Here is a 57211-nt window from a genome sequence, read left to right on the forward strand (position 1 = left end):
TTTGCTTCAATGGCTACTTCCGGATTTTCCTACGGAAAATCCGCTACTGAATGGAATGTTTTGTTATATTTGTATTGGCTTGGTGTTGGTTCAACGCCACTGAAAGCAAGCCTCATAACGTTGTGTGCAACATATTTTCCGAACTTACGCCGAAAGCTTCTCTCCTATTTTTTCCGAAAGAAATTTATTGAAATTGTTACCGAAAAAATTTTGCGTGATAGTCGAAAACCGAACCGAACTTTGTCGATAAACTTTGTGCTGAAATTACGTTTTCGGGAAAATCCGTTGTGAAATTAAAACCTGAAACCAAACTTTGCGTGAAAATATACTTTGTGTGACAATCCGAACTTTGCCGATAAACTTTGCGTTGAGTTTTTTAAGTTCAGAAAATATTATGCAGCACACAACAGCGGTTTAAAAATATGGCTGGTTTCGGGAATTTTTGAAATGGCGCAGTTGTTTAATTTAAAGTTTTGGCTATATTTGTGAAGGCTTGGTGGTGCATTTTCGCCACATTTTTAAGCCGCAAAACGTTATGCCTCAGTTTAGAAAATCGAAATATGAAAATTAAAGAAGAAACATTATATAAATATTTAGAAATTATTTTATTAGAATCTGAAATAACAGAGCCTAATAGCTCTGTGAATATTTTGCACGAAAAATATTTAAATCCAATCACAGAAGAAGAAAGGGATGAATATTTTAGCATTACTGAAGGCATTGTTTCATTAGGTGTAAAACTTGGATATTTTGAATACTTATCAAAAGAAAAAGACTGGTATGATTTGACCGAAAAAGGGATTTTAGCTAAATCAAAAGGCGGACATTTCAAATATATAGATTTCATTGAAAAAAGTGAATTAGAAAAAATTAAACCGACAATTGTGGCCGAAAATTATATTGGCGGAAATAATCACGGAACTCAATCATCAAATAACTTTTCTAATAGTCCGATAACAAATAATACAATTGCAAATCCAAATAATGACCGAAAAGCAAATTCTATAATGTTAAAATTTTGGAAGCTTATTTCGGAAAACAAACTTATATCAAGCTTGTTATTGGTTATAATTTTATGGGCAATCAAAGAGATATTTGACATAAATTTAAAAGGTTAAAATTGCTCCCGACTTAAACGGTGCGGAAGCGAAACCGAAAAATGAATATTGGAATAAATAAAAAACCGAAGGCATAACAGCTGTTTTGAGCTAGCTGGAGTTTAGTGGAATTATCGTTTCGCATCAAGTTTTCGTTAAGCCGAAAATTGAGCGGTTACGAACTTCCAGCCATCTCAAAGCAGCAAAACGTTAACTGTAATTTTTTGTCCGAGAAAAAAACAACTTTTTCTTTGATTATTACCAAATTTTGGTAACTTTGTTAAAAATGAAAAAATTATGGGACGAAATACATCAGTATCGCTTGGAAACTATTTTGAAAACTTTGTCGATAGTAGAGTTTCAGAAGGTAGATTTAAAAACGCGAGCGAAGTTATTCGAGCTGGATTGAGATTGCTAGAAGAAGAGGAAAGCAAAATTGTTGCTCTTAAAAAAGCCATCAATGAAGGAATTGAAAGCGGAATCGCAAATGACTTTGATCCAAAAAAACATCTTGAATCGTTAAAAGCCAAAAAAAGAAATGGCTAAATACAAATTAACAAATAAAGCAATAGAAGATCTATCGAAGATTTGGGATTATACATACGAAGTTTGGTCTGAAAACCAAGCTGACAAATACTATTTTGAACTTATTGGAGATTGTCAAGTATTGGCTGAAAATCAAAACTTAGCGAAAAATTATATAGAAATTAGCGATGATATTTATGGTTATAAATCTGGACAACATATAATTTTCTTTAGAATAATGAACGAAAACGAAATTGAGATTACTAGATTTCTACATTCTAGAATGGATTTGAAAAACAGAATTCAAGAATAAAACTACAGTTAACAGCGGTTTGCTAAAATGGCGACTTTTTATTTTAAATCTAGTTCACTTTTCGCAAGAAATTGTATATTTGAGAGAAAATAAATAGTTCCGAAGTCGCCACTTCAGCAAGCCGCGGAACGTTAGTGGCAAGGCTATGACGACACAACCCGACAGACAAATTGAGTTCTTTTTGATATTTCATATTTTAGTAGTTGCTTAAATAAGCAAATTGACTATCTTTGCATTATGGACAACATTTCTTGCATACGACAACAGGCGGACATTAAACAAATAAACCGTTGCAAAGACCGAGTTTCAGAACTGAACGGTTCGTTTGACTATTTATCGAACGGACTTGAATTGGCGGGTAACAACGTAAGACTGAAAATCCTGTTCCTACTTTACGAAGAGAAACAACTTTGCGTTTGCGACTTGAGTGACATTCTCGGAATGACCATTTCGGCAATTTCACAACATCTCAGAAAACTCAAAGACAGAAAACTCATTGAAACGGAAAGGCAAGCACAAACCATTTTCTACTCATTGACAAAAGAGTATGAAAAAATGCTCAAACCGTTTTTCAAAATACTTCACGAAAATAAAATTTTGGAAACAATATGAAAACAGACAAAAAATTAATCGGTGCAGGACTTTTAACAGCAATCGCAGCATCACTTTGTTGCATCACACCAGTATTGGCTCTTATTGGTGGGACAAGCGGACTTGCTTCTACTTTTTCGTGGCTCGAACCTTTCCGACCGTATTTCATTGGTTTGACAATTTTGGTTCTTGGTTTTTCTTGGTATCAAAAGTTAAAACCCAAAAAGCAAATTGACTGCAATTGCGAATCGGAAGAAAAACCAAAATTTATTCAATCGAAAATGTTTTTAGGAATAGTAACAGCATTTGCAATAGTAATGCTCGCCTTTCCTTATTATGCTCACATTTTTTATCCAAAGACAGAAAAACAAGTCATTGTGGTTGACAAATCAAATGTTCAGACAGTTGAGTTTACCATTAGCGGTATGACTTGTGCAAGTTGTGAAGAACACGTAAACCACGAAGTGAATAAACTTTCGGGTATTATCAAATCAACCGCTTCATTCGAAAATGAAAACGCAATTGTAGAATTTGATAACTCAAAAACGAACATTGCCGAAATTGAAAAAGCAATCAACGGAACAGGATATTCAGTAACAGACAAAAAAGAGAAATAAAATGGAAATCATATTACAATCAACAATCACTTGCCCAAACTGTGGGCACAAAAAGGAAGAAACTATGCCGACAGACGCTTGCCAATATTTTTACGAATGTGAAAATTGCAAGACCGTTTTAAAACCACAGCAAGGCGACTGTTGCGTTTATTGCAGTTATGGAAGTGTAAAATGTCCGCCAATTCAACAAGACAAGAAATGTTGCTGACAAAAGATAAATAAGCCCAGCCACTAACAGCGGTTTTGCGTAATGGCGGGTTCAGTGCTTCGTATGACAGTTCTGTGGTAGGTTCAAGTGCAGTTCTTCGATTAAACTTTTGTGCTAAAAATCCGCCACTACGCAAAGCCGAAAAACGTTATGTGACGCCTTATGAAAACAAAACCTATAAAATGAAGCAACTTATTTTCATAATTTTGACTTTGACATTTTTGTCTTGTGAAAACAAAACTCAAAATACAATTTCAACAACTTCAAAACTTAACGACACTCTAAAAGTCGAAGAAAATGAAAACATCCAAAATTCAAATTCAATTAATAAAGTTGCAATTGACTATAAAATAAATAAAGACTTACTTGACATTATTTTACTCTTGCCTGATAGTGCTTTTCCAAGTTGGGAATGGAAATTAAATGACAGAATTAAATGGTATAACGAAATTAAAGAGAATAATTTTTATATTGACGACAATCCTGATTATTTTAATCAAAAATATTTTGAACCCAACAAAGCAGGGTTTACAATTGTCGATGGATTTTGGTCAATAAACATTTATAAAACAGCTGAAAATTCACACATAGTTATTACAGATGATGTTGTAGGAGACGGAAATTCTTTAAACTTTTTCGAAGTTAAATCCAATAAGATAAAAAAATATTTAGATGAGAAAACAATGTTTTCAGATATCATAGAGCAATTAAAGAAAAAAGAAAATACTGAAAATTGCGTTGAAAAATTTGAAGAAATGAATGACCCGATATTCGAGTTTGACTTCAGTAATAAGAAAAAAATTGAAATTGAGAGTTCTTGGTATTTAACAAAAGAAAATTATGAAAGTTGTTTAATTGGAAACTCAATAATTTACAATTTCGACCCAGAAACTAAGAAATTTGAAATAGAAAAAATATATTGGAAAGATAAGAAAAACGAATAAAGGCGTTACATAACAGCCATTTGGCAAGATTGCGAATTTTGTAGTAAATTCACGTTTATTTCTCGCAAGAAATTTTATCTTTGATAGGAAATAATCCGTTCCGAAGTTCGCAACCTCGCCAAGCGCCCGAACGTTAGCAGTAACCATAAAAAAAAATCTCCGTAAAATTTGACATTATACCAAAACTTGGTATATTTGTTTTTTGAATTTATTTGTCATGGCAAAAAACACATCAATACTATTAGGAGATTATTTTGATGATTTTATTAATCAGCAATTAAGAAGTGGTCGGTTTTCTTCAGCAAGTGAAGTTGTAAGAACTGCATTAAGAATGTTTGAGCAAGAAGAATCAAAAAAAGCTGAACTTATCAAAGAACTTAAAAAAGGAGAAAAATCTGGATTTGTAAAAGATTTTAACAGAGATACTTTTTTAAAGGATTTACATAACAAACATTTGAGTAAATGATTTACAAAATAAGTAAAGAAGCATCAAATGATCTTGAAAAAATTTGGCTTTATACAATTGAAACTTGGTCTGCAGAACAAGCTGACAGGTATTTGAATTTGATTTTTGATGAAATAGAATATCTATGTCAAAAACCAAATTCTGGTTCTGATTTTAGCCATGTCAGAAAAGATTATTTACGTTCTCAGGTCAAATCCCATTTTATTTTCTACAAAATCAACGAAAAACAAAGTGAGTTAGAGATTATCCGAATTCTCCATCAACAAATGGATATAGAAAATCGGCTAAACGAATAAAAGCCAGCAGTTAACAGCGGTTTGCTTCAATGGCTACTTCCGGATTTTCCTACGGAAAATCCGCTACTGAATGGAATGTTTTGTTATATTTGTAATGGCTTGGTGTTGGTTCAACGCCACTGAGAGCAAGCCGCGGAACGTTGGTGGCAATTTTGCCGAACCGCAGAAACAACTATAAAAATAATAATGACAGAAACAGACAAATTATCTTTATTTTTTAGCAATGAATTTCCTTTTAATAAAGAAGGTTTAGAAGAATTTGTAAATACTTTTGTTATTAAATCATACAAAAAAGGGGAAATCATTTTAGAAAATGGAACTATTGAAAATGAACTCCGTTTTTTAGACCAAGGCATTATTAGGGAATATTATGCAACTAACGACAGGGAAAAAAATATTAATTTTTATACTAGTTCAGGTTTTATAACCGACTTTTCTTCGTTTACTCATTCCACAGTAACAAGAAAGTATCAAGAATGTTTGACCGATGTAGATTTGAGAATTTTATCCAAAGAAAAATTCTTGACTTTTACTAACCAATACAAATGTGGCAAACTATTTATTGAAACTATTTTCCAAAGAATAGTTGTTAAAAAGGAAAGTGAAGAGTTTAACCATTTTGTAAATACTGCTGAAGAATTGTATCTCGATATTATGAAGACAAAACCTGACTGGTTACTGCAAATTCCACAATATCATATTGCTTCTTATTTGGGAATTACACCTGAAACATTGAGTAGAATTAGAAAAAGAATTTAATTTCTTGATTTCAATCAATGGAATCTATTTTAGTATGGAGCAACTTTGTACTTTCAATTTAAAACTATTAAATAATGAAAATACATCATTTGCGAAATGCCACTATGGTAATAGAAACTGGAAATAAAGTCATTCTTGTTGATCCAATGCTTGGAAAAAAAGGAACTGCTGGACCCACTTTTACATTGTTCCGTTTTAAAACACAACGAAATCCAATTGTAGATTTACCAAGCAATGCAATGAATATCGTGGAAAAAACTACACATTGTTTAATAACTCATCTACATCCCGACCATTTAGATAAGGAAGCAGAGGATTTTCTTCGCCTTAAACAAATTCCTGTTATTTGTAGTGTTAAGGACGAAAGTACATTAAGAAAAAAAGGATTATACGTTTCCCAAACCGTTGAATATTGGAAAGAAAGCATTTTTTTAGGTGGAAAAATTCAAGGAATTCCAGCCGTTCACGGTTACGGATTTGTTGCCAAACCAATGGGAAATGTTATGGGATTTTACATAGAATTGCCTAATGAAAAATCGATGTATTTAAGCGCAGACACCATTTATACCGAAGATGTGCATAAAGTTTTGACACAATTAAAACCTGAAATAGCTGTGGTCGCTTGTGGAACGGCTCAATTAGATATTTTTCAACCTTTGTTAATGCGAATGGATGACATTTTAAAATTCGTAAAAAACGCACCAAATCAAGTAATCGCAAATCATCTAGAAGCTGTAAATCATTGCCCGACGACACGACAACAATTAAAAGTAGAAGTTTCAAAAATTGGACTTTCTAACAAGGTTTTTATTCCAAATGATGGAGAAAGTAAAGTCTTTTAATAAACTAAGTACAAATGATTTTATAGAAAAACAGCCAGTAAATCAATGTCATATTTTTTATATCATCAATGATTTGAAAGGGATTTAAAATTCTACACTTGTAATTGCTAACTTTGCAAAGCAGCAAAATATAAATACGAATTATAGAATTAAAGCTTAAAACAAGTACTATGTTTAAGAAAAATCAACTGTTGGAATACTTAAAACAATACAATTTATTTACAGACAGTGAAATAAATGAATTTATAAGTTTAGCGACTATTTCTACAATAAAAAAAGGAGATTTTTTCATTAAACAAGATGAAATCTGTACCACGCTTTCCTTCGTGAATTTTGGTATTTTTCGATCATTCTATTATTCTAATAATGACGAAGAAATAACCTATTGTTTTACCTTTCCCAATACATTATTAGTGGCTTATTCTTCATTTATTACACAGAATAAATCAGAAGAAAATTTACAAGCTTTAACCGATTCTGAAATAATTTCAATTTCAAAAAAAGAATTAGAAAACCTTGCGAAATCAAACAATAAATGGTTGAATTTTTTAAAAATAATTGCTGAAAAAGAATATGTTGAACTCGAAAAATGGATATTTAATCATCAAAAATCCAACGCCCAAAAACGATATGTAGATTTGATAAACAACTATCCACAATTTGTACAACAAATTCCACTTCACTATATAGCGTCCTATCTTGGAATTACTCAAAGACATTTAAGTAGAATAAGAGCATCAATTTAATTATTAGACAAATGTCCTACTTGAATAGTATGACAGGAGTGTAATTTTGCACTTCAAATTAAAAATAATTAAATATATGAAAACAGTAATTTTAATAGGTGCTAATGGGAAAATGGGAAAAGCAGCACTGACAGGTTTAGGAAAACACAAAGTGATTACAGCAGGTCGCTCTCAAGACGGTTGCGACTACCAAGTTGACATTACCAGTGAAGAATCTTTGAGAAAATTATTCAAGGAGGTTGGTCACTTTGATGCAGTTGTGAATACAGTTGGCGTATGTGAATATGCAACCTTCGAGGAAATGACTGAAGCGCAATGGATGACTACAGTAATGAGTAAAATGATGGGGCAAATCAATATTGTTAGAATAGGTCAGGAATACATTGCTGATAAAGGTTCCTTTACGCTTATTACAGGTATACTAAATTTAAAGCCTATTCCTTTTGCTATTGCAGATGCAACTACAAGTGGTGCCATTGATACCTTTGTAAAATGTGTAGCCTTCGAAATGCCAAGAGGTATTCGTGTAAATTCAGTAAATCCAACAGTTTTAGCAGAAGCTTGGGATGTTTATGGCGATATGATGCCAGGATTTCAACCCGTACCAAGTACATTGGTGGGTAAAGCGTTTGAACGCTCGGTTGATGGATTTATTACTGGTCAAGTGATCCTTGTGGATGCCTAATTAACTAAAATTACAGCATATAGTCTTTTCAAAAAAGAAATTGACTATATGCTGTTTATTATAAAATAAAAAGAAAAATGGAATTAAAACTTTACCAAATTGACGCATTTACAGATACCATTTTTGGTGGAAATCCTGCTTGTGTGGTGCCACTTGACAATTGGTTATCAGACGACATTTTGTTGAAAATAACTAAAGAAAATGCCGTTGCAGAAACCGCTTTTTTTGTAGATAAAGGAGAAAAAATCCATTTGCGATGGTTTACGCCAGAAATTGAAATGGATTTGTGCGGTCACGCCACACTTGCAACAGCACATTGCTTAAAGACAATTTTAGATTACAAAAAAGATGAAATTGTTTTCGAAACATTAAGTGGCGACTTAATTGTTAAAGTTGAAGATGGACTATACAAAATGGACTTCCCATCAAGAATGCCTATTGCAGTTACTTTACCCGAGACAATTTCAAAATCGTTAAATATCCAACCTAGGGAAATTTTAAAATCAAGAGACTATGTTTTGGTTTATGAAAACGAAACAGCAATTAGAAATATTAAAATTGACCGACAATTGTTTGACCAAATCAACCTTGACCCAGGCGGAATAATTGTAACAGCAATTGGAGATGACTGTGATTTCGTTTCTCGTTTTTTCACACCACAAGCATCCATCTTAGAAGATCCTGTAACAGGTTCTGCTCATTGTTCTTTGGTGCCATTTTGGTCAAAAAGACTCGATAAAAAAGTACTTTATGGGCAACAAGTTTCGGAACGAATGGGCAAACTATATTGTGAAGACAAAGGTGACCGAGTTATTATTAGCGGAACAGCAAAAACCTATTCTGTTGGGAATTTTTGGATAGAATAATAAAAATTATTGCAAAAAGATATAACCATCAAAGAAAAAAAATCAAATAAAATATATGAAAAATACTTTTAAAAACAGTTTGAATGCTTGCAAGATAAGTGATACTGACTCCGGATTTTGTCTTGTAGCAAATGCTAAAACTGATTTCATTTGCAAATACAAAGAAGCTATAATTGATGATGCTTCTTTTTTTTATACCGAAAAAACTGGTGATTTTACCATCAAAGCGGAAGTTGAAACAAAAGGAAACTTTAGCTACGACGCAGCTTTCTTGATGGTGAGAGAAACGGAAACCCGATGGATAAAATTAGCAGTTGAACTAGGCGTTGACACAATGTACAATGTGGTTTCTGTAATCACAGATAATTGGTCGGATGACGCCAATGGTGAATTACTCCCATCCAATAAATGTTGGTTGCGTATAACTCGTAAAGGTGATTTTTGGGGACTTCATTATTCAGTCAATGGTCAACAATGGCGATTTGTTCGTTGTTTTGGATTAGACCTTTCTTCCACTGTAAAAGTTGGATTTGGAATACAAGCACCTTTAGGAGATAAATGCGAAGGAAAATTGGATTTTATTACCATATCCAACGAAAGTGTTAAAAACTTTAGAGATGGTAATTAAAACAGTCACAAAGTAAACATAGGCAATCATCTATTAAATTAGTTTATTTGCCCTAATAATTCAAAATCAAAATGAACTTTCAAATACAAAATAGCAACAGTAACGACACAGACGAAATTTTTCGTTTATACAAAATCGCGACCGATTTTCAGAAGACAAGATTTACCAGCCATTGGCCAGAATTTGATAGAAAACTTATTGAAACTGAAATTTCAGAAAACAGACAATGGAAAATTGTTTCAGAAGGTAAAATTGCTTGTGTGTGGGCGACAACTTTTAATGATCCTCAAATCTGGGAGGAACGTAACGAAGATCCAGCTGTTTATATTCACCGTATAGCAACAAATCCTGATTTTCGAGGACAAAATTTAGTTGGCCAAATTGTAGAATGGGCAAAGAATTATGCCAAAGAAAATCAAAAACAATTCATAAGAATGGATACAGTTGGCGATAATTCAGGGTTAATTAATCACTACACAAGATGTGGCTTTGAGTTTTTAGGTTTATTGAAACTTAGAAACACTGAAGGACTTCCAGCACATTATGACAACGCAACAGTAAGTTTATTTCAAATTGACGTAAACCATAAATAAGAAAATAACTTCTCATTTATTTGTTTACAGTTTTATTTATTCATTCTTGACAATTAAAAATATTGAAAACAGTTTTACTACATTTCCTAATACAAAAAGACTGGAATACAAAAATAATAACTGCCATCAATTGCGGTTTGCTTCAATTACTAGTTCTAGATTACCTTTCTAAAATCCGCAACTGAGTATTATTCATGAATTTTTGTTAAATATAAATCACTATTTAACCTACACTTTAAAAAGCTGTTTATGGCTACTCGCCATTTTTAAAGTATAACAAAAAAAGCCAGAACTTACATTCTGGCTTTGTTGTTTTTTAGACTATTTTCTTATTCTAAAACAAACGAAACGGATACGTTTGAAATAATCTCAATTTCTCCAATTGCTAAGGTTTCTTGTGGCATTGCGCTTCCATCAGCCATTGCCATTGTTTTCATTTCGGCATACACTGGTCGTGGGTAATTAGTAAATGAGTTGTCTGAAATTACTAACGCCTTCCCTACTTTTTGCCCTGCTAAAACCGAAACGTAATCTTCTGCTTTTTGCTTCGCATCTAGCATCGCTTTTTTACGCGCTTGGCTTTCGTATTCTTTAATTTTATACGATTTGAATTCTACACCTTGTATCGAATTGATGCCGCTATCTACCAAATCCATCATTAACTTATCGTATTTAGACAAATCTTTCAAATGAATTGAAATGGTTTGATTGGCTACGTAATTGTATTTTTTAGTGTTATAATCGTAGTTCTTATACAAATTCACGCGTTGCGTTTGATAATCAGCCGTTGGAATACCACGTTGCTTGATTAACTTTAGTACTTTGTCTACGATTTCATCGTTTTTCTTTTTTACTTCGGCTGCGTCTTTTCCAGTGTTTTCTACAGCTATTGTAATTATAGCTTCGTCTGGTGTAACCTTAATTTTTCCTTCTCCTGAAACGCTAATTTGCGGAACTGTTTTTACTTCTTGTGCTTGTACCATACCTGCTGAGAATAATAGTATCATTACTAAATTTTTCATAATCTTAATATTTTAATTATTTATAGTTTTTCAAGTATTGTGCCAAAAAAACAAAATCTTAAAATTTTATAATTTATTCATCTTTTGTAAGAAAAATAAAACTACAATTGGAACTAATAAAGCACCAACGGTTAAAGGTTCTGTAGTAATTAATTGCGGATATTTTGTTAATGTAAAAGCATAACCTCCAATTGCTCCTCCAAAATGGGCTACGTGACCAATATTATCTCTTTTGGCTTTCATTCCGTAAATAGAGAACAACAAATAGGCAAATCCGAAGATATAGCCCGGAATTAATCCATACATACGAATATTTGGTTCTAACAGAATAGCACTAAAAATGATACCTGTAACCGCTCCAGAAGCACCAACTGCTCGGTACGAATAATCGTTTTTATGAAAGTAGAACGTAAGTAAATTTCCTGCAATTAAACTTCCCATATAAATGTACAAAAAATAAAGCGCACTTGTATTATAAATCACATAAGGAGCAAAAAAGTACAACGTAAACATATTAAAAAACAAATGCTGAAAATCGACATGTAAAAAACCAGAACTCAAGATACGTAATTGTTCACCCGATTTTATACTTCCAATATGAAATTCATATTTTCTAAAAAAAGAAGTATCGTTTATGGCTTTGTAGCTTATTAAGGCATTTATTACTATTAAACCCAATAAAATAATATTCATGAAATCTATTTTTTGTAAATTTAGGAATACTTTGTCAAATTTACTTAGAACTAAAAAAGTATATTTGTAAAAAATTTCGCGAATGCAATTATTAGTTTACATACTTATCTATCCGATATTGTGGATAATATCTATACTACCCTTTCCAGTATTTTACTTATTATCAGATTTTGTATACTTTTTAACCTATAACATTATTGGTTACCGCAAAAAGGTAGTCCGTGATAATATTAAATTGGCATTACCGCACTTATCTGATAAAGAAAGACTTACAATTGAAAAAAAGTTTTACAGCCACATGTGTGATATGTTTTTAGAAATGATTAAAACTATTTCAATATCGCAAAAGGAAATTGAAAAACGATTCACTTTTAGCAACATGGATGTGTATTATGATTTGGAGAAAAAAAATAAAAGTATTGCCTTAATGTGTGCGCATTATGCAAGTTACGAATGGGTTGTTTCCATGAATTATCACATTAACTGTAAAGGATTTGGTATTTATAAAAAATTAGCAAATCCGTATTTTGATAAATTAGTCAAACGAATCCGTTCTAAATTTAAAGCCGAATTAATTACTACGAAAGAAACGATTCCAACTATTTCAGACAATTACAATAAAAATGTTTTAAGTTTATACGGATTTGCAAGTGATCAATCGCCTAAACCTAGCTCGGCTTATCATTGGGCGCCTTTTATGGGACATATTGTTCCTGTTCATACGGGTGCCGAAATGCTAGCTAAACGTTTTGATATGAATGTGATTTTCCTAAGAACTAAAAAAATAAAAAGAGGTTATTATCAAGCAAGCTTTGAAGTACTTTCGGAAGACGTAAAATCGGTTCCTAATTATGAAATTACTGATAAATTCTTGAAGTTAGTAGAAGAACAAATCTATGAAGCTCCAGAATTTTACTTGTGGACGCATAAAAGATGGAAACATACAAAAGAAAAAGTAACTGTTTAAAAAACACCTGATTTTGTCAAACTGAACTCGTTTAACTTCGTTGAATCTTCGATTTCAGCTTCTAGTTAATTAGATGCTGAAATAAATTCAGCATGACACAGAATAATTTTTAAACAGTTTCCTAAATTATAAATTAAACCAATTGTGAACCATTTCTTTGATTTCGCCTTTGGCACTTTTATGAACGAATTCGTTGGTTTTCGGATTGTATTCGTAATCTGTTCCCCATTCTTTGTGATTAGCTGCTAAAGCTTTAATGTTCTCGCAAACAAATTCAATTTCATCTGTTGTAGTCGTTGGGTGAATTGACATACGAATCCATCCTGGTTTTTGAATTAAATCGCCTGAGGAAATTTTACAAACCAAATCATGAGAAGTTTCTTGATCTACATGTAACAAATAATGTCCGTAAGTTCCAGCACAACTGCAACCACCACGCGTTTGGATTCCGAATTTATCGTTTAGTAATTTCACTCCTAAATTGTAGTGTAAATCATCAATATAAAACGAAATAACTCCTAACCTATCTTGATGTTGATTCGCCAAAATATGTAAATTATCAACATTTCCAAGAGTTTCAAAAATGTAATCTACTAACTCGTGTTCTCTATCTAAAATATTCTGAACACCCATTTTTTCTTTCAACTGAATTGCTAAAGCGGTTTTCATTACTTGTAAAAAGCCTGGAGTTCCGCCGTCTTCTCTATCTTCGATATTGTCAATGTATTTGTGTTCACCCCAAGGGTTTGTCCAACTTACAGTTCCTCCACCTGGACAATCTGGAACGTTATTTTTGTATAAATTTTTATTGAAAATCAAAACTCCTGAAGTTCCAGGACCTCCTAAAAACTTGTGAGGAGAAAAGAAAATCGCATCCAAATAACTTTCTGCATCTTCTGGGTGCATATTAATATTCACATACGGACCCGAACAAGCGAAATCTACAAAGCAAACACCGTTGTTTTGGTGCATTAACTTTGCCACTTCATGATACGGAGTTCTAATTCCGGTAACGTTTGAACACGACGTAATTGATGCAATTTTAAAACTTCTATCTTTATATTTTTCTAGTAAATTCTTTAATTCATTAATGCATAATAATCCGTTTTCATCAGCTGGAATTACTACAACATCTGCAATGGTTTCTAACCAAGACGTTTGATTCGAATGGTGTTCCATGTGCGAAATAAAAACGATTGGTTTCAACTCGTTTGGAATAGCCGTAAACTCTTTTAAATTTTCTGGAATACGAAGTCCTAAAATACGTTGGAATTTATTCACTACACCTGTCATTCCAGTTCCATCGGTAATTAAAATATCCGAATCAGATGCGTTTACATGATGTTTGATAATGTGACGCGCTTCATGATACGCCATTGTCATTGCTGTTCCTGTAACTGAAGTTTCGGTATGCGTATTGGCTACAAAAGGACCAAAATCATTCATTAATTTCTCTTCAATTGGGCGATATAATCTTCCGCTGGCTGTCCAATCGGTGTAAATGATTTTCTTTTCCCCAAAAGGCGATTGAAAACTTTGATTGATTCCAATTATATCTTTTCTGAATTGCTCAAAATAGCATTCTAATTGGGTTTTAGTAGTTGTAGTCGACATTGCGTTGTATTTCATTTATTCTTTCGTTTGTCTTTCGTATAAAACCGTTTCTACCGTTTCAAAATCGGTTGGTTTTCCTTCTGAAACAAAGTATTTTATTAAAACTTGCCCCCATAAATCACCACATGAAAATTCGGCAATAATCCATCTGTGATTTAAAACTTTAGAGGTATTAATTAAAAATGGATTCCCATCAATTGGTTCATAAGGAACAAGCGGATTTCCATTTTTATTTGCATTCAAACTAATTAGATCTTCTTTTACTTTAATAGCAACTTTTTGATAATCTAAGTTATTAGAAAAGAAATACTCTTGTGCATCTTCATCACTTTCCAAAGCAAAATAATTCGCATTTGCTAAAGTAGCGACAGAATCTCTCGAAGTTTTTAAATTCGCTTTTACTTTTAGTACTTCTTTGTCTTTTGCGTCTAATATTTTAGTAGAATTCACATATTGAAAAACATTAAACAATAACGAGAAAATCAAAGCATACAAAATTACGTTCTTCATAAGTATTAAATATTAATTTCTAAATTATCATAAGCTACAAACACATTTTCTGGCAATTTCTTTTGAATTTCTTCATGAAAACCAAACAAATGGCTGATGTGCGTTAAATAAGTTGTTTTTGGACGCACCAAAGATATGAAATGTAAAACTTCTTCTAAATTAAAATGTGTGTTATGTGGTTCTTCTCTTAAACAATTTACTACCAATACTTCACATCCTTTTATTTTTTCGATTTCGGAAGCTTCCATTGTTTTTACATCTGTCAAATACACAAAATCTTGAATTCGGTATCCAAAAACTTGCAACGAACCATGATAAGCATTCACTGGAATAACAACTTCATTATTTACGGTAAATGGCTGGTCATTAACCACTTCATTTTCAGAAACTGAAGGCGCTCCTGGATATTTGTTTTCGGTTTGAAAAATATAATCAAATCGTCGTTCTAAATTTTTTAATACGCGTTCATGCGCATAAATAGCAATTGCACCTTGTTTAAAAAAGAACGGACGAATATCGTCTAAACCCGCAGTATGATCGGCATGTTCGTGCGTAAATAACAACCCATCAATTTTAGGACATTTCGAATTTAGCATTTGTTGTCTAAAATCGGGACCACAATCGATAACAATAGAAGCGTCTTCGGTTTCAATCCAAACCGAGACACGTAATCTGTTGTCTTTTTTATCCGTACTCAAGCAAACCGAGTGATGACTTCCAATTACTGGAATTCCTTGAGATGTTCCTGTTCCTAAAAAATAAATTTTCAAAGCCTTATCTTTTGCACAAAAATAACAATAATTATGGTAGTTTTTATAAAATGATTAACTTTGCCATTGGAGACTATTTTTTCCAAGTACCCCAAAATTTATTTTAATGAAAAGCATGGTTACAGATATTAAAGTTCGTGGAGACAGAGAGATAGAGCAAATCCCTTCCATAAAAGATAAAGCATTAAGAATCAATCTTAATGAAAACATCTATGGAACGTTTGCTGAGATTGGAGCAGGACAAGAAACGGTACGTAACTTTTTCAGAGCTGGTGCCTCGTCTGGAACGATTGCAAAAGCAATGTCGGCATACGATAAAGACTTTAGTGACGCTATTTATGGTGTAGAAGAAGATGGTCGTTATGTTACTGAAAGTCGCTTGAAAAAGATGTTGTCGCATGAAATTAATTTGGTAGAACAACGTTTAAGTAGAGATAAACATCCAAATAAATTATTCTTTAGTTATGCCAATACTGTAGCGACTATTGATTTTGCTAAACAATTTAAAGGACATGGTTGGGTTGGAATCGTTTATCAAGTAGAACCAGATGAAGATTATAATGAAATTATTCTTCACATCCGTTTTAAAGAAAATGATGCCAAATTACAGCAAGAAACACTTGGAACCTTAGGTGTTAACTTAATTTATGGTGCCTTTTACAAATACAACGATCCTAAAAAACTACTTCGCTATTTATACGACCATTTAGATAAAGACCAATTAGAAATTGATACTATTAATTTCTCTGGACCTCGTTTTGCTAATGTAGACAATCGTTTGATGAGTTTACAATTGGTTAAAAACGGCATGACTGATGCCGTAATGTTTGGTCCTGATGGGAAAAACATTCTTCCTGCTGCTGTTTTATACAAGAAAAATATCTTAGCATTAAGAGGAAGTTTTAGACCGGTTACTAAAGTAAATATGGATATGTATGAAGAATCATACAACATGTTTATTAAAGAGAATAAAGTAGATAAAGACAATACATTTGTGGTTTTTGAGATTACGCTTTCTAACTTAAAAGCAGAAGGTGAAATTGATGAACGCGATTTCCTTGACCGAGCGGAATTACTTTGCAAACTAGGGAAAAACGTAATGATTTCTAACTTCCAAGAGTATTTCAAAGTAGTTGAATATTTCTCTAACTATTCTAAAGCTCGTATGGGATTAGCTATGGGTGTAAATAACTTAATTGAAATCTTCGACGAGAAATATTACCGCCATTTATCGGGTGGAATTTTAGAAGCGTTTGGAAAATTATTCTATCGCGACTTAAAAGTGTATTTATACCCAATGAAAGATGAAAACGGAAATGTAATCACTTCAGAAAACTTGAAAGTACACCCAAGAATGAAAGAATTGTACAAATTCTTCAAATTCAATGGAAAAGTAATCGATATCAAAGATTATGATGAAAAAAATCTAGATTTTTTCTCAAGAAAAATACTTAAAATGATTTGTAAAGGTGAAACTGGTTGGGAAGACATGCTTCCAGAAGGAACTGCTGATATCATTAAGAAAGAAAAACTATTCTCTTATGCTTGTGAAGTTGACTTTAAAGAAGTAGAAAAGATTGAATAGTAAATATTAAATCTAACCTTTGTCAAACTGAACTTGTTTCAGTTTCTCTATTTAATTATAAGTTAGAGATTCTGAAACAAGTTCAGAATGACAGATGTTTCATGTTATTTTTGCAAAAACAAATCCTATGAACATCCGCCTTTTAACTATTGGGAAAACCGACAATAAATCGTTACAAACCTTGATTGATGATTACACCAAGCGTTTGTCGTTTTACGTAAAATTTGATTTGGAAATTATTCCCGATATCAAAAACGTAAAGAACTTATCGGAAGCCCAACAAAAAGAAAAAGAAGGCGAATTGATTTTGTCTAAAATCACACCAACTGACCATTTAATTTTATTAGATGAAAACGGAAAAACATTCAGCAGCGTTGGTTTCTCCGACTTTCTACAAAAGAAAATGAATGCGGGTACTAAAACCTTAGTATTCGTAATTGGCGGTCCGTATGGATTTAGTGAAACTGTTTACCAAAAAGCACAAGGTAAAGTTTCGTTATCTGAAATGACATTTTCGCACCAAATGGTACGATTATTTGTAATCGAACAAATTTATAGAGGTTTTACGATTTTAAGAAATGAACCGTATCATCATCAGTAGGGAGTTGGAGAAGGAAGTTGGGAGTTCTAAGTAGTTAATTTTGCCATGAAAAATGTTCTTCTAAGTTGGATATAACTTCTCTTATCGAAATAGTATCAACAATTCTCCAATGTGCTGTATAAGTCCCCGCTCCATCGGAAAAGAAACCATATAAAACATATTGATTTCCTTTTTTAATTATTTTAAATTGATGCTTTGATAATTCTCCACTGAAATTTGGATTAAACATTGATGAGACATCCAAAATAATCTTATTTTTTCCAATTTCTAAAACCAAATTGGTTAATTGATTTTTAGGCTTATCTACAGGAATATCTGAGCCATACCAAATAGCATTATCAATTGCACAAATATATTGAACACCAAAATCGTTTTTACAAATTTTAATTTGATGTTCCTTTTCGTTAAAAGTTTTTATTGTCCAATGTAACTTGATGTTATTTTCAAATAAAATTATACCTGAATTTTCTTGAGCATTTATTCTCAAAATTGATAAGAAAACGATAAGAAAAACATACCTCATAAAACCAATTTTCTTATTTTAACAACTTACAATTTACACCCACATTCAGGCAATTTTTTCTCATCGTACACGAACTCAAAAGAAGACAATTGAATTTCGTTATTCGTTGCTTTCCATGCCAAAATCTTATTTTGAATGTATTGGTCGTACGTTAGGCGATTATCAAAATTCAAATGCAACATTGTGATTTTTCCATCACTTGTGAAATCAGCAAATTCTTTTATGAAATCGATAAATTCTTCACGAGAAATATCATTTCCGTCAACGGTAATTTTGTTGTCTTTGTTGAAATTTACTGTGAAATTGTGGTAGTTTCTATAATGTTCGGCGTGTTTTTTAATGAAAAACTTAGAAAAGTGCTTACTGTATTTAAACTCAACATCGGTAAAAGGAAAAAACGCTAAATTCTTAGCCACACTATCCGAATACGTAAAAACGTTCATGGTTCCTGTTTTAGAATGTGAACTGCTTTTCTTTTTATCTTGTAATTCCATCACTTCAGGAATGACTAATTTCAGCGGTAAACGTTTGTCTATATTGAAAACCCAATTAGTTGAAGAAATCGAGTTCTTGCGATTCACTTCCACAATTGTGTCTAATTTTTCTTTATCATCTTTATTTTCTTCGGTTTTAAAGAACATGTAAATAGGTGAATGATCTGTCATTTCTTTCATAACCGAAACACTTTCTTGTGGCAACAACACTTCTTCGTTATTACAAGAAAACAAACCCATTAAGGCAACAATAGCAACTAATTTCTTCATTATTTATTTTAATTTACTGACTAATTTTATACATTCCACCGCTTCTTTTACATCATGCACTCGGAGAATTTTAGCTCCTTTTTGTAACGCAATCGTATTTAAAACCGAAGTTCCGTTCAAAGCTTCTTGGGGTGTTTTTTCCAACACTTTATAAATCATCGATTTTCTTGAAATTCCGGCTAATAATGGTAATTCTAGTATCGAAAACAACTCCATTTTATGCAAAACTTCGTAATTCTGTTCTAATGTTTTGGCAAAACCAAATCCAGGGTCAATGATAATATCTGAAATTCCGAAACTTCTCGCCTTTTTAATGCGCTCCGAAAAGTAAAAAATCATTTCTTTGACAATATCTTCGTAATGCGTCAAACTTTGCATCGTTTGTGGATTGCCTCGCATGTGCATCATGATGTACGGCACTTTTAAATCGGCAACGGTTTCCAACATTTTATCATCTAACAAACCTGCTGAAATATCATTCACCATTGCCACTCCATTTTCTACTGAAGCTTTAGCAACATTAGCTCTAAACGTGTCAACCGATAAAATAATCGTAGGAAATGTTTCAACCAATTCTTTAATAATGTGAACCAAACGCTTTATTTCTTCTCCTTCCGATACAAATTCGGCACTTGGCTTACTCGAATACGCACCAATGTCAATAAAATCAGCACCTTCCGACAGCATTTTATCTACTTGATGAATAATCGAATTGATTTCTTTGTGCTTACCACCATCATAAAAGGAATTGGGCGTCACATTCAAAATCCCCATTACTTTTGGAGTTGACAAATCGATTAAATTTCCGTTGCAATTAATTGTCATTTAAAGTAGTTTTTCAAATTACAGTTTACGAAATCGTTTTCTTATAAAAACATGAAATTCTTTGTTAAGAATCGGTATTCTTTGTTCTTATTTTTTTACTTTTGAAAAATTTCACACAAATATACACCAAATAATGTCGAATACTTCTCAACAATATGATAAAGTTATAGCGGTTTGTCGCGATTTATTTTCCAAAAAAGCGCACGATTACGGTACTGCATGGCGTATTTTACGTTTGCCATCCTTAACCGATCAAATTTTCATTAAAGCACAAAGAATTCGTAGTCTACAAGAAAACGAAGTGCGTAAAGTGGACGAAGGTGAAGCATCAGAATTCATTGGAATTATCAATTATTGTGCAATGGCTTTAATTCAAATGGAAAAAGGAGTTGCCAATCAACCAGATATTTCAGCTGATGAAGCGGTACAATTATATGACGAAAAAATCGCAGAAACGAAAGCCTTAATGGAAAATAAAAACCACGATTATGGCGAAGCTTGGCGCGATATGAGAATCAGTTCGTTAACCGATTTAATAATTCAAAAGTTACTTCGTGTAAAGCAAATCGAAGATAACAAAGGAAAAACTTTAGTTTCGGAAGGAATTGACGCTAATTACCAAGACATGATTAACTATTCGGTTTTTGCTTTGATTTTAATGGAAAATAAATAACAAGTCGTTAACAGCTTCCTTTTTTTGAATGTTGTATTTTAGCCATTAGAAATCCCAAAAAGCAAATAACAAAAAACAAATAAATCTAAAATTTCAATTTTTTAAATTCAAAAAATCTAAATGAGTGAAAAAAAATACGATTTAGAAGATAGAACCCTTGAATTTGCAATAGCTTGCAGAATTTACATCGGTAAATTACCCAAGTCAATTTCAAACATCGAAGATTCAAAACAATTAGTTAGAGCATCAGGTTCAATTGGAGCAAATTACATCGAAGCCAATGAATCATTGAGTAAAAAAGATTTTGTTTTTAGATTGAAAATTTCTAGAAAAGAAAGTAAAGAAGCCGTTTATTGGTTAAACATTTTAAACAGAATAAACCCTGAATTTAAATCCGAAACAGAACAACTGATAAAAGAAGGGAAAGAATTAAAATTAATATTTTCTTCTATAATTGAAAAATACAAAGTATAGTTTTTTGAATTTGAAGTTTAAAATTTGGTCCTTATTTGTAATTTATGATTTGCTATTTGTAATTTAAACATACTATGAACTCAAAAAATATATCTTGGATTTTACGCCTTATCATTTCAGCTTTATTTATACTTTCAGCTGTTGCCAAATTATATCCATCGCCTTATTTTGCAATTTCTACTTTTGAAGTAAAACAATTGTATCCATTAGGTTTTTCAGAAGGTTTTGCACCTTATTTCTCAAGAATTTTAATCGGAATTGAATTTGCACTTGGAATAGCTATTTTGCTAAAAGATTACTTGAAAAAAATCACTATTCCAGCTACAATTTTGTTGCTAGCGGTATTTACAATTCATTTAAGCTACACTACTTTTGTAAGTGGAAATGCAGGAAACTGTGGTTGTTTTGGCGATTTAATTCCAATGACTCCCGTTGAAGCCATAATTAAAAATATCATTGCTATTGGCTTATTAGTTTGGTTATTCAAATTACTACCTGCTGATGGAAAATCGAACTTTTGGTTGTTGAAATCGGTTGGATTGGGCTGTATTTTAGCGCTTTTCATGTTGGCTCCTATTCGTCCTGTTGAAAAAGTAATGGATGAACCAACTTCAGAAATTCAAGAAAATTTAGGAGTTGTAGTAGATTCTACTTCTCTATTGACCAATGAAGAACCTGCTGCTGCAATTACAAAGGATACCGTTAAAAAGGTAGCCGAAAAGAAAACCGAAGACGCTCCTAAAAAAGTAAAATCGGGTTACGAGAAGTATTTTCCTGGCATTGATACTGATAAAAAGATTCTGTGCTACTTTGTTCCGGGTTGCGACCATTGTATGGATACCGCAAAAGAATTGAATGAAATGCGTAGAAAAGATAAGAACTTCCCTCCTGTTTATGTGATTTTCATGAATGAAGAACCAGAGAAAATTCCAACCTTCTTTGAATTTGCAGGAACGAAATTCCCATATAAAATGATTGACGTGATTCCGTTTTGGACTGAATTAGGTTCAGGAAGAGATACGCCAGGAGTAAAATATCTTTGGAATGGAAACGAATTCAAATACTACGATGGCATCAATGAAAATAAATTCAATGGAGTTGAATTCAAAAAACTGATTAAAAAACCGTATTCGGAATTAAAAAAATAATTTTTAAACACATAGAAACATAGAAATTTTTAAAGCGTTGACTAATGTGATAAAATCCTAAGATTTTATTCTATAAAAACTTTTAAAAAAAAGCAATTAAACTGAAAACTATGTGTCTATGCGTTTCAAATAAATAAAAAGTGAAATTATGATAAAGAAAATGTTCGTTTTAGCAACCATGCTAATTAGCACTTTAGGATGTGCTCAAAAAGAAGAAACTACATTCAAAAAAGAAGGTTTGGAAAATGTAATGGTTACAAAAGAGAACCAACCAATTACGTTTGCTGAAATTCTAAAAAAATACGAAGGAAAAACAATTGTAATTGATGTTTGGGCTTCTTGGTGTTCGGATTGTATTAAAGGAATGCCAAAAGTAAAAGCTTTACAAGAAAAATATCCTGACGCTACTTACCTATTCATTTCTATGGATAAAACGTATGAAGCTTGGTTAAAAGGAATTGAAAAATACGAAGTAAAAGGCGAACATTACTTGACTTCAGACGGAATGAAAGGTGTTTTTGGAAAATCAATCAACTTAGATTGGATTCCAAGATATATGGTAGTGGACAAAACAGGTAAAATTGCGCTTTACAAAGTAATTGAAGCCGATGATGAAAAATTAATCAAAACCTTAGAATCATTAAAATAATGAGAAAAAATATCGTTGCCGGAAACTGGAAAATGCATAAAAACCAACAGGAAACTATTGCATTAATCGAAGAAATTATCGCTAAAAAACCAAATACTTCAACTGAAATTATTGTAGCACCTACGTTTGTAAACTTAGCCAAAGCTGTTGAAATTACGAATGGAAAAGGAATTACTGTAACAGCACAAAACATGCACCAAGCTGAAGGTGGCGCTTTTACAGGTGAAATTGCAGCTGGAATGTTGACTGATATCGGTGTAAATACAGTAATTTTAGGACACAGCGAAAGACGTGCGTATTTTCATGAAACCGATGCTTTGTTAGCTAGTAAAGTCGATACGGCTTTAAAACATGAAATGCGAGTTATTTTTTGTTTTGGTGAAGAGTTAAAAGACCGCCAAAATGATAATCATTTTAATGTAGTAGAATACCAATTACGTGATGGTTTGTTCCATTTAGAAAAGAAAGATTGGGCAAATATTGTATTGGCTTACGAACCGGTTTGGGCGATTGGAACAGGTGAAACCGCTTCTCCAGAACAAGCACAAGAAATGCATAAATTTATTAGAACTTTAGTAGAAAAAGTGTACGGATTTGATATTGCAGACAACCTAACCATTTTATACGGAGGAAGTGTAAAACCAGACAATGCCAAAGAAATCTTCTCAAAACCTGATGTAGATGGCGGTTTAATTGGTGGTGCCGCTTTAAAAGCAGATGACTTTTTAGCTATTGTGAATGGTTTTTAATTTTTTTGGAACGCAGATAACACAGATTTAACGGATTTTCACAGATTTTTAAAATGCCTTTAATTTCTTAAATCTGTTTTTTTAAATAGCATTAATAAGCTCCGATACTTCTCGGAGTTTTTTATTACATTTGATTGAAACAATACTCGAATTCGAGAATATTATAAAACGAAAAGGAGTTTTAGAGAGATTAAAATAAAAAAACGGAAACAACCTTGAAGTTATTTCCGTTTTTAATTTAAACCTAACACAAATTAATCCCTAACATAAACGATAATTACACCATTAGCATCACTTAATTTTAATTCTGTAAGCGTTAAGTTAACAATATCTTTAGTAATGCTTACTCCGTCAACAACAGTGGTTAAATTGTTATGTGATCTTGAATAAATTCCTTCTTTTGTATATATAGCACAAGGAGCCAGTGTAGAATCATAATCGCCTTCCTCTAATGTGTTATCAGAATTAAGATCTAAATAATCTCTATTACAACCGCTTTCATTTTGAGGAGCATCTACCAAAACTTCTTGCCCATTAACCGTAGAGCCAACTTGACTCACATTCCATTTTCCTGCCAAGGGAGCAAGTGTTTCACCTTCATTATCGTCGCTACATGATGTAGAAAGAAAACCTAAACTTAATAATAAGGCGAATAATTTAATTTGATTTTTCATTATAATCTATTTTATTGTTAGATGTAAATTTAGTTCCTACACTATCCATTTATGTTACACATATAAATATTTGATTTACATGATTACATGATAACAAACTGAATTACAAGTAAAAACATTTAAAAACACATCTGAAAATAGAATCATAAAAAAACTCCGATTTTCATCGGAGTTTTTATTTTTATTGATTCATCGAAATTAAAAATTCTTCGTTGTTTCGGGTTTTCTTAAATCGATCGTGGATGAAATCCATAGCTTCTACTGGATTCATATCGGCTAAGTATTTACGCATAATCCACATTCTGTGAATGGTGTTTTCATCCAATAACAAGTCATCACGACGTGTACTTGAAGAAACCAAGTCGATAGCAGGGAAAATACGTTTGTTAGAAATTCTTCTATCCAATTGCAATTCCATATTACCTGTTCCTTTGAATTCCTCAAAGATAACTTCGTCCATTTTAGAACCTGTTTCTGTTAATGCTGTAGCAATGATACTCAACGAACCTCCGTTTTCAACATTACGAGCCGCTCCAAAGAAACGTTTTGGTTTTTGTAACGCATTTGCATCTACTCCACCACTCAATACTTTTCCAGAAGCTGGTTGTACAGTATTATAAGCTCTTGCCAAACGTGTAATTGAATCTAATAAAATTACAACATCGTGACCACATTCAACCAAACGTTTTGCTTTTTCTAATACGATATTAGCAATCTTAACGTGTTCTTGTGGCTCTCTGTCGAAAGTAGAAGCAATAACTTCACCACGTACACTACGTTGCATATCGGTTACCTCTTCAGGACGTTCGTCGATAAGTAAAACAATTAGATACACTTCAGGATGATTCGCTGCAATAGCATTCGCAACATCTTTCAATAACATGGTTTTACCTGTTTTTGGTTGCGCTACAATCATACCACGTTGTCCTTTTCCAATAGGTGAAAACAAATCAATAATACGCGTTGAAACCGTACTATTGCGCTCAGCCAAGTTGAATTTTTCTGTTGGGAAAACTGGAGTTAAATGTTCGAATGAAATTCTATCACGTACCACTTGTGGGTCGTGTCCGTTGATTTTTAATACTTTTACTAATGGAAAATACTTTTCGCCTTCTTTCGGAGGACGTACTACTCCTTTTACAGTATCACCCGTTTTTAATCCGAATAAACGAATTTGTGACGTTGATAAATAAATATCATCTGGAGACGCTAAGTAGTTGTAATCTGACGAACGTAAAAATCCGTACCCATCAGGCATCATTTCTAAAACGCCTTCACTTTCAATAATTCCGTCGAACTCAAAATCAGGTTCTCTAAAATTTTGCTTTTTGTTTTGATGCGGATTTTTGTTGGTATTTCCGTTGTTCCCGTTGTTTCCATTATTTCCTTCGGTAGGATTACTTTTTTTGTAATCAGGATGGTTGGGATTATTTTGATTTGCCTTGAAATTAGGATTTTTAGGCAAATTTTTATCGTTTTGTGGAGTTTCAGTCGCAGTAGCTTCTGTTGTTGGCTTTTCAGCTGTAGGAGTTGCTTCGTTGGCAACTACTTTGTTTGGTAAAGGCTTCTTGTTTTTAAAATCTTTACGAGGCAACTTGTCATTTGGTTTTGGCAAAACTGCTTTGGTTTCAGTAGCTTTGATTTCTTCAACTACTTTTTCTTCTACAATCGGAATAATTTCTTCTGGTAAGTCTTTCAAAGGTTTCGAAAACAAATCTTTTTTGATTTTTGGTGCTTGACTAACTTCTTTTTTAGGAAGCATTCTCGCTCTTTTTTCTTTAGGTTGGTCTGCGGCTGCTTCTTTAGGTAATTCAGATTTAATTACTTCTGGTTTAGCTGCTTGTAGGTCTAAAATCTGATATACCAAATCATCTTTTTTAAGTGAACGGTATTTATTGATTTTAGCCACTTTTGCAATCTCTTGCAAATCAGAGAGTTTCATCTCCTTTAATACTTCAATATCAAACATGGATATAAGTTGAATAAAATTGTTGATTGAGTTAAAACAAAAAAAAGATAGATTTTTTTTTGAGGCGTAAGGTGTCGTAGAATGAAGTACTTACGACTAATACTATGCAATAATACGAATAAATTTGGATATAACAATAGTTTTAATTGAAAAGAAATACTATTTTTGCTTTACAAAAGTAGAGAACAATGTTACAAAGAATTCAAACGGTTTATATGGCAATCAGCGCAATAGCTATGGGTGCTTTGCCTTTTGTATTTTCCTTATGGACGACAACAGATAAAAAAGAGGTGTTTTTTACATCTTCTTTATTATATATTGTGTTTTTTGTAGTATCGGCTTTATTAGCGGTTTTTAGTATTATCAATTTTAAAAAGAGACAACATCAATTTGTGTTAAACAGATTGAACATGATATTTAACTTTATTTTACTAGGATTTTTTGTGTATCGCTCGCTAAACTTATCCGGAGAAACTAATGTTTCAGAGAAGGGTATTGGGATGTTTCTTCCTGCAATTTCTATCGTTTTATTAGTCTTGGCCAACAAGGCAATAAAAAAGGACGAAGATCTCGTAAAATCTGTTGATCGATTACGATAAACCTATCATCTTAGTTTATTAGTGCGAAGAAAAAATCCGAAGCGAAAGTTTCGGATTTTTTTGTTATTAGCGTTTATTGTCAAGTCGAGCGGAGTCGAGACTCGTCGTTTTAAAAAAAGTTCTCGACTTCGCTCGAACTGACAAATCACCTTTTACCTTTCACCCTTTACCCAAAACCTATTTCTTCCCCAACTCAATCACCTCTAAACTCTGAATTTTATCGCCATCAATTTCAAAGCGCAACATCGTTCTTACTTGATGAAAACCATATTTTCCACATGCGCCTGGGTTCATGTGTAGTAAATTCAGTTTCTTATCGAATTGTACTTTTAAAATATGTGAATGTCCGCAAATGAATAATTTCGGAGGATTTTTAGTAATTTCTGCTCGAATTGCTGGGTTGTATTTATCAGGATAACCGCCAATATGTGTAATCCAAACCTCCACTCCTTCACAGAAAAAACGATTGTTTAATGGGAATTCCATTCGCGCTTTATCATCGTCGATATTGCCATAAACGCCTCGAAGTGGTTTTAGTTTTTTTATCGCATCAGTAACTACTAAATCTCCAATATCGCCGGCATGCCAAACTTCATCGGCTTGGTTAACATATTTCAAAATGGCATCATCAATGTGACTGTGGGTATCGGATAGCAAAAGAATTTTCTTCATAAGACAAAATTAAGTTTTTATTATCACAATTTGAAAGTAACTTTACTTTTGAATTTTGTAAATTTGCAAGCTATTTAAGAAAACGGAACACCCTATTTTGAGATATTTCATAGAATTTGCCTACAACGGAAAAAACTTCCACGGATTTCAGAGTCAGCCTGACGCCGCTTCGGTACAGGAAACTTTGGAGAAGGCGCTTTCTACCCTTTTCAGAGAAACTATCGCTATAGTAGGTGCCGGAAGAACCGATTCGGGCGTGCATGCCAAACAAATGTATGCGCATTTTGAAACCGAATTAGAATTGGATTCCGATTATTGGTCACACAAATTGAATTCGTTTTTACCGCCGTCGATTGTAGTGTATCGTATTTTTAAAGTGGCAGAAGATGCTCATGCGCGTTTTGATGCGACTTCCAGAACCTACGAATATTACATGCACACGTTTAAAGATGCGTTTATTACCGAGGGAAGTTGGTATCATTCTCATCAATTGGACATGGATAAAATGAATGAAGCGTGTAAAATTTTGTTTGAATACATCGATTTTGAGTGTTTTTCTAAAGTACATACCGATGTGAATACCTTTAATTGTAAAATTTCGGAAGCACATTGGAAACAATCGGGAAATCAACTTATCTTTACCATCACTGCCGATCGATTTTTGCGTAATATGGTAAGAGCAATTGTGGGAACCATGGTAAACATTGGTCTAGGAAAGATTGAAGTCGCAGATTTAAGAACAATTATCGAAAGCAAAAACAGAGGAAAAGCCGGATTTTCAGTTCCAGCTCATGGATTGTATTTAGTAAATGTTGTTTATCCCTACATAAAAGAAAGAGAAAAAATTTAATGAGTAAGAGAAAAAAATCGTCATTTTATAAATTGCTAGAATATGCAAAACCTCACAAAGGGAAGTTATACTTTGTGTGCTTTTGGGCTGTATCCTTAGCTTTTATTAGTGCTTTTAGACCATTTTTATTGAATTTTACGATTGACAATTATCTAATTGAAGTAAAAAAAGAAACTGACGTAATTCAGCAGTATTTTGAAAGTTTGATGCTTTCCTTCTTTCCTGGAAACGATAATTTCTCCAACCTTAAAATATTAGTAATTATAATGTTTGTGGCGCTTTTACTTGAAGCTATCTCACAATTTTACTTTACTTACATTGCGAATTGGTTAGGACAAGACATCATTAAAGATTTACGAAACAAACTATACGATCATATTACTTCGTTTAAAATGAAGTATTTTGATAATGAGCCTGTTGGAAAATTAGTAACGCGTTCGGTTTCGGATATTGAATCGATTGCTAGTATTTTCAGTCAAGGATTATTTATGATTATTAGTGATGTTTTAAAAATGATAATCGTAATTGCTTTTATGCTTATTGTCAATTGGAAAATTACGGGAATTGTCCTTGCAATAATGCCAATAATACTAATAGCAACAAACATTTTTAATAAAAAAATGAAAGTCGCTTTTAACGAAGTTAGAAACGAAATTGCGAATCTAAATACTTTTGTTCAAGAACGTTTAACCGGAATGAAAATCGTACAGCTTTTCAATCGAGAAGCGATTGAATTAGAGAAGTTTAAAGAAATCAATCAGAAACACAATGTGGCTTGGTTGAAAAACATCTTATACAATTCCATCTTCTTCCCTATTGCCGACATTATCTCTAATATTAGTATTGGATTGGTCGTTTATTTTGGTGCATTATGGATTATTAATGGAGATACTGATACTTCAATTGGTCAATTAGTTGCCTTTAATATGTATATTTCTATGCTTTATAATCCATTACGTCAAATTGCGGATAAATTTAACGTGATGCAAATGGGAATTGTAGCCGCCGATAGAGTATTCGAAATTTTAGAAAAAAACGAAGATGTTCAAGATAAAGGAACAGTTGAAGCGACTCATTTTAAAGGGTTTATTCAGTTGAAAGACGTTCGTTTTAGCTACATCAAAGATGAAGAAGTTTTAAAAGGCATTAATTTAGAAGTCCAACCTGGTGAAACTATCGCTATTGTGGGAAGTACAGGTGCTGGAAAATCGACCATCATTAATTTATTGAATCGTTTTTACGAAATCAATTCGGGTGAAATTACGATTGACAATCACAACATTAACGAATATACCTTAGAAAGTCTTCGCAAGCAAATTGCTATTGTGTTACAAGATGTTTTCTTGTTTGCCGATACTATTTATCACAACATTACCCTTCATAACGAAGCCATTACAAGAGAAGATGTTATCACTGCGGCTAAGAAAATTGGCGTACACGATTTCATTATGAGTTTACCTGAAGGCTACGATTACAATGTAAAAGAACGCGGAGTGATGCTATCTTCTGGTCAACGCCAGTTGATTGCCTTTTTGAGAGCGTATGTGAGTAATCCAAGTATTTTGATTTTGGATGAAGCAACCTCATCAATCGACACGCATTCTGAGGAATTAATTCAAAAAGCTACGGAAACCATTACTAAGGATAGAACTTCTATAGTTATTGCACACCGCTTGGCAACTATTGTTAATGCAAGTAAAATTATTGTAATGGACAAAGGTCAAATTGTAGAACAAGGTACGCATCAAGAATTGTTGACGAAAGCAAATGGGTATTACAAGAAGTTATATGATTCTCAATTTGCAGTTGAATTGGGATAGTTACGAGTTTCAAGTTTCAAGTTTCAGGTTTCAGGTTTCAAGTTTCAAGTTTCAGGTTTCAGGTTTCAAGTTTCAGGTTACACGCAACGTTTGTCATGCTGCTAAGCATCTCTTGAACTAGTGATAAGTTTTTAGAACGCGGATAACACAGATTGAACGGACTATCGCAGATTCTTTTTGTGTTCTTTGTGCTTTCCTTGTGTTCTTTGTGGTTAAATCTTACAAAGAGATTCGCCGAGATTTTTTTGATTTACTTAGTGTTGATAGAGCTACACAGAGACGTTTTACTTTTTGAAATTGATTTTGAATTTGTCCTTGAAATTGTTCTTGACCTTGCACTTGTTTTAAATTAATTCCTTAAATTCGCAACTTATAAATAAAACTGAAATACTTTTAAAAATGAAATACGATATCATAGTTTTAGGAAGTGGTCCTGGTGGTTATGTAACTGCTATTAGAGCATCACAATTAGGCTTCAAAGTAGCCGTTATCGAAAAAGAAAATTTGGGTGGAATTTGCTTAAACTGGGGTTGTATCCCAACGAAAGCATTATTAAAATCGGCTCAAGTTTTTGATTACCTAAAACATGCTTCAGATTACGGATTAACTGTTAAGGAATTCGACAAAGATTTTTCTGCTGTTGTAAAACGTTCTCGTGATGTAGCAGAAGGAATGAGCAAAGGTGTTCAATTCTTAATGAAGAAAAATAAAATCGACGTTATTGATGGTTTTGGAAAAGTAAAACCAGGTAAAAAAGTAGACGTTACTGCTGCTGACGGAAAAGTAACTGAATATACTGCAGATCACATCATCATTGCAACAGGAGCGCGTTCTCGCGAATTACCAAACTTACCGCAAGATGGTAAAAAAGTAATCGGATACCGCCAAGCGATGACGTTAGCGGAACAACCAAAGAAAATGATTGTTGTTGGTTCTGGTGCGATTGGAGTTGAGTTTGCTCATTTCTATAACGCCATGGGAACTGAAGTTACCATTGTAGAATTCATGCCAAATATAGTTCCTGTAGAAGACGAAGACATTTCAAAACAAATGGAACGTTCTATGAAAAAAGCAGGAGTTTCAATTATGACAAATGCTTCTGTAGAAAGAATTGATACTTCTGGAAACGGAGTGAAAGCATTCGTTAAAACAGCAAAAGGAGAAGAAGTTTTAGAAGCAGATATCTTATTATCAGCGGTTGGAATTAAAACCAACATCGAAAACATCGGATTAGAAGAAACCGGTATTGCTACCGATAGAGATAAAATCTTAGTAAATGCATATTACCAAACTAACGTTCCAGGTTACTACGCTATTGGTGATGTAACGCCAGGACAAGCTTTAGCACACGTTGCTTCGGCTGAAGGTATTTTATGTGTGGAAAAAATCGCAGGTTTACATGTTGAGCCATTAGATTACGGAAATATTCCAGGTTGTACGTATGCTACTCCAGAAATTGCTTCTGTAGGTATGACTGAAAAACAAGCGAAAGAAAAAGGATACGAAATCAAAGTGGGTAAATTCCCATTCTCAGCTTCAGGAAAAGCAAAAGCAGCTGGAACTCCAGACGGATTTGTAAAAGTAATTTTTGATGCCAAATACGGTGAATGGTTAGGTTGCCACATGATTGGTGCTGGCGTTACCGATATGATTGCTGAAGCAGTTGTAGCGCGTAAATTAGAAACTACAGGACATGAAATCTTAAAAGCAGTTCACCCTCACCCAACGATGAGTGAAGCGGTTATGGAAGCTGTTGCTGAGGCTTATGGTGAAGTGATTCACTTATAAGTACGAGGTACGAAGTTTTAAGTACGAAGTATATAGAAATCCGATTTGTGAAAGCAGGTCGGATTTTTTTGTTTTAGTTGTTTTTATTATAAATGCCTTGTAAGAAAATTGACTATATTTGAAGCTAATTAGTTGATATAACCATATTAGAAAAAATGACTAATAAAGAAATCATAATTCTTTGCCTAGTAATAGTTTACATAAGTACAGCTCTCATACTTTTAATAACTGCTTACGTAAAATATAAAACTTTTTTAGAATTAAAACGAAAGATAGAACCAGAATATGTTGAAAATCTTGGTGGTCTTTGGGTTAATGATGGCGGAGGTTGGTTCGCTGGGACATTTCAATTCAGGACACCTTTACCCATAGAAGACAAATCAAATGATGAAAGTATTAAAAAGGCAGTTTCTGAACATAATAAAATAATAACTTATTACTGGATTTGGATGATTTCAATATTACCAGTTGGTTTATTAGTAAAATTATTGGTTTAAATCCAGAGAAAAAAAGATTTAATAAGAATGAAAAACATCTCAAGAATTATATCAATAATATCCTATTTATTTATAATACTTGCTGGAGAAATGATTGGAATTCCATTCATTCTGTGGTTATTTTTTACAATCTTTGATTTTGGAAATATTGACCAAATTTTCGCAATATTTGGGGTTTTAGGAGTAGGATTAAATTTTTCAAAGTGGAAAAATAAAATTCTAATTACAATTATTAGTTTTATTTTAATGCTGTCCCCTATAATTGCAAGAATGTCACAAGTTGGAAATGAAAAATTTGATTATTTAGCATTTCAAATTCCTTTAACATTTTTTATAGTTTTATATTTACTATTCATAATTATAAACATTAAAGAGAAAAAACTAGTATCAGATAGCGCAAATTCACAATCCCTGTCCACAAATAAACATTAATTATCGACCAGATAATACAAGAATCACAACAATGACACAACAAATTTTATTTCTTATCGTAGTTTTAATTGGAGCCTATTATGCTCGAAAATACGGGAATAAAGCAAAACGTGACATTGAAAAATACAATCAGAATAAAGAACAAGATAAGATTAAAAATAAGCTTGGTTAGCTCGAAAGCACAGATTTCCAATCCATGCTTATCTTATCCTTACCTTAGAACTATTTTCACAAACATTGCCTAAAAAAATAAAAAAATGATTTCAGATAAAAATGTAGCTCGAATTGCAGGTTTTTGCTATTTAATTGTAATAGCTACTGGTTTTTTTTCAGAAGTTTTTGTTAGACAAGCATTAAGAGTATCAAACGATGCTATGGCAACTGCTCACAATATCCAAGCTAATGAAATGCTTTTTCGTTTAGGTTTTGTGGCTGATCTTATCAACTTTGTTGTTGGTTTACCCACAGTAGTCATTATTTATTATTTTTTCAAAAAAACACATAAAGTGTTACTACAAATTGCCTTAGCATTAGTTATTATTCAAACCGCTATTATTGCAGTAAATCTGCTCAATCAAATTTTGCCATTGTTGCTATTAAGTAACGACACTTACTTAAACACGTTTCAACAAAACCAGTTAGCAACACTATCGCTTTTATCATTAAATATACAATCACAAGGCTATGCAGTCGGATTAGTTTTCTTTGGATTCTATTGCCTAATAATTGGATATGTAATTTACAAAACCAAAGCAATTCCAAAAACAATCGGAATGTTTTATGCATTGGCAGGATTATGCTATTTGATAAATAGTTTTACAATGTTCTTATCTAAAGGGTTTTCAAATCCAATTTTCAATTATTTAGCAATTCCAATTTTACTTGGAGAACTATCGCTATGCTTATGGTTACTCCTCAAAGGAATAGACACTTCTAAATTAAATGAAGAATAGAAACTAATACATTAATAGTATGGATTTACAATCCGTGCCCACAAACAAAATCCGACTCCACCACAAGTCGGATTTTGTTTTTACTATTTCGGCTCAGGCATTGATGGTGAATTAGGTCTTATTCTATTAATAGAACTATTAAATTTGTACCTTTGAAAACAACTAAAAAATAAGAACATTACATTTAAAAAGTATTTTTATTTAATAGTAAAACTACTGTAATAAAATTTTGATTTCGCATAAAACAATGATGGAAGTGGAAAAAGAGGGAAACATAAAAACATTTTTTACTAGTTGTGAAGACTGTGCCGGAATTGGAAAGAAGACACGTAAAATAAGTAAAAAAGCACGGCTTCAATATCAAATTTCTTTAGAAAAATATTCAACTTCAACTTCTAATCAAATAGTCCCTACCCCACCAATTGGTCAAAAATATTCTTGTAAAACATGTAATGGAACTGGAATTCTTACTTCAGAAAATGAAATACAACCAGATACAGAAAACTTACCTCATGTTGCAATTATTGGTGGTGGAATTGGTGGTACTGCATTAGCTGTAGCCTGTTTACATCGAAAAATTCCATTTACACTATTTGAACGCGACAATACAGTTAACGACCGATCACAAGGGTATGGCTTAACTTTACAACAAGCAAGTAAGACCATTGAAGCATTTGGAATCAACAATTTAAAAGACGCCATAATTTCTTCAAAACACATCGTGCATACTACTGATGGGAAAATAATTGGCGAATGGGGTTTAAGAAAATGGCTGCCTAACAACTCAACATCAAATACTTCTTCGGAGGAAAACTCAAAAAGAAAAAACATCCATATTCCTAGACAATCCCTACGAATGCAGTTACTCAATCAGCTTACTGACAGTAATTCTGTAAAGTGGGGACATCAATTAACCAGTATCAACGAACTTGAAAATAACGAAATTAACTTAACTTTTCAGGTTAATGGCGAATTAAAAGAATTCAAAACTAATCTTTTAGTTGGAGCAGACGGAATTAGAAGTTCTGTTCGAAAGCAAGTCATTAATGAACAAGATTATCCTTTACACTATTTAGGTTGTATTGTAATTCTCGGGATTTGTTCTTTAGAAAATTTGCAAAATTTAGAAAGCGATTTACTTGATTCGGAAACCGTTTTCCAAACCGCAAATGGGAACGAGAGAATTTACATGATGCCCTTTACCAAAAATTCTATAATGTGGCAACTTAGTTTTCCAATGACAGAAGAAGATGCAAAAGAACTAAGCAGTAAAGGAACAAAAGCATTAAAAGAAGAAGCGGCAAAAAAAACGCAATGGCATAGTCCCATTCCACAAATAATTGCAGCAACTAATGAAAACGAAATTTCAGGATATCCAGTTTACGACAGACAAACTTTACAAACAGAACAGTTAAAAAACGCTAAAAACATCACTCTAATTGGAGACGCTGCACATCCAATGAGTCCGTTTAAAGGTCAAGGTGCCAATCAGGCTTTGTTAGATGCGATTTCTTTAGCCAGAAAAATTCATATAGGATGTAAAAATTCTACTTCATGGAAAACAAAAGGTCTCCGAGATTCAATTTTATCAGATTATGAAACAGAAATGGTACATCGTAGTGCCACAAAAGTAAAAGATTCTGCCGCTGCGGCTGAATATTTACATTCGGAAATTGTTTTAAATGTCGGTAACGAAACCCGAGGTAGTCGAAATAAAAAAAATAGTCTATGAGTTTAAATCAAATTACCATAACCGATTCAAACATGTGAAAATAGATTGAATTTTTCATACTCTCAGGCGAATCCCTTTGCGTGAAAAATAAAAACCCAAACCCCCTTATCTAAAACCTCAAGTTGGATGTTTTTTTAATTGGATATATGTAACAAATACATTTTGTTGTATAACACTATCGGTATAAATTAGGTTCACCTTTGTTTCATAAATAATTCATATAATGAAACAAAAAAACTTTCTAGTAACTATTGCGATAGTTTTAGCTACTTTAATCTCTGGTTGCGCAGAGGATGATTTTCAAGAAACGGCGGGCGTATGCCCATTAGTCATTGATACAAATCCTGATAACGCAGCTACAAACGTACCTCTTAATCAAGTAATCACTGTTACTTTTAATGAAGAAATGAACCCTTCGACTATAAATTCTTCTTCGTTTATTGTAACTGGCGCTTCAACTATTGCAGGTACTTTAACGTATTCTGGTGTAACGGCTACTTTTACTCCTTCAGTAAATTTAACTCCAAACACAACGTATGTAGTAAGAATTACTACTGCTGTAAAAGACTTAAGAGGAAATGCCTTGCAAGAAGATTACTTGTTTTCGTTTAGTACAGGGGCTACTTTACAACCTCTTGTCCTTACAACAAGTCCAACACCTAATGAAAGAGGAGTGGTATTAAACAAAGTAGTTAGCGCTACCTTTAATATGCCAATGGATCCAGCTACTATTAATACGTCTACATTTACATTGAAACAAGGTACTACTACCATTACTGGTGTTGTAACGTATTCAGGTAATACAGCCTTATTTACTCCAAATGCCAACTTAACTGCAAATACTGTTTACACTGCTACCATTACAACTGGAGCTCATAACATGGCTGGCGTTGCTTTAGCATCAAATTATGTTTGGAATTTTACTACTGGAGCTATTGTAGCACCAAGAGTAATTCTAACCGATCCTTTTAATACTGAAACAGGTGTGCTATTAAATAAAGTCGTAACAGCAACATTTGATATGGCAATGGATCCTTTAACGATTACTACTTCTACTTTTACTTTAAAACAAGGAACGGATGTAATTTTAGGTTCTGTTAGTTATAGCGGAAACATGGCGTCTTTTACTCCAAACAATCCACTTTTAGCCAATGCTGTATTTACAGCTACTATTACAACTGGAGCGAAAAATGTTGCAGGTGTAGCTATTGCTAATAATTATGTTTGGACATTTACAACTATTAATAGTTCGAATGCTCCCGATTTAGGTTCAGCTTCTCCTTTTGGAGCTTTTGGTGGAAACGCAGGAATAACCAATCAAGGAATAAATACTGTTATCAACGGAAGTATTGCCACTACTGCTGCATCTACTTTAATTACAGGTTTTCATGATGCAACAGCTATTTATACTGAAACACCTTTAAATGTAGGAAATGTAACAGGAGCTATTTTTACAGCGCCACCAATGCCAGGAACGGCTACTTCGTTTGCGATTGCTACTCAAGCTTTAGCAGATGCAAATGCAGCTTACTTAAGTATTTCGCCAGCATCAATGCCAGGTGGAATTGATCCTGGAGCAGGAGAACTTGGCGGATTAACGTTAGCGCCTGGTATTTACAAATCAGATAGTGGTACTTTCAATATTTCAAATGGTAACCTAACGCTTGACGCACAAGGTGATCCAAATGCCGTATGGATTTTTCAAACCGCTGCTGGATTAACAGTTGGTATTGCTGGTCCTACAGGAGCTAAAAGTGTTGTCTTAATTAACGGTGCTTTACCTAAAAATGTATTTTGGTACGTAGGAAGTACTGCAATTATTAATGGTGCTGGTGGTGGAACAATGGTTGGAACTATTATTGCCAATTCGGGAGTAACATTTTCAACTGCAGGTAATGCTGTTCAAACGGTTTTAAATGGAAGAGCGTTATCATTAGTTTCATCTGTAACAATGGTAAATACTACCATTAATGTTCCTCAATAATTAAAACTTAAATTATGAAAATAAATTATACAACAGCTATTGAATCTCCCAAAGCAAGATTCATGTCACAGCTTCAATTGCAAACTTTGTTTGTAGTTACCTTAGTACTATTAGGTTTTACGAAAGTAAATGCCCAAATAGAAGAATACACAAAACCTTCTTGGATGTTTGGTGTAGCAGCAGGCGCAAATTTTAATTTTTATGGTGGTTCTACTTTCATGTTAAATGAAGGTTTTACACCGCCAACTGCTTTTCATGATGGAAAAGGAATAGGTCTATTTATAGCTCCTAACATTGAATATCATAAACCAGGCACAAGATTGGGATTCATTTTTCAAGCGGGTTATGATAGCCGTCAAGGGAAATTTGATCAAGTAACAACGCCTTGTAATTGTCCCGCCGATTTGGAAACAAAATTAAGCTACATTACTATTGAACCAAGTTTACGATTTGCTCCATTTAGATCTAGTTTCTACTTATATGGCGGACCAAGATTTGCTTTTGTTCAAGACAAATCGTTTACTTACGAACAAGGAACAAATCCAGATTTCCCACTTCAAGTGCAAAATCCAGATGTAAAAGGTGATTTTAGTAATGTAAATAAAAACATCATCTCTATGCAAATAGGAATGGGTTATGATATTCCGTTAAATTCAACAACTAGTAAAACACAATTCGTTTTATCTCCGTTTGTTGCTTATCATCCTTACTTTGGGCAAAATCCTAGAGATGTAGAAACGTGGAATGTAACAACTATTAGAGCTGGGGCTGTATTGAAATTTGGTCAAGGTCATTTAGTAGAAGCAGCAGCAGTAGATGGAAAAGTAGTTTTTTCAGCCATCCCTCCTACTAATGTTGAATATGTAAAAGTGGTAAGAGAAGTATTCCCTATCCGTAATTATGTGTTTTTTAATGAAGGTTCAACCGAAATTCCAAACCGCTATGTTGTATTAAACAAAAGTCAGGTGAAAGATTTCAAAGAAGATCAGGTACAATTTGATACACCTAAAAACATGTCGGGTCGTTCGGAACGTCAAATGTTAGTGTATTACAATATTTTGAATATTTTGGGTGACCGAATGGTTAAAAACCCAAATACCACAGTAACTTTAGTAGGTTCATCAAATAATGGTCGCCAAGAAGGATTAGTAATGGCTCAAAATATCAAAAACTATTTGGTAACTGTTTTTGAAATTAAAGAAAATAGAATTGCTGTAGAAGGTAGAGACAAACCAGAAGTTCCTTCGGAACAGAACGGTGGCACAAAAGAACTTGGATTACTAAGAGAAGGTGACAGAAGAGTTTCTATTGAAAGTAACTCACCTGAATTGTTGATGGAATTCCAAAGCGGTAAAAATGCACCATTAAAACCTGTAGAAATCGTAACGGGAAATCAAACTCCTAATAGTGATGTAGTTTTTAACGTTGAAGGCGCTGAAGAAAGCTTGAAATTATGGTCGTTACAGATTAAAGATGAAAAAGGAAAATCTCAAAACTTTGGACCTTATATGGTTGAAAAAGTGAGTATTCCTAGAAAAACAATCATGGGCAACCAACCTGAAGGTGACTACAAAGTAATCATGACCGGAACTACAAAATCGGGTAAAATCATTAGTCAAGAAAGCACTATGCATTTAACGCCTTATGTGGCTCCAGTGGTTCAGGAAAGTATTCGTTTTAGTGTTATTTATGAATTTAACGAATCAAAATCAATCGCTATTTACGACAAGTATTTAACAGATATTGTGGCTCCAAAAATTCCGAAAAATGCTACTGTTATCATTACAGGACATACTGATGTTATTGGAGAAGTTGATTACAACAAAGATTTATCTTTAGCAAGAGCAAATGATGTAAAAGGCATCTTAGAAAAAAGTCTTGCTGCAGCTGGAAGAACCGATGTAACATTTAAAGTTCGTGGTGAAGGTGAAGATGAAAAACTAGCACCATTTGAAAACAAATATCCAGAAGAACGTTTTTATAACAGAACCGTTATCATTGATATTGTGAAATAAATTTATGAGAATCCGTTTTGTTAACGCAAAACGGATTTTTTTTACTGTAACTTTAGGGTTACTTATTAAATTATATCAATATGAAGCATACTTACAAAATAACTGGAATGACTTGCATAAGTTGCGAAGAAAAAGTAAAGAACTCATTGTTACAAGTTAAAAATGTGACTTCTGTTACCGTTTCTAAAGATACAGAGCTGGTAATAATAACCATGGATAAACATGTTGCTTTAAATGACTTAAAAGAAGCTTTAGATACTAAATATAATATTGAAACCCCTGCAGAAGTAGAAGTTAATGAAGAGGTAAAAAGTTGGTTCGAAATTTACAAACCCATACTGCTGATCTTTTTTTATATTGTATTAGTCACAACCATTATGGCTTTACAAAGTATGAAATCGAATCAAATGGAACCAACTGAAATTGTAATGAAATGGATGAATCATTTCATGGGTGGTTTCTTTTTAGCATTTTCCTTTTTCAAGCTGTTGGATTTGAATGGTTTTGCAGCAAGTTATAAAATGTATGATATTATTGCTAAAAAAATACCTTTTTGGGCTTATTTGTATCCTTTCGTAGAATTAGGTTTAGGACTTTCATTTCTGTCAAATTTGTTTCCTTTAGTAACAAATAGTATCACTTTCATCGTAATGTCAATCAGTATCATAGGAGTTTTACAAGCGGTTTTGAATAAGAAAAAAATTCAATGTGCTTGTTTAGGAGCTGTTTTTAATTTACCAATGAGTACAATTACAATTATAGAAGATGCTCTAATGATACTGATGAGTGGCATTATGGTATTTGTTTTAATTTAATTTTTAAGCTAATAAATATATAACTGAAACATAAAATTATGTAAGTATTTAACTTTCATTAAAATTAGTTTTGCACCGCTTATAAAGGTACCTTTACAAGAATAGCAATTAGTAAAGCGTATCATGCAATTAAGCATCATATTCGCTTAGCAACTAATTCAGGAATTTCATTTATGAAAATACACATTAAATACATGGTTTCTCTTCGCTGCAAAATGGCCGTTAAAGAAGAACTTGACAAATTAAAATTAAAACACACTTCTATAGAACTTGGTGAAGTAAATCTTAAAAAAGACATCACTGCGATGATAGGGAGTTTCTTCGAAAAGGGCTTATAAAAAAAGGCCTTGAATTAATCGATGATAAAAAATCGTTACTAATAGAAAAAACCAAAACGATTATCATTGAATTGATTCATTATTCTGAAGAAAATCCTAAAATCAATTATTCTGATTATATCAGCGAAAAATTAGATTACAATTACAATCACCTTTCGTCGTTATTCTCAGAAGTTACAGGCACAACAATAGTTAACTATATTATAATCAACAAAATAGAAAGAGTAAAAGAATTACTTTTATATGATGAATTAACGCTTACCGAAATTAGTTTGTTAATGGAATACAGCAGTGTAGCACATTTATCGCATCAATTCAAAAAAATTACGGGATTGACGCCAACCTATTTCAAAAAAATAAAACAGTACAAAAAACGAATCATGTTAGAAGAATTATAGCATTTAAATATAATTCTTACAATCCGATTTGAAATTTCAAATCGGATTTTTTTATGGTATATCTTACAAAAATCAGCTTTTATATCATTAAAAATCACTATATTTGATTGTAATTACGATGCTTCATGAAAAAATATTTCGCCAATCTTACTGAAGCTTTACAAAACTTTCTCATCGAAGTAGGAGAACTTTCTTACTTTGCAGGTCGCTTTTTCAAAGAATTTTGGAAACCGCCTTACGAATTCAAAGAATTTTTACGTCAGTGTTTTTATATTGGAAATCGCTCCTTGTTATTAGTCAGCGTTACGGGTTTTATCATTGGTTTGGTATTTACCTTACAATCACGTCCTACGTTGCAGGAATTTGGTGCTGTTTCTTGGATGGCGTCTATGGTAAGTGTTTCTATTATTCGTGAAATTGGACCCATCATCACTGCTTTAATTTGCGCCGGTAGAATTGGTTCAGGTATTGGTGCCGAATTAGGCTCCATGAAAGTAACCGAACAAATTGATGCCATGGAAGTTTCAGGAACCAATCCATTTAAATATTTAGTAATTACCCGAATTTTAGCCACCACATTAATGTTGCCTTTATTGGTAATTGTTGGAGATTTAATAGCTATTTACGGTTCCTTTTTAGTGGAAAACATCAAAGGAAATGTTTCTTTTACTTTATACTTTAACCAAGTTTTCAATATTTTAGAATACAGCGATATTGTGCCGGCTACCATCAAAACCTTCTTTTTTGGGTTTGCGATTGGTTTAGTGGGTTGCTACAAAGGTTATAACTGTAAAAAAGGTACAGCTGGCGTTGGAAAAGCAGCCAATGCAGCGGTAGTTTATACTTCTATGTTGCTTTTTATTATTGACTTTGTGGCGGTTTTTGTTACTAATATTTTTTACGATTTATAACCATGAAAACAAATACAACTTCAAAAAATGCGATTATTAGTATCAAAGACTTACATAAAAGTTTTGGTACTAACGTAGTTTTGGATGGCTTTGATTTGGAATTGTATGAAGGAGAGAATTTAGTGGTAATGGGAAAATCGGGTTCAGGAAAATCGGTGATGATTAAATGTGTGATTGGCTTAGAACAACCCGATAGCGGTTCGATTTTAGTGATGAATCAAGAAATCAACAACCTAGAACAAGAAGATTTAGATGAATTACGTACTGAAATCGGATTTCTATTTCAAGGAAGCGCCTTATATGATTCGATGTCGGTTCGAGAAAATTTAGAGTTTCCATTACGTCGTCACACGAAAAAATTTGGTGTAATTGAAGATACTACGCCTTTGGTTATGGAAGCCCTTGAAAGCGTAGGTTTAGCTCATGCGATTGATTTAATGCCAAACGAACTTTCGGGCGGTATGAAACGAAGAATTGCCTTAGCCAGAACCTTGATTTTAAAACCAAAAATTATCTTATACGACGAACCCACAACCGGTTTAGATCCTATTACATCGAAAGAAATTGTACTTTTGATGAATTCGGTACAAAAAAAATACAATACCTCTTCTATCATCATTACACATGATGTAGATTGTGCTAAAGTAATTGCCAATCGCATGATTTTGTTAATAGACGGAGTAAATTATATAGAGGGAACGTTTGGCGAATTATCAAGCTCAACCGATCCTAAAGTGCAAGCGTTTTTTAAATAATGTAACAATGGAAAAATCAAATTCACAAAAAATACAACTCGGAATCTTTGTCATTATTGGAACATTAGTCTTCTTAGCTGCGATTTATTTTGTTGGCAACAAGCAAAATATGTTTGGAAACACGTCTAACTTAAAAGCTGTTTTTGCTAATGTAAACGGATTACAGCCAGGAAACAATGTTCGTTACGCCGGAATTGACATTGGCACCGTAACCGAAATCGAAATGATAAATGACACCACAATTAATATAAACATGTTAATTGACAATAAAATAATGCATCATATTCAAAAAAATGCGGTGGCTACTATTAGTTCGGATGGATTGGTTGGAAATATGATTGTTAACATTATTCCAGGCAAAGGTGTCGCAAAAAAGGTGGAGAATGGAGATGTAATTCAATCTTACAGTCGCATTGGAACTGATGCTATGCTAGAAACATTAAATGAAACCAATAAAAATGCAGCGCTTTTAACAGCCGACTTATTGAAAATAACTAACGAAATAAATCAAGGAAAAGGAACTGTTGGTACTTTATTAAAAGATAGTGTCATGTCGAGAGACTTGAAAGAAACGATTCATAATTTGAAAGAAACTTCACTGGGAACTGTAAAATCGATTGACAACTTAAATCATTTAATACTTTCTTTAAATCAAAAAGACAATGTAATTGGCGTTTTAAATGATAAAGATGTAGCGGTAAAAATGAAAAACATCATCACCAATTTAGAAAAATCAAGTGCCGAAATTGATAAAGTAGTTACCAACTTAAACGCTACAGTTGTAAATATAAAAGAAGGAAAAGGTGCGCTGAATTATTTATCGAATGATGAAAATTTGGTCAAAAAGATAGATTCAACCATGACGAATTTAAATGGTGCCAGCGGTAAGCTTAACGAAAATTTAGAAGCGTTAAAACACAATTTCTTGTTTAGAGGTTATTTTAAAAAACAAGCTAAAGAGAAAGCGAAAAGCAAAACAACAAAATAAAAAAGGCTGTCATTCAAAAGTGACAGCCTTTTTGTTTGTTTTTTTTAAATTTTATCTGTGATATTCAGAAAAAAGTTCTCCTGTTACACCACTATCGTTGATTAGCGTTTTAATTTTCATAAAATTAGCATTCAACACCACTACTTTCGACATTTCTCCATCAATTTCTAAATCATCTGTTGTTTGGTCATAATTATATACACCTGTTGTTGAAGTTGTTTCAATAGGTGTTGTTTCAGAATAATTCATAGCAGGAATCGAAACAGTTATATAAGCACTAATAATATCGTTATCATAAGTTCCATCTGTTTTGAACTCCATAGTTCCTTCAGAATCGCCTTCTAAATTTGCGTTCATGCCAGTATAATTGGCTGTACCGTACATTCTTCCTAATTGCCAAACACCTTCAATGTTTGCTGTTGTTTCGTCGCTGTCTTCATCACTACTACATCCATTTAAAAATAAAACCGATAATAATAAAAAAGTCACTTTCAAAGAATTGCTTAAAAATTTCATGTTGTTATTTGTTTAGTTGTTTATAATTTTTCTTTTACTAAATTCAATACGATATCAAATTGTTCTTTCTTACTTAGAGAAGAATTATCAATTTCAATAGCATCATCTGCTTTTACTAAAGGAGAATCTTCTCTATGTGTGTCAATGTAATCGCGTTCTTCTACGTTTTGAAGTACATCTTCAAAATTAATGTGTTGTCCTTTTTCTACCAATTCGTCAAAACGGCGTTGTGCTCTGGTTTTTGAACTTGCTGTCATGAATAATTTCAGTTCAGCATCAGGGAAAACTACGGTTCCGATGTCTCTTCCGTCCATTACTATGCCTTTGTCTTTGCCCATAGCTTGTTGTTGTTCTACTAATTCAGCACGAACTTCTGAAATTTCAGCCACTTTACTCACCATACGCGAAACTTCAATCGTTCGAATAGGTGTTTCGATGTTTTCATTGTTCAAATACATTTCTGCAAATCCTAAAGTCGGATTGAATTGAAAACGTAAATTGATATTAGGTAATTGGGCAACCAAACCTGCTTTATCTAAATGCGTTTCTGAAACCAAGTTATGTTGCATAGCAAAATAAGCTACCGCGCGATACATCGCACCTGTATCTACATAAACGTAACCTAATGCTGCAGCCAATTGCTTAGCCAATGTACTCTTTCCAGTTGACGAAAAACCGTCTATTGCTATGGTAATTTTTTTCATTTCTTGCTTCTTTACTCTTTGCTCTTGCTTCTCTTATTCCAAATCAATCATCAAACCAAATAAACTGGTATTAGCTGCCACGGTATATCTAGAATATGAATAATCAAATTTAACTTTTCCAAATCGCAATCCAAAACCAACAGAAATTCCAGAAAAATGGCGTTGTTCTAAAATTCGTAATTCTTCACTTCTTCTAAAATTATAACCTAATCGAATATTAAAACCTTTTTCTGGAAATAATTCGGCACCTAAAATGACATGTCGCAAAGCATTATTAAAAAAAGATACTTTTTCTTCTTCCGAACCTCCATCTAAACTGCCTTCCGCCCTATTTGGATTTGAAAAAGCAATATTCCATTCCTGTAAATTTTCAAAAGTCATGTGCCAACGAATTGGGACATTCTCCATTAATTGCGAAATTCCAGCGTCAATGGCTAATGGCAATTTCTCATTCGTATCTTGATAAGGTTTAATTTGAAATCCTAAATTTCGAACCGTTAAACCGTAATTAATATCATTGTCGTAATCCACGTATAAAAATCCTAAATCTACCGCTGCTCCCCAAGAATTGTAACTTTCTAACGTAGACGAAATCAATTTAGCATTAGCGCCGACAAACATATCGGTCCAAGGAATATTATAAGCATATCCAACAGATAATACGGCTTCACTTCCTGTAAAATCGGAAGTTAAATTTCCTAATTCGTCTCTTCCTTCAAAAGTTCCATAATTGACATAACTTATTCCGGCATGAAATGTTTGCAAATGACGGTCGTAAGTATACGCATAAGCTGCTGTTCCGTAGGAAACTTCTCCAAAATAACTTCCATAATTTGCCGATAAACGATTGTGCATTTCGGCATTAATTGTTGCTGGATTATAAAACGCTTGATTTACATCGTAATCCACTACAGTTACCGTTTTGCCGCCTAAAGCAGCTTGTCTTGGAGATTGTGCTAAGTTTAAAAATTGATATACACTCTTACCTCCTATTTGGCCAAATGTTGTAGCCGATAGCAGAAATGAAAAAAGGAATAAGAGTTTTCTTAGCATTTTTTGGTGTTAATCTTACATATAACGCAACTGCGAAGATAAAATTATATCAGTTAGGAAACAAAAAAAGAACTCTCAATAAGTAATTTATTGAGAGTTCTTTTTGATATTATATTGAAATTACTTTTTAGTTTCTAAAACTTTAGCGTTTTTGACCTTTTGATTCGTAATGGCAATATCTAAAACTTCGCTCATTTTATCTACGTAATGGAACGTTAAACCTTCAATATAATCCGGTTTGATTTCCTCAATATCACGTTTATTTTCTTTACATAAAATGATTTCTTTGATGTTGGCTCTTTTAGCAGCCAAGATTTTTTCTTTGATACCACCAACAGGTAATACTTTTCCACGAAGTGTAATTTCACCTGTCATGGCAATGTTTTTCTTAATTCTTTTTTGTGTGAATGAAGAAACCATTGAGGTTAACATGGCAATTCCGGCACTTGGTCCGTCTTTTGGCGTTGCTCCTTCTGGAACGTGAATGTGTATGTTGTAATTGTTTAAAACTTCTGGATCAATTCCTAAAAATTCAGCGTTGGCGCGAATGTATTCTAAAGCAATTGTCACCGATTCTTTCATAACCGTTCCTAAATTCCCAGTCATGGTCATGGCTCCTTTTCCTTTCGAAATTAAGGATTCGATAAACAAAATATCACCACCAACAGATGTCCAAGCTAAACCTGTAACAACTCCAGCTACATCATTATTTTCATATTTGTCGCGCTCCATACGTGGCGATTTTAATACTTCTAAAATATCAGCATCGGAAACTTTTACGTTATAAGTTTCGTCCATTGCAATTGATTTTGCAGCGTGACGCACCACTTGAGCAATTTTTTTCTCTAAACCACGAACACCCGATTCACGTGTGTAACCTACTACGATTTTTTCTAATTGTTTTTTACCAATTTGTAAATCTTTAGTTGTTAATCCGTGTTCTTTTAATTGTTTTGGTAGTAAATGTGTTTTAGCAATTTCGATTTTTTCTTCAATTGTGTAACCTGTCATTTCGATGATTTCCATACGGTCACGAAGTGCTGGTTGAATTGGAGATAAACTATTAGAAGTTGCAATGAACATTACTTTTGATAAATCGTAGCCTAATTCCAAGAAATTATCATGGAATTCTTTGTTTTGTTCAGGATCTAAAACTTCTAACAAAGCCGAAGATGGATCACCATTATGACTCGTAGATAATTTATCAATCTCATCTAAAACAAACACTGGATTAGATGTTTTTGCTTTTTTAATGTTTTGAAGAATACGTCCTGGCATCGCACCAATATAGGTTTTTCTGTGACCTCGAATTTCTGCTTCATCACGTAAACCACCTAGTGACATTCTGATGTATTCTCTACCTAATGCTTCTGCAACCGACTTTCCAATTGAGGTTTTTCCCACACCTGGAGGTCCGTATAAACAAAGAATTGGCGATTTCATATCGTTTCGCAATTTCAAAACCGCTAAATGCTCAATGATACGTTTTTTAACATCTTCTAATCCGTAATGATCTCTATCTAGAATTTTTTGAGCACGTTTTAAATCGAAATTATCTTTGGTAAATTCGTTCCAAGGCAATTCTAAAAATAACTCAATATAATTGCGTTGGATTCCAAAATCAGGCGAATTTGGATTCGTACGTTGCAATTTTGACAATTCTTTTTCGAAATGTTTTGCTGTTTTATCGTCCCATTTTTTCTTTAAACCTTTGGCACGCATTTCCTCAATTTCGGCTTCATACGAAACGCCACCCAATTCTTCTTGAATGGTTTTCATTTGTTGCTGTAAGAAATATTCGCGTTGTTGTTGGTCTAAATCGAAACGCACTTTTGATTGAATATCGTTGCGAACTTCTAATTTTTGAAGCTCTAAGTTCATGAAACGTAAGGTTTCAAGTGCTCTGTCTTTTAAATTTGGAATCGAAAGTAATTTTTGCTTTTCTTCAACTGAAAGATTCATATTAGAAGAAACAAAATTGATTAAAAACGGATTACTTTCAATGTTTTTAATAGCAAAAGTAGCCTCTGTTGGAATATTTGGACTTTCCTTGATAATTTGGATTGCCAATTCCTTAATTGATTCTATAATTGCTTTGAATTCTACATTTTTATTATTTGGACGCTCTTCTGCAACCTCTTTGATTTTTGCTCTCAAATAGGGTTCTTCTTGTGTAAAAGCTTCCACTTCAAAACGTTTCTTACCTTGAAGAATTACAGTAGTATTTCCGTCAGGCATTTTTAAAACGCGCATAATTCGAGCTACCGTTCCAATATGATGCACATCACTTGGTGACGGATCTTCTTCGTTTTCATCAATTTGCGCTACAACACCAATGATTTTTCCTTTGGCATTGGCATCGTTAATTAATTTAATCGATTTATCTCTTCCAGCGGTAATTGGAATTACAACTCCTGGAAATAAAACAGTATTTCGTAAAGGTAAAATGGCAATATCCTCAGGCAAAGCCTCATTATTCATTTCTTCTTCATCCTCAGGCGTCATTAATGGAATCAATTCTGAATCTGGATCCATTTCCTGAAGTGACAAATTGTCAAGCGCTAGTATTTTTTGATTCGGCATAATAATATTTATGGTCTTTTTGTCAGTAATTATCTTTTGAAATAGTATTCAAAATTAAGCATAAAAGCGTTATTCTATTGATAATCAAATCATAAAATAAATTTAAATAGCAATTTCAAAAGTAATAGTTCAAGATGTATGCCATAAAAAAATCCCGAAGTGTTAGTTCGGGATTCTAGAATATTGTAAACTAAAATTAATCAACTTGATTATCGAATTCTACATTAGTAAAAACACCTTCTGTAACTAATTTAGTAGTAGAATTTGAAATATTGTATGCTGAAAAACTAAAAGTACCTGAAACTTTATCATTTGTTCTATCAAAATTTGTAATTGTAATAGTTCCAATAGATGTACTTGTTAGTGGATTAAAAGAAGAAAATGCTCCATTAATTGAACCCAAAGCAGTATCAAAATATTGTAACAAACTTAAATTACTACTTTCCGTACTTGCTGGGAAAGTTCCAACAGAAGGATTTATAATTTGAAGAGAAATAGATTTTCCGTTATTAGTTAAACCACTTATTATCAACTGATCCCCTAATGCTGTTTCAGAAAAATCTCCAATGGTTTGAGCAGCAACAAAATTAGTACCATCAATCTTTGCAGTAAATGAACTATTAGAAGAATTTCCTGCTGTAAGATCTAACGCTGGATCAACTGGTTCATCATCACAAGAAACTGTTGTAAATGCTAAAGTTAAAATTAAAAGTTTTAGAATTGATTTTATAGTTTTCATAAGTTAGTTTGAATTATTTTTCCAAATATAAAAAGATATTTTATTTTTTTGGTACTCTGAGTAATAAAAGTAATCCTACAACAAAAAATAAGATTAAAAACAAGATGGCATTTTGAATTTTACCCGTTACATCTGCGATATAACCATAGGTAAACATTCCGATTACAATTCCGATTTTCTCGGCTACATCGTAAAAACTAAAGAAAGAAGTTGTGTCTTTTGTGTCTTCTGGAATAAATTTAGAATACGTTGAACGCGATAAGGATTGAATTCCTCCCATAACCAATCCAACGAAAGCTGCAGCAATGTAAAAATCATTTGGTGTAACTACGAAATAAGCATAGGTACAAATTAAAATCCAAGAGAAATTTAAACCAATTAAAATTGTAATATTTCCGTATTTAGCAACAAGTTTCGATGTTAGCCATGCGCCTAAAACAGCAATTAATTGAATCAATAAAATACTAACAATCAATCCCATTGTACGCTTACTATCGCTTCCCCATTGCACTTCTTTTTCTCCAAAATAAGCGGCAATAATCATAATGGTTTGTACTGCCATACTGTAGACAAAGAAAGCTCCTAAATAACGTCGCAAGGATTTTAATTCCTTTATTTGTTGCCAAACTTTTCGCAACTCTTTAAAGCCATTAAATAGTACATTTTTATGCAGTTTGTTATCGTTTTTATTATTTGGTAAGTAATAGTAAGTGTACTGACTGAAACCTATCCACCAGATTCCAACCAATAAAAAAGAATAACGCATCATTTGTAACTTTTGATCATCTTCTACCGACATTACTGCAGCTAAACAAATCAATAATAAAACAACACTACCAACATATCCTAAACTAAACCCTTTTGCACTGATTTTATCCTGTTGGTCTTTGTGAGCGATATCGGGTAAATAGGAATTGTAGAATACTAAACTACCCCAAAATCCTATTAAGGCTAACAAATACGAAACTAAACTTAAAACAACTGTATCTAAAGAAAAAAAGTAAAGTGACATACAAGAAGTTGCTCCAACATAGCAAAAAAGTTTTAGGAAAAACTTCTTATTTCCCATGTAATCGGCAATTCCTGATAATAATGGTGATATAAAAGCAATGATTAGAAATCCTAAAGCGGTAACATAACTTATTAAAGCTTCACTTCTTACAGAAAAACCAAACAACACAATTTCTTCAATATTTTTTTGACGAAATAAAGCTCCATAATACAGTGGAAAAATGGTTGAGGAAATTACCAAAGCATAAACCGAGTTTGCCCAATCGTAAAAAGCCCAAGCGTTTAGAAGTTTAGAATCTCCTTTTTGAAGTTTTTGCATACGAATTATTTTAAAATAAAAAATCCCGACACTGTCGGGATTCAAATATAATAGTAATTTTTTAATTATTTGAAAGTAACACCAAACTTAGCTGCTTCCGCTTTTGCTTGAGGAATTAAAGCTGTTAATTCTTTAATACGTGTTTCGTTACTTGGATGTGTACTTAAGATTTCTGGTGGCGCTTGTCCTCCTGAATTAGCAGCCATACGTTCCCAAACTTTCACAGCATTGATTGGGTCATAACCTGCAATTGCCATTAATGTAAGTCCAATCATATCAGCTTCGCTTTCATGAGAACGGCTAAATGGTAACATTCCTCCTACTTGAGAACCCACACCATATGCTTGCATAATTAAAGCTTGCGTTTGAGGATCTTTATTACCAACAGCTACTTGAGTTCCTACGGCTCCTAATTGTTGTAAAAGTCCTGCGCTCATACGTTGTTGTCCGTGGTTTGCCAATGCGTGAGCTACTTCATGTCCCATTACAGCAGCAATACCTGCATCGTCTTTACAAATAGGTAAAATTCCAGTGTAAAAAACGATTTTTCCTCCTGGCATACACCAAGCATTTACTTCTTTACTATCTACCAATTTATATTCCCAAGCATAACCTTCTAAATAATCGGCATGACCATTAGCAGTTAACCATCTTTCTGAAGCCGTTTTGATTTTAGTACCAATTGTTTCAATTCTTTTTGCATCCGCAGTTCCTTTTATAACCTTATTCTCAGATAAAAATTGATTATATTGTTGAAAAGCAGATGGGAAAATTTGACTATTAGGAACTAATGCCATTGTACTTTTCCCTGTAAACGGATTTTTAGCACATGATACAACGAGTACCAAGATAGCAAATGCGATAAATTTAAATTTGAAATTCATGAGTGAAAAATTTTTACGAAAATACGATTTATTGTTTGATAACTCTGTTACTTTTCCAAATTTTATGCCATTATTCAATACTATTAGAATTGCATTTTAACTTTATTTTATAAAATCTATAGTACTTCAAATTTACATAAGTTGTAACTTGCACCAAATTTAAAAAAATGCCTAAAAAGAAACAAAAACAAGCACAAGTTATAGAAATACCTAAAGCTATTTTGTTAACAGCAAAGTTTTTACAAGCTGTTTCTCCTTCTCTTACCACTAAATTTGCTGCCAAACTTTTTACAACTCCAATTCGTCACAAATTACCAAAGCGTGAACTGCATATGGAACGCGATAGTATTCAAAAGAGTATTGTTATTCCAGAAATCCAGAAAGAAATTGTGGTGTATGAGTATGGCAAAAGTGATAAAAAAGTACTTTTAGTCCATGGTTGGTCTGGAAGAGGAACACAATTGGTGAAAATTGCTGATGAATTGCTGAAAATGGGTTACATGACCATTAGTTTTGATGCGCCAGCACACGGTAAATCAAAAGGAAATTCGTCAATTATGATTGAATTTATTGCTTCTATTTTAGAAATTGAAAAGCAGTATGGACCGTTTGAATTTGCTATTGGTCATTCACTTGGAGGTATGTCGGTTTTGAATGCAATTAAACAAAATCTTCAAGTTAAAAAAGCTGTAATTATTGGAAGTGGTGATATCATTCAAGATATTATTGATGATTTCATTTGTAAACTACAACTAAAACCTGAATTCGGAATCAAATTAAGAGATCATTTTGAAGCAAAATTTGGTGGAAAAATGGACGATTATTCCGCTTACAAAGCAGCAGAAAAAACAGAAATTCCTGTATTCGTTATTCACGATAAAGATGATGATGATGTTTCTGTAAAAGCGGCTTATAATATACAAAAACATTTAAAACAATCTGAAATCATGATAACCGAAGGTTTAGGGCATCGTAAGATTTTAGGAGATGAAACCGTAATCCAAAAAATTAGAGAATTTATTTCAAAATAAAAAAAGTCCTTCGAATGAAGGACTTTTTAGTTTTTTAGAAGTTAGGTGATAAATTGTATTTTTTGTAGAAGTTATCTAACGCTTCCAATACTTCATCTTCTGTATCTACTACTTTGATTAAGTTCATGTCTTCTGGATTGGCATTTTTCATTTTGTCAATCATCACCGTTTTAATCCAGTCTAATAAACCTGACCAAAATTCGGTTCCTACTAAAATAATAGGGAATTTTCCAATTTTCTTAGTTTGAATCAACGTTACTGCTTCGAATAATTCGTCTAATGTTCCAAAACCTCCTGGCATTACCACGAAACCTTGTGAATATTTTACAAACATTACTTTTCTCACGAAGAAGTAATCAAAGTTTAAGTTTTTATCTTTATCGATATACGGATTAAAGTGTTGCTCAAAAGGCAATTCGATATTTAAACCTACCGAAATTCCTCCTCCATAATGCGCTCCTTTGTTTCCTGCTTCCATGATTCCAGGACCACCACCTGTAATTACACCATAACCCGCTTTACTGATTTTGAATGCAATTTTTTCGGCTAATAAATAGTTTTTATCATCTGGTTTTGTTCTTGCCGAACCAAAAATAGATACACAAGGACCTATTCTTCCCATTGATTCATATCCATTTACAAACTCAGACATAATTTTAAAAATTGCCCAAGAATCGTTTGATCGTATTTCGTTCCAAGTCTTTTGCTTGAATTTTTCTTGAATTCTATGATCGTCGTTTTCGTATTGATCTGCTGCCATATTCGTTTCGTTTTAATTTTTAAAAAAGCCTGCTAAGATAATTCTTTTTTCAAAAACTGTGCTGTGTAGCTTTTTTTATTTTTTATAATTTCTTCCGGAGTTCCTTTTGCAACCACTTCTCCACCACCTTTTCCACCTTCGTAACCAATGTCAATTACATAATCGGCTAGTTTTACAACATCTAAATTATGTTCTATGATTAATACCGTATTTCCTTTTTCAACTAATACATTAATAACATCCATTAAAACTCGAATGTCTTCAAAATGTAACCCAGTGGTTGGTTCGTCTAAAATATAAAAGGTATTTCCTGTATCTTTTTTAGATAATTCGGTTGCCAGTTTAATACGTTGGGCTTCTCCACCAGAAAGTGTTGTGCTTTGTTGCCCTAACGTGATATATCCCAATCCAACATCTTGAATTGTTTTTACTTTTCGATAGATTTTCGGAATATTTTCAAAGAATTCTACCGCTTCATCCACAGTCATATTCAACACATCAGAAATTGATTTTCCTTTATAGCGAATTTCCAAAGTTTCTCTGTTGAATCGTTTTCCCATACAGGTTTCGCATTCCACGTAAACATCAGGTAAAAAGCTCATTTCGATGGTTCTCACACCCGAACCTTCACAGGTTTCACATCTTCCGCCTTTTACATTAAAACTAAATCTTCCAGGCTTATAACCGCGAATCATTGCTTCTGGCGTTTGCGTGTATAAACTTCTAATTTCCGAAAAAACATCAGTATAAGTCGCTGGATTTGAACGCGGTGTTCTTCCAATCGGACTTTGGTCGATGTCGATTACTTTATCGATATGTTCTAAACCTTCAATTTTCTTGTAAGGTTGTGGTTTTTTTACCGCATTGAAAAAATGTGCGTTTAATATCGGATACAATGTTTCGTTAATCAATGTCGATTTTCCACTTCCCGAAACACCCGTTACGCAAACTAATTTTCCCAACGGAATTTCAATCGAAACATTTTTTAAATTATTTCCTGTAGCGCCTGATAATTTGATGGATTTACCGTTGCCTTCACGACGTGTTTTTGGCACTTCAATCTTCATTTTACCGTTTAAATATTGTGCGGTAATGGTATCTTCTTGTAATAGTTCTTTCGGTGTTCCTTTACTGATGATTTGCCCTCCAAAACGACCAGCTTTTGGACCAATATCAATAACATAATCGGCACGTTCAATCATGTCTTTGTCGTGTTCTACTACGATTACCGAGTTTCCGATGTCGCGTAAACTCTCTAAAGATTTTATCAATCGCTCATTGTCTCTTTGATGCAAACCGATACTTGGTTCATCTAAAATATACAAAACACCTACCAATTGCGAACCAATTTGCGTTGCCAATCGAATACGTTGCGCTTCACCACCAGAAAGCGATTTTGAACTTCGGTTTAGTGATAAATAATTCAAACCAACATCTAACAAAAATTGTAGGCGAGCGGTAATTTCTTTAACAACCTCAACGGCTATAACTTTTTGTTTTTCAGATAAATGATTGTCTAAATCAGCAAACCAATCGGATAACTCGGCAATATCCATTTGGACTAATTCGCCGATATTTTTTCCGTTTAATTTGAAATATAACGATTCTTTTCTCAATCTTGTTCCTTTACATTCTGGACAATCATTTTCGTCCATAAATTCTTTTGCCCAGCGCTTAATACTTGCTGAATCGGAATTATCGTATTGATTTTTGATAAAATTTGAAATTCCTTCGAAATCGATTTTATAGTCTTTGGTAATTCCCATAACCTTTGATACGACTGAGAATTTCTCGTTTCCACCGTATAAAATCATATCCATTGCTTCCTGCGGAATGGTTTCGATAGCATCGGTTATTTTGAAATCGTATTTCTGTGCGATAATTTCCAATTGCTTGAAAATCCATGAACTTTTATATTCGCCCAAAGGTGCAAAACCACCATTTTTTATCGATGATTTCGGATTTGGAATGATTTTCTGTAAGTTGATTTCATTCACAGTTCCTAATCCGTTACAACATGGACAAGCGCCTTTTGGAGAGTTGAATGAAAAATTATTTGGTTCAGGATTTGGATACGAAATTCCAGAAGACGGACACATCAAATTACGGCTGTAAAAGCGTACTTCTTGACTTTCTTGTTCAATCACCATCATTACGTCATCACCATGGTACATAGCGGTTTTGATACTTTCCGATAAACGTTTGTCGGTATCTTCTTCAGTATCAATTGCCATTCTATCAATAACAATTTCGATATCGTGTGTTTTATAACGATCGACTTTCATACCAAATTCCAAATCCCGAATTTGACCATTTACTCGAACTTTCAAGAAACCTTGTTTGGCAATTTGTTCAAATAATTCGCGGTAATGCCCTTTACGAGAACGAACAACTGGTGCTAAAATATTGATTCGTTTGCCATTAAAATCTTCTAAAATCAACTGTTTTATTTGGTCATCAGAATACGAAACCATTTTTTCGCCAGAGTTGTAGCTAAATGCATCTGCACCTCTCGCATACAACAAACGTAAGAAATCATAAATTTCTGTAATAGTTCCAACAGTTGAACGAGGCGATTTACTGGTCGTTTTTTGCTCAATCGCAATCACAGGTGAAAGTCCGTCGATTTTATCTACATCTGGACGTTCTAATCCGCCTAAAAACTGACGTGCATAAGCAGAGAACGTTTCGATATATCTTCGTTGTCCTTCAGCATAAATCGTATCAAAAGCCAATGACGATTTTCCGGAACCTGATAAACCAGTAATAACCACTAGTTTTTCACGCGGAATAGATACATCAATATTTTTAAGATTATGGGCTCTAGCACCAATAATTTCGATAGTTTCTTCTGTTGTGTGTTGCATAATTTTTGGCAAAACGCAAAGATACTGATTTTAGTGCGAAAATTTAGGTTGAAGCAAGAATAAGAATTTGTTAAATAAAGACCTTTTATTCAATAATCATGGATTTCAAACGATGTCTATATTTTTCTAAAATTAATTGTTTGTACATAAAACCAAGAAAAATTCCGTTTTTCAGCACTGGTAAAACTTTACATTCAGAAGAATCGAATTTATCCATGATGGTTTCAAGGGTTTCATCATAAAAGATAATTTCTTTTGGTTGTTGCATGATTTCTTCAACAGCAGTATATTTTACTTTGAATTGTGAGAAAACAATTGGTCGAATTTCATCCAAATGAATAAGTCCAAGTAGTTTGTTTTTTTCGTCTAAAACTGGAAAAATATGTTCATCAGATTCTTGAATTTTTTGAACCAATTCCTCTAAACTATTGCTCAAAGAAATTGCTTTAAAATCGGTTTGAATAAGTTTAGAAACATCAATAGAATTTAAAATATTGGTATCGCGATTATCTGTAAAAACTTCCCCTTTGTCCGCTAAATTTTTAATATCAAATGAATACGGCTCAAAACGTTTAGAAATGGCAAAACTTACCGAAGACACAATCATTAAAGGAACCATCAAATTATAACCGCCAGTAATTTCAGCAATTAAGAAAATTGCAGTTAACGGCGCATGAAATAATCCACTTAGTATTCCAGCCATTCCTACTAAAGTAAAATTACCAACAGGAAGTTTTGTAAATCCAATTAAATTAAAAAAAGTTGCTACCGAAAATCCCAAATAGGAACCCACAAATAGCGATGGTGCAAA

General features: G+C 33.0%; 63 protein-coding genes (1 of these 63 cut by a window edge). 42 read left to right on the top strand and 21 right to left on the bottom strand.

All coding sequences use genetic code 11. From position 1 onward, the window contains the following. The 17 genes from AAEO58_RS11685 to AAEO58_RS11765 form a co-directional block, all read left to right on the top strand. Window positions 1-291: hypothetical protein (locus AAEO58_RS11685; RefSeq protein WP_341683563.1), on the top strand; the 291-nt coding region annotated here is incomplete at its 5' end. 269 nt (window positions 292-560) lie between these two features. Then, window positions 561-1118, top strand: a complete 558-nt coding sequence (locus AAEO58_RS11690) for a hypothetical protein (RefSeq protein WP_341683564.1) — start codon at window positions 561-563, stop codon at window positions 1116-1118. 276 nt (window positions 1119-1394) lie between these two features. Beyond that, the gene (locus AAEO58_RS11695) at window positions 1395-1643 is read left to right on the top strand and encodes a type II toxin-antitoxin system ParD family antitoxin (RefSeq protein ID WP_166077957.1); all 249 of its coding nucleotides are present in this window, start codon (window positions 1395-1397) and stop codon (window positions 1641-1643) included. Continuing rightward, entirely contained in the window at window positions 1636-1935 is a 300-nt protein-coding gene (locus AAEO58_RS11700) for a type II toxin-antitoxin system RelE/ParE family toxin (protein ID WP_341683565.1), read from the top strand. Before AAEO58_RS11695 ends, AAEO58_RS11700 begins: the two co-directional genes overlap by 8 nt. 237 nt (window positions 1936-2172) lie before the next feature. Continuing rightward, a complete protein-coding gene (locus AAEO58_RS11705) occupies window positions 2173-2547 on the top strand; it encodes an ArsR/SmtB family transcription factor (protein ID WP_073178575.1) in 375 nt (124 codons plus the stop codon). Further along, window positions 2544-3143 carry a mercuric transport protein MerTP gene (gene merTP, locus AAEO58_RS11710; RefSeq protein WP_341683566.1) on the top strand — a complete coding sequence of 200 codons (600 nt, stop codon included), beginning with the start codon at window positions 2544-2546 and terminating at the stop codon, window positions 3141-3143. Before AAEO58_RS11705 ends, merTP begins: the two co-directional genes overlap by 4 nt. A 1-nt stretch (window position 3144) precedes the next feature. After that, window positions 3145-3351: a GDCCVxC domain-containing (seleno)protein gene (locus AAEO58_RS11715; RefSeq protein ID WP_341683568.1), complete on the top strand. Its 207-nt coding sequence runs from the start codon at window positions 3145-3147 to the stop codon at window positions 3349-3351. 182 nt (window positions 3352-3533) lie between these two features. Beyond that, entirely contained in the window at window positions 3534-4295 is a 762-nt protein-coding gene (locus tag AAEO58_RS11720; RefSeq protein WP_341683570.1) for a hypothetical protein, read from the top strand. A gap of 217 nt (window positions 4296-4512) precedes the next feature. Continuing rightward, the gene (locus tag AAEO58_RS11725; protein ID WP_133606406.1) at window positions 4513-4761 is read left to right on the top strand and encodes a type II toxin-antitoxin system ParD family antitoxin; all 249 of its coding nucleotides are present in this window, start codon (window positions 4513-4515) and stop codon (window positions 4759-4761) included. Then, a complete protein-coding gene (locus AAEO58_RS11730) occupies window positions 4758-5057 on the top strand; it encodes a type II toxin-antitoxin system RelE/ParE family toxin (RefSeq protein WP_133606404.1) in 300 nt (99 codons plus the stop codon). Before AAEO58_RS11725 ends, AAEO58_RS11730 begins: the two co-directional genes overlap by 4 nt. 186 nt (window positions 5058-5243) lie before the next feature. Further along, window positions 5244-5816: a Crp/Fnr family transcriptional regulator gene (locus AAEO58_RS11735; protein WP_341683572.1), complete on the top strand. Its 573-nt coding sequence runs from the start codon at window positions 5244-5246 to the stop codon at window positions 5814-5816. Between the two features lie 74 nt (window positions 5817-5890). Continuing rightward, entirely contained in the window at window positions 5891-6658 is a 768-nt protein-coding gene (locus AAEO58_RS11740) for an MBL fold metallo-hydrolase (protein WP_341683573.1), read from the top strand. Between the two features lie 170 nt (window positions 6659-6828). Then, window positions 6829-7404, top strand: coding sequence for a Crp/Fnr family transcriptional regulator (locus AAEO58_RS11745; protein WP_341683574.1), 576 nt, complete (start codon window positions 6829-6831; stop codon window positions 7402-7404). Between the two features lie 76 nt (window positions 7405-7480). Further along, a complete protein-coding gene (locus AAEO58_RS11750; protein WP_288112509.1) occupies window positions 7481-8089 on the top strand; it encodes a short chain dehydrogenase in 609 nt (202 codons plus the stop codon). Window positions 8090-8166: 77 nt separating this feature from the next. After that, window positions 8167-8955, top strand: a complete 789-nt coding sequence (locus AAEO58_RS11755; RefSeq protein ID WP_341683575.1) for a PhzF family phenazine biosynthesis protein — start codon at window positions 8167-8169, stop codon at window positions 8953-8955. A gap of 55 nt (window positions 8956-9010) precedes the next feature. Beyond that, a complete protein-coding gene (locus tag AAEO58_RS11760; protein ID WP_341683576.1) occupies window positions 9011-9583 on the top strand; it encodes a DUF1349 domain-containing protein in 573 nt (190 codons plus the stop codon). Window positions 9584-9654: 71 nt separating this feature from the next. Beyond that, window positions 9655-10176: a GNAT family N-acetyltransferase gene (locus AAEO58_RS11765; RefSeq protein ID WP_341683577.1), complete on the top strand. Its 522-nt coding sequence runs from the start codon at window positions 9655-9657 to the stop codon at window positions 10174-10176. A gap of 329 nt (window positions 10177-10505) precedes the next feature. Here AAEO58_RS11765 and AAEO58_RS11770 read toward each other — a convergent pair whose 3' ends face one another. Beyond that, on the bottom strand, window positions 10506-11198 hold the full coding sequence (locus AAEO58_RS11770; protein WP_341683578.1) for an SIMPL domain-containing protein: 693 nt from the start codon (window positions 11196-11198) through the stop codon (window positions 10506-10508). 66 nt (window positions 11199-11264) lie between these two features. After that, complete coding sequence (locus AAEO58_RS11775; protein WP_341683579.1) at window positions 11265-11891, bottom strand: rhomboid family intramembrane serine protease; 627 nt, start codon at window positions 11889-11891, stop codon at window positions 11265-11267. An 82-nt stretch (window positions 11892-11973) separates the two neighbouring features. On the opposite strand from AAEO58_RS11775, the gene AAEO58_RS11780 reads away from it, so the two are divergent. Further along, window positions 11974-12858, top strand: coding sequence for a lysophospholipid acyltransferase family protein (locus AAEO58_RS11780; RefSeq protein ID WP_341683580.1), 885 nt, complete (start codon window positions 11974-11976; stop codon window positions 12856-12858). Window positions 12859-12984: 126 nt separating this feature from the next. Here the strand turns inward: AAEO58_RS11780 and AAEO58_RS11785 are convergent, their stop codons facing one another. Genes AAEO58_RS11785 through AAEO58_RS11795 form a run of 3 tightly spaced genes read right to left on the bottom strand, consistent with a single transcriptional unit; the run spans window position 12985 to window position 15752 of the window. Next, window positions 12985-14472 (bottom strand): aminotransferase class V-fold PLP-dependent enzyme, encoded by a 1488-nt coding sequence (locus AAEO58_RS11785; RefSeq protein ID WP_423972065.1) that lies wholly within the window; start codon window positions 14470-14472, stop codon window positions 12985-12987. Between the two features lie 15 nt (window positions 14473-14487). Next, window positions 14488-14982 carry a hydrolase gene (locus AAEO58_RS11790; protein WP_133606392.1) on the bottom strand — a complete coding sequence of 165 codons (495 nt, stop codon included), beginning with the start codon at window positions 14980-14982 and terminating at the stop codon, window positions 14488-14490. Window positions 14983-14987: 5 nt separating this feature from the next. Further along, window positions 14988-15752, bottom strand: coding sequence for an MBL fold metallo-hydrolase (locus AAEO58_RS11795; RefSeq protein WP_341683583.1), 765 nt, complete (start codon window positions 15750-15752; stop codon window positions 14988-14990). A gap of 115 nt (window positions 15753-15867) precedes the next feature. Between AAEO58_RS11795 and AAEO58_RS11800 the strand changes: the two genes are divergently transcribed. Beyond that, entirely contained in the window at window positions 15868-17337 is a 1470-nt protein-coding gene (locus tag AAEO58_RS11800; protein WP_341683686.1) for a TonB-dependent receptor, read from the top strand. Window positions 17338-17464: 127 nt separating this feature from the next. Continuing rightward, the gene (gene rlmH, locus AAEO58_RS11805) at window positions 17465-17938 is read left to right on the top strand and encodes a 23S rRNA (pseudouridine(1915)-N(3))-methyltransferase RlmH (protein ID WP_290820141.1); all 474 of its coding nucleotides are present in this window, start codon (window positions 17465-17467) and stop codon (window positions 17936-17938) included. Window positions 17939-17972: 34 nt separating this feature from the next. Here the strand turns inward: rlmH and AAEO58_RS11810 are convergent, their stop codons facing one another. Genes AAEO58_RS11810 through folP form a run of 3 tightly spaced genes read right to left on the bottom strand, consistent with a single transcriptional unit; the run spans window position 17973 to window position 20050 of the window. Further along, entirely contained in the window at window positions 17973-18461 is a 489-nt protein-coding gene (locus AAEO58_RS11810) for a hypothetical protein (protein WP_341683584.1), read from the bottom strand. Window positions 18462-18487: 26 nt separating this feature from the next. Continuing rightward, a complete protein-coding gene (locus AAEO58_RS11815) occupies window positions 18488-19225 on the bottom strand; it encodes a hypothetical protein (protein ID WP_341683585.1) in 738 nt (245 codons plus the stop codon). Between the two features lie 3 nt (window positions 19226-19228). After that, the gene (gene folP, locus AAEO58_RS11820) at window positions 19229-20050 is read right to left on the bottom strand and encodes a dihydropteroate synthase (RefSeq protein WP_341683586.1); all 822 of its coding nucleotides are present in this window, start codon (window positions 20048-20050) and stop codon (window positions 19229-19231) included. A 133-nt stretch (window positions 20051-20183) separates the two neighbouring features. On the opposite strand from folP, the gene AAEO58_RS11825 reads away from it, so the two are divergent. The 5 genes from AAEO58_RS11825 to tpiA all read left to right on the top strand — a co-directional run bounded on the left by AAEO58_RS11825 (window position 20184) and on the right by tpiA (window position 23743). After that, window positions 20184-20723: a DUF1599 domain-containing protein gene (locus AAEO58_RS11825; RefSeq protein WP_341683588.1), complete on the top strand. Its 540-nt coding sequence runs from the start codon at window positions 20184-20186 to the stop codon at window positions 20721-20723. A 120-nt stretch (window positions 20724-20843) separates the two neighbouring features. Then, window positions 20844-21197 (top strand): four helix bundle protein, encoded by a 354-nt coding sequence (locus AAEO58_RS11830; protein ID WP_262318438.1) that lies wholly within the window; start codon window positions 20844-20846, stop codon window positions 21195-21197. A gap of 74 nt (window positions 21198-21271) precedes the next feature. Then, window positions 21272-22345, top strand: coding sequence for a MauE/DoxX family redox-associated membrane protein (locus AAEO58_RS11835; RefSeq protein ID WP_341683590.1), 1074 nt, complete (start codon window positions 21272-21274; stop codon window positions 22343-22345). Between the two features lie 148 nt (window positions 22346-22493). Beyond that, entirely contained in the window at window positions 22494-22994 is a 501-nt protein-coding gene (locus AAEO58_RS11840) for a TlpA family protein disulfide reductase (RefSeq protein WP_423972064.1), read from the top strand. After that, the gene (gene tpiA / locus AAEO58_RS11845) at window positions 22994-23743 is read left to right on the top strand and encodes a triose-phosphate isomerase (protein WP_341683592.1); all 750 of its coding nucleotides are present in this window, start codon (window positions 22994-22996) and stop codon (window positions 23741-23743) included. The genes AAEO58_RS11840 and tpiA overlap by 1 nt, the downstream gene beginning before the upstream one ends. Before the next feature lie 254 nt (window positions 23744-23997). Here the strand turns inward: tpiA and AAEO58_RS11850 are convergent, their stop codons facing one another. Both AAEO58_RS11850 and rho read right to left on the bottom strand, forming a co-directional pair. After that, entirely contained in the window at window positions 23998-24417 is a 420-nt protein-coding gene (locus AAEO58_RS11850; RefSeq protein WP_341683593.1) for a lipocalin family protein, read from the bottom strand. A 181-nt stretch (window positions 24418-24598) separates the two neighbouring features. Then, window positions 24599-26386, bottom strand: a complete 1788-nt coding sequence (gene rho, locus AAEO58_RS11855) for a transcription termination factor Rho (protein WP_341683595.1) — start codon at window positions 26384-26386, stop codon at window positions 24599-24601. A 188-nt stretch (window positions 26387-26574) separates the two neighbouring features. Between rho and AAEO58_RS11860 the strand changes: the two genes are divergently transcribed. After that, window positions 26575-26985 carry a DUF4293 domain-containing protein gene (locus tag AAEO58_RS11860; RefSeq protein WP_133606368.1) on the top strand — a complete coding sequence of 137 codons (411 nt, stop codon included), beginning with the start codon at window positions 26575-26577 and terminating at the stop codon, window positions 26983-26985. Between the two features lie 177 nt (window positions 26986-27162). Here AAEO58_RS11860 and AAEO58_RS11865 read toward each other — a convergent pair whose 3' ends face one another. Continuing rightward, on the bottom strand, window positions 27163-27657 hold the full coding sequence (locus tag AAEO58_RS11865; RefSeq protein ID WP_341683596.1) for a metallophosphoesterase family protein: 495 nt from the start codon (window positions 27655-27657) through the stop codon (window positions 27163-27165). 97 nt (window positions 27658-27754) lie between these two features. Between AAEO58_RS11865 and truA the strand changes: the two genes are divergently transcribed. From truA to AAEO58_RS11940, 15 genes are all read left to right on the top strand, one after another. Further along, window positions 27755-28507 (top strand): tRNA pseudouridine(38-40) synthase TruA, encoded by a 753-nt coding sequence (truA, locus tag AAEO58_RS11870; RefSeq protein ID WP_341683597.1) that lies wholly within the window; start codon window positions 27755-27757, stop codon window positions 28505-28507. Further along, entirely contained in the window at window positions 28507-30327 is a 1821-nt protein-coding gene (locus AAEO58_RS11875) for an ABC transporter ATP-binding protein (RefSeq protein ID WP_341683598.1), read from the top strand. The genes truA and AAEO58_RS11875 overlap by 1 nt, the downstream gene beginning before the upstream one ends. A 399-nt stretch (window positions 30328-30726) precedes the next feature. Next, on the top strand, window positions 30727-32115 hold the full coding sequence (gene lpdA / locus AAEO58_RS11880; protein WP_341683600.1) for a dihydrolipoyl dehydrogenase: 1389 nt from the start codon (window positions 30727-30729) through the stop codon (window positions 32113-32115). A 155-nt stretch (window positions 32116-32270) separates the two neighbouring features. Then, window positions 32271-32612 (top strand): hypothetical protein, encoded by a 342-nt coding sequence (locus tag AAEO58_RS11885; RefSeq protein ID WP_026724975.1) that lies wholly within the window; start codon window positions 32271-32273, stop codon window positions 32610-32612. 27 nt (window positions 32613-32639) lie between these two features. Continuing rightward, complete coding sequence (locus tag AAEO58_RS11890; protein WP_341683601.1) at window positions 32640-33044, top strand: hypothetical protein; 405 nt, start codon at window positions 32640-32642, stop codon at window positions 33042-33044. Between the two features lie 31 nt (window positions 33045-33075). Continuing rightward, window positions 33076-33216, top strand: a complete 141-nt coding sequence (locus tag AAEO58_RS11895; protein WP_341683602.1) for a hypothetical protein — start codon at window positions 33076-33078, stop codon at window positions 33214-33216. Between the two features lie 85 nt (window positions 33217-33301). Next, window positions 33302-33997, top strand: a complete 696-nt coding sequence (locus AAEO58_RS11900; protein ID WP_341683604.1) for a DUF4386 domain-containing protein — start codon at window positions 33302-33304, stop codon at window positions 33995-33997. Window positions 33998-34244: 247 nt separating this feature from the next. Continuing rightward, entirely contained in the window at window positions 34245-35729 is a 1485-nt protein-coding gene (locus AAEO58_RS11905) for an FAD-dependent monooxygenase (RefSeq protein ID WP_341683605.1), read from the top strand. 223 nt (window positions 35730-35952) lie between these two features. After that, on the top strand, window positions 35953-37713 hold the full coding sequence (locus AAEO58_RS11910) for an Ig-like domain-containing protein (RefSeq protein WP_341683607.1): 1761 nt from the start codon (window positions 35953-35955) through the stop codon (window positions 37711-37713). Window positions 37714-37727: 14 nt separating this feature from the next. Then, window positions 37728-39728: an OmpA family protein gene (locus AAEO58_RS11915; RefSeq protein ID WP_341683608.1), complete on the top strand. Its 2001-nt coding sequence runs from the start codon at window positions 37728-37730 to the stop codon at window positions 39726-39728. Window positions 39729-39808: 80 nt separating this feature from the next. Next, window positions 39809-40543 carry a heavy-metal-associated domain-containing protein gene (locus AAEO58_RS11920; protein ID WP_341683609.1) on the top strand — a complete coding sequence of 245 codons (735 nt, stop codon included), beginning with the start codon at window positions 39809-39811 and terminating at the stop codon, window positions 40541-40543. Window positions 40544-40952: 409 nt separating this feature from the next. After that, window positions 40953-41279, top strand: coding sequence for a helix-turn-helix domain-containing protein (locus tag AAEO58_RS13440; RefSeq protein WP_481129027.1), 327 nt, complete (start codon window positions 40953-40955; stop codon window positions 41277-41279). 125 nt (window positions 41280-41404) lie between these two features. Beyond that, entirely contained in the window at window positions 41405-42190 is a 786-nt protein-coding gene (locus AAEO58_RS11930) for an MlaE family ABC transporter permease (protein ID WP_341683611.1), read from the top strand. Window positions 42191-42192: 2 nt separating this feature from the next. Beyond that, the gene (locus AAEO58_RS11935; protein WP_341683612.1) at window positions 42193-42945 is read left to right on the top strand and encodes an ABC transporter ATP-binding protein; all 753 of its coding nucleotides are present in this window, start codon (window positions 42193-42195) and stop codon (window positions 42943-42945) included. Between the two features lie 7 nt (window positions 42946-42952). Next, complete coding sequence (locus tag AAEO58_RS11940) at window positions 42953-43933, top strand: MlaD family protein (protein WP_133606343.1); 981 nt, start codon at window positions 42953-42955, stop codon at window positions 43931-43933. A gap of 51 nt (window positions 43934-43984) precedes the next feature. Here AAEO58_RS11940 and AAEO58_RS11945 read toward each other — a convergent pair whose 3' ends face one another. The 7 genes from AAEO58_RS11945 to AAEO58_RS11975 all read right to left on the bottom strand — a co-directional run bounded on the left by AAEO58_RS11945 (window position 43985) and on the right by AAEO58_RS11975 (window position 51742). Further along, window positions 43985-44449 carry a hypothetical protein gene (locus tag AAEO58_RS11945; protein ID WP_133606341.1) on the bottom strand — a complete coding sequence of 155 codons (465 nt, stop codon included), beginning with the start codon at window positions 44447-44449 and terminating at the stop codon, window positions 43985-43987. A 20-nt stretch (window positions 44450-44469) separates the two neighbouring features. Next, the gene (cmk, locus tag AAEO58_RS11950; protein ID WP_341683613.1) at window positions 44470-45153 is read right to left on the bottom strand and encodes a (d)CMP kinase; all 684 of its coding nucleotides are present in this window, start codon (window positions 45151-45153) and stop codon (window positions 44470-44472) included. A gap of 33 nt (window positions 45154-45186) precedes the next feature. Then, window positions 45187-46206: a type IX secretion system protein PorQ gene (porQ, locus tag AAEO58_RS11955; protein WP_341683614.1), complete on the bottom strand. Its 1020-nt coding sequence runs from the start codon at window positions 46204-46206 to the stop codon at window positions 45187-45189. A 120-nt stretch (window positions 46207-46326) separates the two neighbouring features. Continuing rightward, entirely contained in the window at window positions 46327-48789 is a 2463-nt protein-coding gene (lon, locus tag AAEO58_RS11960; protein ID WP_133606333.1) for an endopeptidase La, read from the bottom strand. 196 nt (window positions 48790-48985) lie between these two features. After that, entirely contained in the window at window positions 48986-49528 is a 543-nt protein-coding gene (locus AAEO58_RS11965) for a Riean_0653 family protein (RefSeq protein ID WP_341683616.1), read from the bottom strand. Window positions 49529-49568: 40 nt separating this feature from the next. Next, window positions 49569-50858, bottom strand: coding sequence for an MFS transporter (locus tag AAEO58_RS11970; protein ID WP_133606329.1), 1290 nt, complete (start codon window positions 50856-50858; stop codon window positions 49569-49571). Window positions 50859-50923: 65 nt separating this feature from the next. After that, window positions 50924-51742: a M48 family metallopeptidase gene (locus AAEO58_RS11975; RefSeq protein ID WP_341683618.1), complete on the bottom strand. Its 819-nt coding sequence runs from the start codon at window positions 51740-51742 to the stop codon at window positions 50924-50926. A gap of 167 nt (window positions 51743-51909) precedes the next feature. On the opposite strand from AAEO58_RS11975, the gene AAEO58_RS11980 reads away from it, so the two are divergent. Beyond that, on the top strand, window positions 51910-52773 hold the full coding sequence (locus AAEO58_RS11980) for an alpha/beta hydrolase (RefSeq protein ID WP_341683619.1): 864 nt from the start codon (window positions 51910-51912) through the stop codon (window positions 52771-52773). A 34-nt stretch (window positions 52774-52807) separates the two neighbouring features. Here AAEO58_RS11980 and AAEO58_RS11985 read toward each other — a convergent pair whose 3' ends face one another. The 3 genes from AAEO58_RS11985 to AAEO58_RS11995 all read right to left on the bottom strand — a co-directional run. Then, complete coding sequence (locus tag AAEO58_RS11985; RefSeq protein WP_262318678.1) at window positions 52808-53533, bottom strand: LOG family protein; 726 nt, start codon at window positions 53531-53533, stop codon at window positions 52808-52810. 32 nt (window positions 53534-53565) lie between these two features. Beyond that, entirely contained in the window at window positions 53566-56400 is a 2835-nt protein-coding gene (uvrA, locus tag AAEO58_RS11990) for an excinuclease ABC subunit UvrA (protein ID WP_341683621.1), read from the bottom strand. Between the two features lie 85 nt (window positions 56401-56485). Continuing rightward, window positions 56486-57211, bottom strand: partial view of a chloride channel protein gene (locus tag AAEO58_RS11995; RefSeq protein WP_341683622.1) — the end only. 1092 nt of this gene lie beyond the right edge of the window; only the last 726 of its 1818 coding nucleotides appear in the window; its start codon lies beyond the right edge, outside the window — the gene reads right to left on this strand; it ends in the stop codon at window positions 56486-56488.

The organism is Flavobacterium helocola, from assembly GCF_038289885.1.
Taxonomy (GTDB): domain Bacteria; phylum Bacteroidota; class Bacteroidia; order Flavobacteriales; family Flavobacteriaceae; genus Flavobacterium; species Flavobacterium cheniae.

What these genes read in the sequence shown, in the direction of transcription:
- AAEO58_RS11690 (WP_341683564.1), top strand. Translation starts at nt 561, where the DNA reads ATGAAAATTAAAGAAGAAACATTATATAAATATTTAGAAATTATTTTA.
- AAEO58_RS11695 (WP_166077957.1), top strand. Translation starts at nt 1,395, where the DNA reads ATGGGACGAAATACATCAGTATCGCTTGGAAACTATTTTGAAAACTTT.
- AAEO58_RS11700 (WP_341683565.1), top strand. Translation starts at nt 1,636, where the DNA reads ATGGCTAAATACAAATTAACAAATAAAGCAATAGAAGATCTATCGAAG.
- AAEO58_RS11705 (WP_073178575.1), top strand. Translation starts at nt 2,173, where the DNA reads ATGGACAACATTTCTTGCATACGACAACAGGCGGACATTAAACAAATA.
- merTP (WP_341683566.1), top strand. Translation starts at nt 2,544, where the DNA reads ATGAAAACAGACAAAAAATTAATCGGTGCAGGACTTTTAACAGCAATC.
- AAEO58_RS11715 (WP_341683568.1), top strand. Translation starts at nt 3,145, where the DNA reads ATGGAAATCATATTACAATCAACAATCACTTGCCCAAACTGTGGGCAC.
- AAEO58_RS11720 (WP_341683570.1), top strand. Translation starts at nt 3,534, where the DNA reads ATGAAGCAACTTATTTTCATAATTTTGACTTTGACATTTTTGTCTTGT.
- AAEO58_RS11725 (WP_133606406.1), top strand. Translation starts at nt 4,513, where the DNA reads ATGGCAAAAAACACATCAATACTATTAGGAGATTATTTTGATGATTTT.
- AAEO58_RS11730 (WP_133606404.1), top strand. Translation starts at nt 4,758, where the DNA reads ATGATTTACAAAATAAGTAAAGAAGCATCAAATGATCTTGAAAAAATT.
- AAEO58_RS11735 (WP_341683572.1), top strand. Translation starts at nt 5,244, where the DNA reads ATGACAGAAACAGACAAATTATCTTTATTTTTTAGCAATGAATTTCCT.
- AAEO58_RS11740 (WP_341683573.1), top strand. Translation starts at nt 5,891, where the DNA reads ATGAAAATACATCATTTGCGAAATGCCACTATGGTAATAGAAACTGGA.
- AAEO58_RS11745 (WP_341683574.1), top strand. Translation starts at nt 6,829, where the DNA reads ATGTTTAAGAAAAATCAACTGTTGGAATACTTAAAACAATACAATTTA.
- AAEO58_RS11750 (WP_288112509.1), top strand. Translation starts at nt 7,481, where the DNA reads ATGAAAACAGTAATTTTAATAGGTGCTAATGGGAAAATGGGAAAAGCA.
- AAEO58_RS11755 (WP_341683575.1), top strand. Translation starts at nt 8,167, where the DNA reads ATGGAATTAAAACTTTACCAAATTGACGCATTTACAGATACCATTTTT.
- AAEO58_RS11760 (WP_341683576.1), top strand. Translation starts at nt 9,011, where the DNA reads ATGAAAAATACTTTTAAAAACAGTTTGAATGCTTGCAAGATAAGTGAT.
- AAEO58_RS11765 (WP_341683577.1), top strand. Translation starts at nt 9,655, where the DNA reads ATGAACTTTCAAATACAAAATAGCAACAGTAACGACACAGACGAAATT.
- AAEO58_RS11770 (WP_341683578.1), bottom strand. Translation starts at nt 11,198, where the DNA reads ATGAAAAATTTAGTAATGATACTATTATTCTCAGCAGGTATGGTACAA.
- AAEO58_RS11775 (WP_341683579.1), bottom strand. Translation starts at nt 11,891, where the DNA reads ATGAATATTATTTTATTGGGTTTAATAGTAATAAATGCCTTAATAAGC.
- AAEO58_RS11780 (WP_341683580.1), top strand. Translation starts at nt 11,974, where the DNA reads ATGCAATTATTAGTTTACATACTTATCTATCCGATATTGTGGATAATA.
- AAEO58_RS11785 (WP_423972065.1), bottom strand. Translation starts at nt 14,472, where the DNA reads ATGTCGACTACAACTACTAAAACCCAATTAGAATGCTATTTTGAGCAA.
- AAEO58_RS11790 (WP_133606392.1), bottom strand. Translation starts at nt 14,982, where the DNA reads ATGAAGAACGTAATTTTGTATGCTTTGATTTTCTCGTTATTGTTTAAT.
- AAEO58_RS11800 (WP_341683686.1), top strand. Translation starts at nt 15,868, where the DNA reads ATGGTTACAGATATTAAAGTTCGTGGAGACAGAGAGATAGAGCAAATC.
- rlmH (WP_290820141.1), top strand. Translation starts at nt 17,465, where the DNA reads ATGAACATCCGCCTTTTAACTATTGGGAAAACCGACAATAAATCGTTA.
- AAEO58_RS11810 (WP_341683584.1), bottom strand. Translation starts at nt 18,461, where the DNA reads ATGAGGTATGTTTTTCTTATCGTTTTCTTATCAATTTTGAGAATAAAT.
- AAEO58_RS11815 (WP_341683585.1), bottom strand. Translation starts at nt 19,225, where the DNA reads ATGAAGAAATTAGTTGCTATTGTTGCCTTAATGGGTTTGTTTTCTTGT.
- folP (WP_341683586.1), bottom strand. Translation starts at nt 20,050, where the DNA reads ATGACAATTAATTGCAACGGAAATTTAATCGATTTGTCAACTCCAAAA.
- AAEO58_RS11825 (WP_341683588.1), top strand. Translation starts at nt 20,184, where the DNA reads ATGTCGAATACTTCTCAACAATATGATAAAGTTATAGCGGTTTGTCGC.
- AAEO58_RS11830 (WP_262318438.1), top strand. Translation starts at nt 20,844, where the DNA reads ATGAGTGAAAAAAAATACGATTTAGAAGATAGAACCCTTGAATTTGCA.
- AAEO58_RS11835 (WP_341683590.1), top strand. Translation starts at nt 21,272, where the DNA reads ATGAACTCAAAAAATATATCTTGGATTTTACGCCTTATCATTTCAGCT.
- AAEO58_RS11840 (WP_423972064.1), top strand. Translation starts at nt 22,494, where the DNA reads ATGATAAAGAAAATGTTCGTTTTAGCAACCATGCTAATTAGCACTTTA.
- tpiA (WP_341683592.1), top strand. Translation starts at nt 22,994, where the DNA reads ATGAGAAAAAATATCGTTGCCGGAAACTGGAAAATGCATAAAAACCAA.
- AAEO58_RS11850 (WP_341683593.1), bottom strand. Translation starts at nt 24,417, where the DNA reads ATGAAAAATCAAATTAAATTATTCGCCTTATTATTAAGTTTAGGTTTT.
- rho (WP_341683595.1), bottom strand. Translation starts at nt 26,386, where the DNA reads ATGTTTGATATTGAAGTATTAAAGGAGATGAAACTCTCTGATTTGCAA.
- AAEO58_RS11860 (WP_133606368.1), top strand. Translation starts at nt 26,575, where the DNA reads ATGTTACAAAGAATTCAAACGGTTTATATGGCAATCAGCGCAATAGCT.
- AAEO58_RS11865 (WP_341683596.1), bottom strand. Translation starts at nt 27,657, where the DNA reads ATGAAGAAAATTCTTTTGCTATCCGATACCCACAGTCACATTGATGAT.
- AAEO58_RS11875 (WP_341683598.1), top strand. Translation starts at nt 28,507, where the DNA reads ATGAGTAAGAGAAAAAAATCGTCATTTTATAAATTGCTAGAATATGCA.
- lpdA (WP_341683600.1), top strand. Translation starts at nt 30,727, where the DNA reads ATGAAATACGATATCATAGTTTTAGGAAGTGGTCCTGGTGGTTATGTA.
- AAEO58_RS11885 (WP_026724975.1), top strand. Translation starts at nt 32,271, where the DNA reads ATGACTAATAAAGAAATCATAATTCTTTGCCTAGTAATAGTTTACATA.
- AAEO58_RS11890 (WP_341683601.1), top strand. Translation starts at nt 32,640, where the DNA reads ATGAAAAACATCTCAAGAATTATATCAATAATATCCTATTTATTTATA.
- AAEO58_RS11895 (WP_341683602.1), top strand. Translation starts at nt 33,076, where the DNA reads ATGACACAACAAATTTTATTTCTTATCGTAGTTTTAATTGGAGCCTAT.
- AAEO58_RS11900 (WP_341683604.1), top strand. Translation starts at nt 33,302, where the DNA reads ATGATTTCAGATAAAAATGTAGCTCGAATTGCAGGTTTTTGCTATTTA.
- AAEO58_RS11905 (WP_341683605.1), top strand. Translation starts at nt 34,245, where the DNA reads ATGATGGAAGTGGAAAAAGAGGGAAACATAAAAACATTTTTTACTAGT.
- AAEO58_RS11910 (WP_341683607.1), top strand. Translation starts at nt 35,953, where the DNA reads ATGAAACAAAAAAACTTTCTAGTAACTATTGCGATAGTTTTAGCTACT.
- AAEO58_RS11915 (WP_341683608.1), top strand. Translation starts at nt 37,728, where the DNA reads ATGAAAATAAATTATACAACAGCTATTGAATCTCCCAAAGCAAGATTC.
- AAEO58_RS11920 (WP_341683609.1), top strand. Translation starts at nt 39,809, where the DNA reads ATGAAGCATACTTACAAAATAACTGGAATGACTTGCATAAGTTGCGAA.
- AAEO58_RS11930 (WP_341683611.1), top strand. Translation starts at nt 41,405, where the DNA reads ATGAAAAAATATTTCGCCAATCTTACTGAAGCTTTACAAAACTTTCTC.
- AAEO58_RS11935 (WP_341683612.1), top strand. Translation starts at nt 42,193, where the DNA reads ATGAAAACAAATACAACTTCAAAAAATGCGATTATTAGTATCAAAGAC.
- AAEO58_RS11940 (WP_133606343.1), top strand. Translation starts at nt 42,953, where the DNA reads ATGGAAAAATCAAATTCACAAAAAATACAACTCGGAATCTTTGTCATT.
- AAEO58_RS11945 (WP_133606341.1), bottom strand. Translation starts at nt 44,449, where the DNA reads ATGAAATTTTTAAGCAATTCTTTGAAAGTGACTTTTTTATTATTATCG.
- cmk (WP_341683613.1), bottom strand. Translation starts at nt 45,153, where the DNA reads ATGAAAAAAATTACCATAGCAATAGACGGTTTTTCGTCAACTGGAAAG.
- porQ (WP_341683614.1), bottom strand. Translation starts at nt 46,206, where the DNA reads ATGCTAAGAAAACTCTTATTCCTTTTTTCATTTCTGCTATCGGCTACA.
- lon (WP_133606333.1), bottom strand. Translation starts at nt 48,789, where the DNA reads ATGCCGAATCAAAAAATACTAGCGCTTGACAATTTGTCACTTCAGGAA.
- AAEO58_RS11965 (WP_341683616.1), bottom strand. Translation starts at nt 49,528, where the DNA reads ATGAAAACTATAAAATCAATTCTAAAACTTTTAATTTTAACTTTAGCA.
- AAEO58_RS11970 (WP_133606329.1), bottom strand. Translation starts at nt 50,858, where the DNA reads ATGCAAAAACTTCAAAAAGGAGATTCTAAACTTCTAAACGCTTGGGCT.
- AAEO58_RS11975 (WP_341683618.1), bottom strand. Translation starts at nt 51,742, where the DNA reads ATGAATTTCAAATTTAAATTTATCGCATTTGCTATCTTGGTACTCGTT.
- AAEO58_RS11980 (WP_341683619.1), top strand. Translation starts at nt 51,910, where the DNA reads ATGCCTAAAAAGAAACAAAAACAAGCACAAGTTATAGAAATACCTAAA.
- AAEO58_RS11985 (WP_262318678.1), bottom strand. Translation starts at nt 53,533, where the DNA reads ATGGCAGCAGATCAATACGAAAACGACGATCATAGAATTCAAGAAAAA.
- uvrA (WP_341683621.1), bottom strand. Translation starts at nt 56,400, where the DNA reads ATGCAACACACAACAGAAGAAACTATCGAAATTATTGGTGCTAGAGCC.